This is a genomic window from Azotobacter salinestris, from assembly GCF_009363155.1.
In the GTDB taxonomy this organism is placed as follows: Bacteria; Pseudomonadota; Gammaproteobacteria; order Pseudomonadales; family Pseudomonadaceae; genus Azotobacter; species Azotobacter salinestris.
Window position 1 is genome coordinate 3,044,045 of sequence record NZ_CP045302.1, and the last position, 54,135, is coordinate 3,098,179.

A 54,135-nucleotide genomic window follows, 5' to 3' on the forward strand; every position below is an offset into this window, starting at 1 on the left:
CCGGAGCGCGTCAGCCGTGTGGCTTCAAACAGGTCGGAATTGCGTTGTACGTTCATTGCGTTGAGTCTCCTCGGGGCCGCTCTTGCGGTCACCTGATTCTGCCTGCCAGCGCGGCCTTCACCGCGGCGCTGGCATGGAGCGCGCCGAGCACGACGATCGAATCGATCGTCGCCAGCGCGAGTTCGGGAGGCACATCCGTTGCAATGCTGGCAAGTCCCAGGACCTGGATCTGGAGCCGTTGTCCGGCTGCCTGCACGGCCTCCAGGTCGCGGCGGGTGTAGTGCTGCAGGCCGAGGACGAAGGTCTTGCGGGCGACCGTTTCACGAATCACTTCGGCATGAGTCGCCAACTGATTTCGAATCGCCGTGCGAATGAAATCGGTTCGATTCGAATAGAAGCCTTCCTGAACCAGCAGGTCGATCTGTCCCAGGTCGACGACCCCCAGGTTGATCGTGATCTTTTCGGTGGTTTCTCCGGCTTTCGGTCGAAATTCGTGAATGCTCATCACCATCCCCTCGCCATCTATATGGATGGTAGTTCAGCTTGGGTCACAGTGAAGTCAGGGCTGGATTCGAGGAGTTCTTTCCGACGGACGGGGCGCCGGATGAGGGGGAAGGGCCTCGGCAAGGGCGACATCCTCTGGGAAACCAGGCGCGAACCAGGGGTGCGCGTGGACAGTGGATAAAGATCCGAGCAGTTAATGTCGAGTCGAGTTCGACGGGATGCTGAAAATGCCGGGTGATGCCGGACCGGCGAGGGCCGAAGCCGATGGGGCCTTCGGAGTGGCTCGACTGGCGTGCCGCCTTCGATCCGTTCGCGCACCCGTGGGAAGCTCCGCTGAACCCCGGCCGTCCGGCACGACTCTACCTTGCGGGAGGCAGGCGTCCGGTCCTGCCGACAGACGCAGACTGGAGGCCCCGATGGCTCAACTGGCTGGAACACCCGATTGCTGCTGGATGGCGAATGCCCCCGAGACGAACTACCCGGCCCTGAGCGGCACGGTCCGCTGCGACGTGGTGATCGTCGGCGCCGGCATTGTCGGCCTGACCGCGGCGCTGGAGCTGTGCGAGGCGGGCAAGTCGGTCGTCGTGCTCGAGGCGCGCCGGGTCGGCCGCCAGGTGACCGGCCGCTCGACGGCGAAGGTCACCACCCAGCACGCGCTGATCTACCGGCAGCTGATCGACCACGCCGGTTTCGATCTGGCGCGGGCCTACGCCGAGGCCAACCGCGAGGCGGTCGCGCGCATCCGCACGCGCGTCGAGACCCTGGGCATCGCCTGCGACTACGAGCGCAAGTCGGCCTATGTCTACGCCTGCACCGCCGGCCGCAAGGAGGCCATCGAGGCCGAGGCCGAGGCGGCCCGCAGCCTGGGCTTCGAGGCGCGGGTGCTCGACCGCGCGCCCTTGCCCTTTCCCACCCGGGCGGCGCTGGAGTTCCCCGACCAGGCGCAGTTCAACCCGGCCCGCTATCTGCTCGGCCTGGCGGCCGCCGTGCAGGCGCGCGGCGGGCGGATTCACGAGCACAGCCGGGCCGTGCGCTTCGAGCAGAACGGGCGCTGGCGCATCGGCACCGAGGCGGGGGAGGTCAATGCCGAGGCGGTGGTGATCGCCACCAACATGACGGTGTACACACCGCTCGGCTACGCCAACCGCACCCAGCCGCGCTGCCACGTGGCGATGGCGTTCAGGACCGGCGGCCCGGCGCCGATCGACGGCATGTTCATCGACGCCGACGTGCCGACCCACTCCCTGCGCACCGGCCGCGACGCCACCGGTCCGCTGCTGCTCGTCCTGGGGCCGCGCTTCAACACCGGGCAGGACGGCGACATCGCTCGGCGCTTCGTCGATCTGGAGCAGTGGGCCCGGCGTAACCTGCCGGTCGGCGAGGTCGCCTGGCGCTGGTGCAACGAGGATTACGACACCCCGGATCGCATGCCCTACGTCGGCCAGCCGGCGCCGGACAGGGCGCCCGGCCTGTACGTGGCGACCGGCTTCAACGCCTGGGGCATCAGCAACGGCACGGCGGCGGGCCTGGCGATCGCCAGGCAGATCGCCACCGGCACTCCGCCCTGGGGCCGGCTCTACGATCCGGCGCGCCCGGTGCCGGAGCATTTCCACCAGAGCGGCGACACCCAGTCCGCTGTCGAGGGCCTGGAGGCCATCGCCCCCGGCCAGGGCGGCATCATCAGTCGCGGCGAGGAGAAGATCGCCGTCTGGCGCGACGACAGCGGCACCCTGCACGGCCTTTCCGCCGCCTGCACGCACAAGGGCTGCACCCTCACCTGGAACAATGCCGACCGCACCTGGGACTGCCCCTGCCACGGCTCGATCTTCGAGGCCGGCGGCGAGGTGATCCACGGTCCGGCGAAGGAGCGGCTGGCGCCGAAGCCGCTCTAGCCAGGCTGCCGGAAGATCTCAGGCCCGGCGCTGCGCGTCTTCGCGGAAGGACGCCGCGCCGGGCCGGTCGTCCCCGGCGGGCTCCGCCTGCCGGGGGAGCGCTTCGGCCACGACGCGCTCGATGGCCGCGACCACCTGGCCCGGCGCGGCGTAGTGCACCATGTGCCCGGCATCGGGGATCAGCTGCAGATGGCTGCCCGGCAGCTGTTCGTGGAGCCACTCGGCGTGCCGGTCGTGCCTGACCACCAGATCCCGGGTGCCGGCCATGATCACGATCGGCAAGCGCAGTTCGCAGTAGCGCTCGCGCATCTTCATCACGGCCGGGATCAGGGTCACGGCATCCTGGGACTCGGCGCGGATCTGCAGCGGCCGGAGGGGGAACTGGTGGGGAAATTCGCGCTGGAAGCGCTCCGGAACCGGAAGCGGGGCGAACATCACCTTGAAGTTCAGCGGCAGCAGGGGGCCGTTCAGCAGCGGTGTCAGGGTATGGCGCAGGGCGTCGCCGAGCAGGGGAATCGCCGGCGGAGCCGCGGCCAGCACGTCGAGGCGGGCGGTCGCCGCGTAGTAGCCGCCGAGCAGCACCAGGCCGGCCACGGCGTCCGGATGGTTCAGGGCCATCTTCAGCGCAACGAGCGTCCCCCAGGAATGCCCGACGATCACCGGGCGCTCGACGCCGAGCTGCACAAGCGCCCGGTGCAGCAGCTCGGCCTGCCGGGCTGGGGTCCACAGGCTGCCGAACGGCCGGTCGCTGTAGCCGTAGCCGGGACGGTCGAAGGCCAGGACCCGGTGCACCTTGGCGGCCCGCTCGAACACCCCGCTCAGCACGTAGTCCTCGGCGGTCACCGCATTGCCGTGCAGCAGCACGACCGGCGAGCCCTGGCCGCGGTCGAGGTAGTGCAGGCGCACCCCGTCCACCGTGATGAACTGCCCGCTCGGCGGGTGTTCGCGCTCGGCCTGGCGGGTCCGGTAGAAGTTGTAGAGGGCCAGGGCCAGCAGAGCTGCCACGAGGAACAGCGCCAGGGCCGTGGTGGAGTCGAACGGGGCTTCATTCATTGCAGTCTCTCCCGGGTATCGGCCCGCGACCCCTGATGCACCGAGCCGGGTGGCCGAATGTTCCAGTCCCTTGTGGACACTAGATTTCATTCTGGCCGCTTTTCTTCAGGCAGGAGGACAGGCGAAGTCCGCCAGGGCAGATCGCCGCGAGGTGCCTTGTCTGGCTGGGGCATTGCGGGGGCGGGAGGGGCGGGCTGTCGCGGGGGCGGCGAGATCGCGAACCGGCGCGGGGCGGCCGTTCACGATCCCTCTTTGCGCCAGCGCTCAGGCGGAGACGTGGACGACTCCGCCGCGGCATGCCCTTTCCCGTCTGCGGGAGAAGGCCGGGGAGCGGGCGCCTATACGCACTCGAAATAATCGAAGCCGAAGCGCTTGCGGAACATGTCCTGCGCCAGCTGCCGCACGCCGGGGTTGGTCGCCGGGTTTTCCAGCAGCTCTATGCACAGCCGATCCATGTACGCGATGCAGTCCCTGATACGCCGTTTCCTGCGCGCGCGTTCCATGTCGACTATGTTGCTCATGACGTTTCTTCTCCTCGTTGACGAGTCTGGCCAGCGCTCTGGGGCAGGCCTGCTGCTGGGCTGTGGTTGTGTCTTCTGTCCGCTCCGTCGTGCGAGAGGCGGGCGGCAGAGACGCGGATGAACGGGAGCGGACGGCTGCGCGGCGCTAATGCCGGCGGTCGGGCCCCGGTCGGGCCTTGCGGGCGGGGGATGGGACGGGAGGCGAGGGGAAGGTGTTCATCGCTCGACCACCTCCTTCGGGAAGTGGTGCAGCTTCTTCAACTGGGCGCGGCGGTGGCCGTGTGCCGGCAGCACCGAGTACACCTGGAGCAGCTCGCCGCTGATGCTCCGCAGGACGACATAGCTTTTGCCGTCAAACTCCCGGACGGTGCTCCGGGTCATGCTCGGCAGTTGCATAACTTCTACCCTCGCATACTGGACGCGCTTCGCGCGTCGACTCAAGGCGGTGGCATCCCTGGTTGATTGTCCCTGTCTTCAATATGGAATCGACTCTTCGATGGCTAACGTTAGGGCCCTAACCTATCGCTTGTAAACGCGCATTGGACGAATGGACGAAGCGGCGCCAGCGCAGCGGGCCGATACGAAAAATCCTTTCGGATCAGCCTGCTGTTATCTGTATGTTTGTACAGTTGGCGGCACGGTACGGGCGCTTCGCCGCTGCGCCCGTGCCGGGTGGCAGAGAGGCCGGTACACAGGTGCCGACCCGGCCGCATTTCTCGCTGCCGTACAGGGACCGGCCCGCCGGCTGGATGCCGCAGCGCAGGCTGTCGATGTGGGGGGAGGTGTGCAGCGAAGCGGGGCAGGGCGGCGTAGAGGGGCGTCGCCGAAAGCGCCATCACCACGTGCAGAGGCTTTTCGTCTTGAGCGCCACGGCGAAGATCTCGTCCGGGTAGTTCCGCTCGTCGAGGCATCTCAGCAGGGAGGTTCGGAACAGTTCGTTGCTTCTGGCCGGCCATGCCAGCAAGGACATGCCGATTCTCGTGCTGACGAGTTTCGAGCATTCCCGAACCGTGGACAGGTGCGACTCCAGGTTTATGTTGGGACCTTCGACTATCGCCTGGACAACGATCTTCTGGGTCCCGTAGTGGAAGGTCGGCGAGGTGGGGCCGAACGGCCCGTCGCTTTTCCAGCCGACTTCCCTGCAGGAGGCAAGGTCGAAATAACCCAGGTCGAGTTCGACGGCGCTCGCCGCAAGGACCGGGCCTGCCAGCAATGCGGCCAAGACCGGCAGGAATGGCTGCTTGTTCATTTCTTTACGGCCCTCTCGCATACGCCCGGTTTCAGGTTTTCGGCGGCGCGCCGTTGTGTTTCGTATTCATTGCCCAGCTCGCTTTTGAGCCGGTTGATCTCGAGGGAAAGGGACGTGCTGTCCGCTCTGGTCTGTCCCGTCCTGTTTTTCACGCGTTCTTTCAGGTCTTCGATTTCCTTCTGCAGGGCGATGATCTTCTTTGTGGTGAGTTCCACATTGATCCGGCTCTCCACGAGGGCGATGCCGTTTTCCGCCTGACACTTCAGCACCTCGACTTCCTGTTTCGTGGCGAAATAGTCGCGGACGAAAAAGAGGCCCCCGGTCAGGCTGGCGATCAGCAGGATGATTTCCTTGTACTGTTTGGCGATTTCGAGAAATTGATTCATGGGCGACAGGGCCGGAGAAGTGGCGGGAGGGTGCGGAAAGGACGGCATCGTCCGTTGTGGACGCGCCGCTTCCGCGCTGATGGGGCCGGCGTCGGCAGAGGGCGGCGCTGGCGCCACTGCGGGGGTGAAGGCAGTCGGTCGCCGGCGTGCCGGTCACCGGGGGGCGATCGCGCTGACCCGCTTCCAGCGCTCGACCGTGCGCAGGGTGCCGAGCCCGAGCATCCCGAAGATCAGCTCGAACAGCACATCGTCGAGCGAGGGCAGCGGCGGCGCATTGGTGACGCCGGCCACGGTCAGCAGCCAGGGCAGCAGCGGCCTGATCAGGAACTCGTAGGCGAGGCCCGCCACGCACACGTAGCCCGCCAGCGGTCGCCAGCCGGCCTGGAATCCGGACTGGCTGGCGGCTTCGACCTCGTTGATCTTCGCCTGCGCAAGGTTCGTCTGCAGGGCCGTGTCCAGCTCCTTGAAAGCGTCGTCCTGCTGGAGCCTGAGCAGCTCGAGCTGCGCCCTGGCCTTGGCCTCGGGATCGGGAATCACCCGGTCGAGCAGATGGCTGACGGTCGGCAGCAGGGCGCCGGCGGTGGAGAGCAGGCTCATGGGCTCACCTCGCGTACGGCTTCCAGCGCCCGTGCGTAAAGCGGGCCCCAACTGCTTTTGTGGGGTTTTCCCGGGCGCCAGGTCCTCAGATACAGGTCCCAGGCGGCGCCGACCGCGTCGACGGCCGGCAGCGGCGCCGGGTCGGTCCACAGCAGCAGGCGGGCGAACGCGGCGGCGAGGGTGTCGTCGCCCTCGAGGGCGGCATGCACAGCCGCCCCTGCCGGTTGAACGCCACGGGCATTGCAGACCTGCAGGGCGTGGGCGTGGCTCGCGGCATGGCGCAGGACGCCGCGCACGCCGGCCGGCTCGAACATCCAGTAGCCATGGGCGGGGCCGCCGATCTGGTGACGGTAGCGGAACGCGGACTCCTGCAGGCCGATGGCCAGGAGCATGACTTCGGCCGCCGGGCTGGTCATGCGGGCGGGCAGCAGGGCCAGGGCCGGGGCGATGGCCTGTTGACGGACTTCGGATAGGTGCATGGGAGCCTCCGGAAGCGCTCGCGCCAAGGCAAGGCTTCGAGCGTGTCGAATGAGGGGATACCTTGGGGAGGGCTGTGCGGCCTGGTTATCCGGCGTGCTGGCGAGCCGGCCGGACGACCAGGGGGAGTAGCCGGGATCGCCGGCCGCAAGCGGCCGGCGTGCGCCAATGGAAAGCCCGCGCGGGGCGGGCTCTTCATCTATCTGCGACGCTCAGTAATGCAGCAGCTCCATGCTGTGCCAGATGGCCCGGCTGCCCTCGGTCAGCAGCGTGGTAGCGACCGGATCCTCCTGGTTGTACACCCCGGCCTTGAAGTAGAGGTTCTTGCTGTCCCAGGTGCTGTCGAAGCTGAGATCGATCGAGCCGGCACGGTCCCCATGCTGCACGCTCACCTTCACCGCGCGGGTCGAGGAGGCGAAGATGCTGTACGAGAAGCTGGAATTCAGCGGGACGCTCTGCAGGATCACGTAGTTCACCGGGTCCACCTGATTGTAGGTCTTGCGAAAGCCGACCCGGATCTTGCCGTTGTCGAAGAACAGCTTCAGCGGCGGCCGGTCGTTGTTGACCACGTGGATCTGGCCGATGACGGTCTTGCCGGTACTCGGCAGGGACTTCATGGTCAGCGCCGAGCGCAGGTAGTGGTTCGGTTTGGAGGCCAGGGTGAAATTGCGCAGCGTGCGGGTGCCGGGAACGATTTCCCGGAATTCGGTGCGGGTCCTGTCGGTGCTCTCGGTGCTCGCCCCTTTGGTCGGTGCCCACAGCTCCAGCTCGCCGCTCGGCAGCGTCTTGAAGAACTCGTTCTCGGGGAATTCGCCGGGCCAGTAGGTCTTGGCCGAGCCGTCCGTGATGGCCTCGGGGGTGGTCAGATTCACGCGGGTCAGATCGATGGTAGCCATTGCTCGTTTCTCCTCTGTTGATCAACCGGCAGCGCTCCGATGGGCTCGGAGTCGTCTGCCGCGCAGCTCCAGCCAGTACGGGGCGTACTGGAACTGGCGGTGCCCCTTGTGCCGCGCCCCGTCGGGGCGCGTGCGGCGGGCCGGGTTGCCGGCCCGGGATTCCGGGTATGCGGGTGGTCGAGCGTGGCGGGGGCGGCCGTGGCATGGCCGACGCCGCCACGTTCGGGAGGGGGAAATGAAAAGGCCCGCACGAGGCGGGCCCGGGGCGGAGCGGATTTCCGGCAGCGGCATGCGCTTGAAAGGCGGCGTTAGCCGATACGGCCCCGTCGTGGTGCGGTTGCCGGAGACCCGGCAGTCAGGTGCGTTCCGTTTCGAGCTTGTGGATGATCGCCCGCGACCCGGCGTCCGGCGGAGTCAGGTCGGTGGCGTCTTCCTGGTTGTAGAGCCCGGCCTTGAAGTAGAGCAGGCGTCCCACGTAGGACGGCAGCATGTTGAAGCGGCACTCGCCTCGGCGCGCGCCGTGGGCGAGATTGATCGAAACCACCCCGCCCTGGCTCACCCCGACGGAAAAGCTGATGCGCTCGTCGAGGGGAATGCCTTCCAGCAGGACGAAATCCGGATCGCTCGTCTGGTTGCAGTGCTGGCGCACCTTGGCGCGGATGGAGCCGTTGTCCCAGAGGATCTTCAGCATCGGCCGGCTGATGTCCTTCACATGGATCTGCCCGATGACCACCTTGCCGTTCGGGGTGACCTGGCGCATGGTCATGGCCACGCGCAGGTACTGGGACACGTATTCGCCGAGTTGCCAGTTCTTCAGGGTCGTGGTGCCGGGGACGATCTCGCGGAACTCCGTGCGGGTGCGTTCGGAGTTTGTAGTCGTGGCGCCTTTGGTCGGCGCCCAGAGGGCAAGGTCGCCGCTTTCGAGGATGGAGAAATAGTCGCAGGTCGGGAATTCGGGCCAGTAGGTAATGGCCCCTCCGGCGGCGGTGACTTCCGGGGTGGTGAGATTCCAGTAGCTGAGATCGATCATTTACTGTTCCTCTTGGTGGGTGCTGCGGCAAAGCAACGCCATGGCCCGCTAGGCGACGGGACGCGCCGCGCAGCGGGTCTTCGGCGGGATGGCGAAGTTGGAAGGCTGGCGCCGGATGGGGGCGCCGAGGCCGCGCCGGGCACCGGGCGAATGGCTGCCCGGCGGGCAGTGTCCGAACGGGCCGGCCCGAATGGGCGGGCGGGAGTCGGCCTGTGCGAATCGCGGTGGCTTCCCGTCGAGGGCACGGTCGTGCAGGCGCTGCTCCGGACGTCCGAGGCAGCCGAAGCTGCCATAGTCGGAACCTGTGGCCCGGCGCTTATGGTCTGGAGCGGCCATGCGATGCCTCCGGTGGCGGGGTGCGGGCATGAAAAAGCCCGCACTGGGCGGGCTGCTGGAGTTTCGGTGTGTCGATCGCCGCCGGGCATGCCGACGCAGACCTCAAGGCGCAATGCGCAACGGACCGGGCCGGGAAGCGCCAGGGGATGTCCGTATCGGTGCGGCTGTCGGGCTGGCGTATCCGGGGCTTTCCCCGGGCCGGAAAACGAAAAGCCCGGCCGAATCGCTTCGGGCCGGGCTCGGGGGACTTTCGCAAGGGCGTTACTGTTGGACGATGAAAAAAGAATTGCTCAGGCGCTCACGACCGTCAAGTCGCCTCGTCGATCAGCAGGCCTTCGTCCTGCAGGATCGCCTGCACCTGGACCAGCGCCGCGTCCACCATGGCCTCCAGTTCCTTGCGGATGCCGGCGCGCCAGCGTCGGCGGGTCTGCTCCGGCCTGCCCTCCGGATCCCAGGTGTTCATGTCGTAGAACTCCGCGGGCAGCACGAGCATGTCGGTCGAGCGCCTGCCGCTGCGTCCCTTCTGCTGGGGGATCGCCCAGGTGGTCACGGCCTTGTAGCGGAACAGCTGTGGCGCCGGTGACCTGAGCTGCGGCACGAGCCGGCCGATGGCCTCCACCTTGCGCGCATTGTGCGTGCTGTATCTGGCCACCAGCACATGCCAGAGGCGTGGTGGCAGTTCGCGGTGCAGACGGGCATGCACCAGGCAGTCCAGGGCGAGCCTTTCCTGCGCCGTCGAGCGGGGCCCCGGGCGCGGGCCCGGACTGGCATCCCGGCTCAGCCGCTGCCAGGCCTGCTTGCTCGCCGTATCGATACAGTCCTCCGCCAGACAGCGGATGACAGCGCTCAGTGCGTCTCGGTAGATCACGGGCATTCCCCCTCGGATAGGATGATTTCCAGGGTTTCAGGCGAAAAAAGGCTTGTTTTCTGAAGGCGGCCGAACGCGGGGTGCAGGCAGGGCGCCGTGGGGGCTACGGCGATCCGCGATTGCCAGCGGGTTGTCCCCTGTTCGCGGTAATGCCGGCGTGCGGGGCGAGGGCGACGCCGGCAGGGGCCTGCCGGGGCCCCTGGCTGGGGTGACTGTCCATGGCTCGCTGCTGCCTCATGGCGGGCTCCCTTCGCTTGGTCTAGAAAAAAATTCAAGCATGCTTGTTTTATATGGGCAAGCATGCTTTGCAAGTCCCCTTGTATATTGCCGCCATGAACATCACGGATCGAATGACGCGGTTGATTCTGGCGAGAAGGCCAAGGGTCGGCGCGCGCGGGATAAGACGGGCGATCGCCGATGCCTGCGGCATCAGCTACGAAGCCGTGCGGCAATGGTTTTCGGGGAATACCGGAAGCATCAGGAACGAGAACCTGATCGCCATTGCCGAGACCTTCGATACCACGATCGACTGGCTGCTGGCGGGCGACGGGGAACCTCCCCACCGGGCCCCGGCCGAAGGCGGCGGCACCCTCCTTGCCGAGCACGTGCCGAGCCTTTCCCTAGACGCCATCGCCTCGCCCCGCTCGCGGCTGTTTCTGGAGCGGATCGCTAGCGCCGCGGCCGAGGGCCGGCTGAGCGAGGACGATCTGGCGCTGCTGGATCAGATCGCCACGCGCCTCGAAAGCGCGTCCGGGCGGGCGGTCTCCCCGGACAATTCGGAGAGTCATCAGCGCTTGAGGAACAAGCTCAGGAGAAATGATCCCACTGCTCGGTAGCGACGCTTTCGCCGGCCAGCTCGGCCCGCCCAGGAATCGTGGGGCCAGCCCCATTTTTCGAGCCAAGATCAGAGTCGACGGTGCTTCCCTGCACTGCTACGTCAAACCCCTGCCTGACCGCATCCGGTGCCCGGTGAGCGGCAGGGAGGTCGCGAATCAGGAGATTGTGAGCGAGGCCCTGGGCTATGTGCTTGCCAGATCGGTCGGCCTGAAAGTGCCTGACGTCGCGGGCATCATCCTGCTGGAGCCCCGGCAGATCCCGAAGGAGCTGCATCCGGCCCTGCGCGAAGCCTGCGGCGGCAGGGCGCAGAGCGACTATTTCTGCTGGTTCAGCAAGGACATGAAATATCCCAGCCTGCGTCAGCTGCATCTGGACGACGTGCGGCATCCCTGGCTGCAGAAACTTCGCGGTCGCCGCCTGGCCCGGCAGTTGGCCGATAACCCGGAGTCCTCCAGCATAATAGTGCTGGACCAGTGGCTGCTGAACAGCGACAGGAACATCGGTAATCTGCTCGAATCTCCTTGCAAATCGCTTTTTCTCATCGACCACGGCAGATTGTTTCATTATCCCAACTGGGAACCCGGCCGGATTGGAATGGCGCCCTGGCCCTGGGAAAACAGACTGCAAAAGTTGATAGACGATTTCATTCCCGATTGGAGTGAAGCGCTGCCCAACAAAAGCGCCCGTGCATTGGCCTATAATATTTTTGCTGTCAGCTTCAGGGAGACTGGAGCGGAAGCTGCCCGGATAGTATTGTCGGAGTTCTTCGAGCACACGGAAATCGAGGTTATCCTCCGGCTCCTGGCGGAGCGCCTCGAGCAGGAACAATACACCGAGGCTGCAGACTTCATTCCATGAGCTCCACCGCACGACTTCGCACGCGCTTGATCGAGCAACAACCGAAGCCGCAGTTGGTCACGGGTCGATGGCGCACTATCAGCCTGTGTCTGGATGAAGATGCCGGCGAGTTTTTCAATGTCGGCGTGTTGTTCGTCCATGACGAGCAGGTCGAAGTACGCATGCTCGACAACTTCGACCGCTTGAAATGTCTCTTCGACGGCCGCATCGATGTCGACGAGCTGTTTCGCACGCTCCACGAGATCGAGGTCGCCATTCTCCTCCATGGTCCGGAACTGCCGGACGAGCTGGGCAGCACCATTCGCCTCGGCGTGCCCCTGTACGCCTCGGGATTCAGCGCCAGGGAGGTGCTGGACGAGTTCTTCGCCGATGTCGTGACCCTGGGCAGACCGAGGCGCGGTACCCGGGAAGTTGCATTCCGTTATCAATCCACCCTGAAGCTGCGCAACAGCATCTTCAACTTCATGCAAAAGCGGATGCAGGCTCAGGCTTCGCGAATCATTCGGCCGGCGCGTTATGAGCTGAGGCTCGGCAGCGGTCACCGCTTTGAAATGGATATACCGCTGATGAGCGATACGGCTTCGGGCAGTATCGTTTCTGGTTGGTACAAGAACCCTTTGGTAGTCAAGAACAGTCTGCTCCAGGCTTCGGCGGATCTGAATCTCATGCGCAGCAATACGCAGCGCGATCAGGCGGTAATATCGATTCTGGTGCCCGACAGGGAAAGTGGATTGACGACCAAGGAATACGGAAGACTGCTGGATACCACCCGCGAACAACTGGAGCGTATCCGCGCAACGGGCATCGAGATCATCGAAGCCAGCTCCACTCTGGAACTTGCCGAGCTGACCAGCGCCTGGTGGGGCAATTGCTGTACCTGAGCATGGTTGCCTGCGCAACGAGTCTTTTTATTGCTCTTGCGGGTTTTCTTCTTCCGCAAAAAGTGGCCGGATCCCCCGTCGATAAGAGACCAATCCACCCGGCTCGGATAACTTCGCGGCGCATACATATCGGGTGGAAGTTTCAATCGAAGTTGTTTCCTCGCCGTTTCACCACGCAGAGCGGCGAAGCTTCGTTCATGCCCGCATCGCCCCCTCGGCAATTTCCTCCCGCCAGGTGCGCTCCAGACGTTCGGCGATGAAGTCGAGGAAGCGCCGCACCTGCGGCGCCAGGTGACGGGTGTGGGGATAGACGGCGTGCAGCGGGGCAGGGGCGGAGGGGGCGGCAATACCTGCTGCAGGCGGCCGGCCTTGAGGTCGGCGGCGACGTCCCAGAGCGATTTCAGCACGATGCCGGCGCCTTGCAGCGCCATGGCATGAGCGGTTTCCCCATCGTTGCACAGCAGAGTGCCCTGGATGTTCAGGCGCAGGCCGCTGTGGGGGAACGGCCATTCCGCCTGTTCGTGCCGGCCGATCAGGATGCAGGCGTGCTGCTGCAGGTCTTCCGGATGCTGCGGGCGGCCGTGCCAGTCGAGGTAGTCGGGGGCGGCGCAGAGCAGCCGGTGATTGGGCGCCAGTTCGCGACCGATTGCGGCTGGTTGTAACGGATGGCCAGGTCCACGCCTTCCTGCACCAGATCCACCAGGTTGTCGTCGAGCTCCAGGCGCACCCGCAGGTCCGGGTATCGGTTACCGGGAATGCGCGGAAAGCCCCCTGCTTCTAGTGCGGGGATGAATAGCGCGCAGCGCGCAGCGCTCCCTCCGTGGCTTGCCCTCCAGGCATGTCTTGTATATATAAACAGTATGAGGCAGGCCAAGACCCTGAAGGTTCGTATTCGAGACAAGCACGCGCCGCTGCTCCGGCAGATGGCCCGCAGCGTGAACTGCGTCTGGAACTATCTGAACGCACTCAGCTGCCGAGCCATTCGGGAGCGCGGTCTGTTTCTGTCCGCCTACGACATGGACCGCTACACCCAGGGCTCCGGCAAAGAGCTGGGGCTCCATTCCCAGACGCTGCAAGAGGTGTCGCGGGAGTACGCCACGCGCCGCAAGCAGTTCAGGAAGGCTCGCCTCAACTGGCGCAAGTCAGGGGGTGTCCGTCGCTCGCTGGGCTGGATTCCCTTCAAGTCGGGCGCCGTTCAATGGAAAAGCGGGCAGGTCTGTCACAATGGCCACTGCTTCAAGGTCTGGGACAGCTACGGCCTGGGCCAGTACAAGTTCCGCTCGGGCAGCTTCAGCGAGGATGCACGCGGCCGCTGGTATTTCAATGTCGTCGTCGAGGTCGAGGTGCAGCCGTCGCTCGGGCAGGGGGCGGTCGGCATCGACCTGGGGCTCAAGGACGTGGCCACCTGCAGCGACGGCACGAAACTGGAGAACGGCCGCTTCTACCGTGACCTGGAGCCGAAGCTGGCCATCGCCCAGAGGGCCGGGAAGAAGGCCCGTACCCGGGCGATCCACGCCAGGATCGCCAACTGCCGCAAGGATGCCCTGCACCAATTCAGCCGGCAACTGGTGAACCGGTACGGCGAAATCCATGTGGGCGATGTGTCGTCCGCAAAATTCGCGAAGACCCCAATGGCCAAGTCGGTGCTCGATGCCGGCTGGGGCCAGTTGAAGACGCTGCTGGAATACAAGTGCGCTCACGCAGGCATCGTCTTCAGGGTGGTCGACGAGCGCTACACCACCCAAGCCTGTTCGAATTGCGGCGCTCTGCCCGATTCGCGGCCGAAAGGTATCGCAGGACTTGGAATGAGGGACTGGACCTGCAGTGTGTGCGGTGTCACGCACGACCGCGACGTGAACGCGGCCAGGAACATTCTCGCGGCCGGGCATGGCCGTCCAGTAGTGGGAATCCCCTTCCTTTCCGCCTAGGGCGGCGAGCGTTAGCGAGAGGGAGGGGAGGATGTCAAGGAATGTTGCGATCAGCGGCACCAGATGGCGGCGGCCGAAGCCGAAGGGCGCGCTGATGCGCAGCAGCCCCTCGACCCGCTGGCCGCGCTGCTGCAGCCAGGCCTCGGCCGCGTCGATTTCGGCGAGGATGCGCCGGCAATGCTCGTGGAACCGCCGGCCCTCGTCGGTCGGCGCCAGGCGGCGCGTGGTGCGTTGCAGCAGGCATACGCCGGTGCGCTCTTCCAGGCGGGCGAGGCCAGGGACAGGCCGGCCTCCCGGGCTGCCGCCGAGAGGCTGCCGGTAGCGAGGATGCGCTCGAACAGGCGCAGATCGGAAAGGTCGCTCAGCATGGGATTCTCTATTTCTATCGCCAGGGCTCCTCTCCATTATGGAAATAATGGGTGCGATCGTTCTGCCCATAATGCGCGTCCAATTCAGGAGGTCTGTCGCCATCCGTGCGGAGGCGAATGCAGGCCATGCCCGCACCACGGGCTCATCAAGGAGGAAGATCCATGCATACCCGTCGCCAGTTCCTGCAACGTGCCGCCCTGCTCGCCGCCCTGGCGGCCACGGGCCCGCTGCTGCGCTCGCGCGCTCTGGCTGCCGAGCCGCTGCTCGCCCGGCGCATTCCCTCTAGCGGCGAGGAGCTGCCGGCAATCGGCCTGGGGACCTCGCGGACCCACGATGTCGCGCTCGACGAGGAGTCCCTGGCGCCCCTGCTGGAGGTGCTGCGCACCCTGGTCGAGGGCGGCGGCAGCCTGGTCGACACCGCGCCGAGCTACGGCCGCGCCGAGCGGGTCACCGGCGAGCTGGCTCGGCGCCTCGGCGTGCGCGACCGGCTGTTCCTCGCCAGCAAGGTGTCTTCCAGTGGGCGCGAGGCCGGCCGCCGGCAGATCGAGGCCAGCTTCAAGGCGCTGCAGACCGACCGCATCGATCTGATGCAGGTGCACAACCTGCAGGACACCGCCACCCAGCTGGCCCTGCTGCGCGAGCTGAAGGCGCAGGGGCGGCTGCGCTACATCGGCGTGACCCACTATCGGGACTCGGCCCACGACGACCTGCTGACGGTGCTGCGCCGGGAGAAGGTCGACTTCGTGCAGTTCAACTACTCGGTCGGCGAGCGCAACGCCGAGAAGCGCCTGCTGCCGTTCTGCGCCGATCACGGCATCGCCACCCTGATCAACCGGCCGTTCATGCGCGGCGAGCTGTTCGCCCGGGTCAAGGGCCGGCCGCTGCCGCCGCTGGCGCAGGAGCTGGGCGCGAGCTCCTGGGCGCAGCTGCTGCTCAAGTACATCCTCGCCGAGCCGGCGGTCACCGCGGTGATTCCGGCCACCGACAAGCCGCGCTACATGGCCGACAACCTGCTCGCCGGCCAGGGCCGCCTGCCGGATGCCGGGCAGCGCGCGCAGATCGTCGAGCTGTTCTCCTGAGCCGGGGCCGGCGTATGTCAGCGACCCTGTCGCCACTGCGGCGCCTCGCCGCTCTGATCAACGCCGGTCCCGGCGAGCTGGCCGCGGCGCTGTCCGGCTTTGCGCTGTTCTTCTGCCTGTTCGCCGGCTATTTCATGCTGCGGCCGATCCGCGAATCGATGGGCGTGATGGGCGGGGTGGAGAACCTGCAGTGGCTGTTCAGCGCCACCTTCGTGGTCATGCTGGCCGCCGTGCCGCTGTTCGCCTGGCTGAATTCGAGGGTGCCGCGGGCGCACTTCATCGACTGGGTGTACGGCTTCTTCAGCCTCAACCTGCTGCTGTTCGCCGCGCTGTTCGTTGGCGCGGAGGAGAACGTCTGGCTGGCGCGGACCTTCTATGTCTGGCTGTCGGTGTACAACCTGTTCGTCGTCTCGGTGGCCTGGAGCCTGATGGCCGACGTGTTCGACGGCCATCAGGCCAAGCGGCTGTTCGCCTTCATCGCCGCCGGCGCCAGCGTCGGCGGCCTCACCGGGCCGGCGCTGAGCACCCTGCTGGTGGAGGCGCTCGGCCAGCCCGGTCTGCTGGCGCTGTCCGCCGGCCTGCTGCTGGCGGCACTGGCGCTCAAGCAGTACCTGATGCACTGGCGCGCCGTCGGCGGCGCCGGCCGGCCCGGCGCGCAGCCGTCGGAGAGTCCGCGCCGGCCGGTGCCGGGCAATCCGTTCAGCGGCCTGACCCGGGTGCTCGGCTCGCCCTACCTGCTGGGCGTCGGCGCCTTCGTGATCCTGCTGGCGACGGTCAGCACCTTTCTCTATTTCGAGCAGGCGCGCCTGGTCGCCGAGCTGTTTCCCGAGCGCAGCGAGCAGATCCGCGTGTTCGGCCTGCTCGATTTCGTGGTGCAGGCCGGCGCGCTGCTGTCGCAGCTGTTCGTCACCGGGCGCATCGCCGAGCGCCTGGGCGTGCGGGTGCTGCTGGCCTGCGTGCCGGTGCTGATGTGCCTGGGCTTCGTTGTCCTGGCGCTGCTGCCGACCTTCGCCGTGCTGGCGCCGCTGATGGTCATCCGGCGCATCGGCGAGTACGCCTTCGTGCGGCCGGGGCGGGAGATGCTGTTCGCCCCGCTGGATGCCGAGAGCAAGTACAAGGCGAAGAACTTCATCGACACCGTGGTCTACCGCGGCGGCGACGCCGTCAGCGGCTGGGTCAAGAGCGGGCTCGACCTGCTCGGCCAGGGCGCCTGGCTGGCGGCGCTGGTCGGTGCATTCTGCGCCGCGCTCTGGGGACTGCTCGGCTGGCGGCTGGGCGGGCGGGCCGACCGCGAGGCGTCCGCTACAGCGGGCGAGACGCCCTGAGCCCGGTCCGCCTCAGTCCTCCGGCTGCTTGAGCAGTGTGCCTTCGGCATCGCGGACCCACAGGCGGACCGGGATGCCCTGGGCCACGCTGCGGCCGACCGTGCAGAACTCCTCGAACTGCCCGAGGATGCGCGGCAGGTGCTCCAGCTCCGCGGCGCGGCGGCCGAGCTGCAGTTCGATGCCGATGCCCAGCACGCGCAGGCGGTTCTGCGCGTTGCGGCCGATTTCGGCGCTGGCCTGGCATTGCAGGGGCTCGGCGTCCTGCTTGAACTTGCGCAGGGCGAACAGCAGGCTGGCGGTCAGGCAGTTGGCTACGGCGGAGAGCAGCAGCTGCACCGGGCTCGGACCCTGGCCGCTGCCCAGCGGTGGCGGTTCGTCGACGATCAGCGGCGGCTGGCCGTCGCCGAAGTCGAGGCTGCAGCGGTAGTCTTCCAGCTGCTGCAGGGTCAGGGTGACGCGTTCGGTGTCGCTCATGGGAAGCTCCTTGCTGGGGGGATTGCCGGCCGCCGGATCGCTGCTACCCTGCGGCGTGGCCCCGGCTATCGGCCGGGCGCCGGTTCGCGAGGGAAGAGAATCCAGGACATGTCCGACACTATCAAGGTCTGGGACGCACCGCTGCGTCTGTTTCACTGGTCGCTGGCGCTGGCCGTCGGCGGCGCCATGCTCAGCGGCTGGCTGGGCGGCAATCTGATGGTCTGGCACGGCCGGCTGGGCCTGCTGATCCTCGGCCTGCTGGCGTTCCGCCTGCTCTGGGGCCTGCTCGGCTCGACCTACGCGCGCTGGTCGCGGATTCTCGCCGCGCCCCTGCGCCTGGGCGACTACCTGGGCGGGCGCTGGCGGGAGGTCGGACACAATCCGCTGGGCGCCCTGTCGGTGCTGGCGCTGCTCGGCCTGCTGGCTTTCCAGACCCTGAGCGGGCTGATGGCCAGTGACGACATCGCCTTCCAGGGGCCGCTGTACCGGTTGGTGGAGGCCGACACCAGCGCCTGGCTGACCGGTCTGCACCGGCAGGCCTGGTGGCTGCTGCTGGGGCTGATCGGCCTGCATCTGCTGGCGATCCTCTTCTACGCTCTGGTGCGTCGGCAGCCGCTGGTGCGGGCGATGATCGGCGGGCGCAGCCCGCGGATCCATCCGGAGCAGCGCGAGGCCAGCGGCGGGGCGCCCTGGGCGCTGGCCGTGGCGCTGGCCGGCGCCTTGCTATTGGTCTGGGGCGTGCAGTCGGCGGTCGTCTGGCTGGCACCGCCGCCCGCCCCGGAGGTGCCGGCGACGCTCGACTGGTAGGTGGGGGCCGGCCGGCAGGCGCCGGCCGGTGGTCGGATCAGTCCGTGCGGAACTGGTCGTGGCAGGCCTTGCAGGTCTTGCCGACCGCGCCGAAGGCGGTCTTGATGCGCGCCTGGTCGCCGCTGGCCGTCTCGCTGGCCAGCTTGTTGACGGCGCCGGTGAAGTCGCGGGCCAGCTTGTTGGCTTGGTCGAGGTTTTGGAAGAACTCCGGCTTGAGCCTGGTCTTGTCGCCCATCTTGTCCGTGGCGGTGCCGGGGGCGAACAGGGAACCCATGCCGGAATTGGCGATGGCGGCGATGGCGCTAGCGGCGGCGGCTACCTGATCCTTGTTGTAGGGCACGCTGCCGTCCACGACCTGAGCCTTGATCCTGCCCATGTTCCAGGCCATGAAGTTGTAGCCGGCCTGGCGGTACTTGATCTGGTCCTCCGGCTTGAGCTGGGCCTGGACACCCAGGGCGGCCAGCAGCAGGGCGGCACCGAGGCCGCCGATCATCAGTTTCCTCACGATATCTCCTTGTTGGTTCCGGGATGTTTTCCGGTAGTGGCGGACGGCCGGGAGCCGTCCGCGCGGGGCTATACTCCCCGCCAAACTGCGACGAGCGCAAGCCGGGGGGCTGGCGCAGGCGTGCAGAAAGCGCAGCGCGACGGGCTGCCGCACCGGCGGCCCGTCGCTCCCACCGATTACGAAGGAGTGGATCGCAATGCAATTGAACGATGCCCGGCTGTTCCGCCAACAGGCTTACATCGAGGGTAGCTGGCTGGATGCCGACAGCGGGCAGACCCTCGCGGTGAACAATCCGGCCAGCAACGAGAGCCTCGGCAGCGTGCCGAAGATGGGCACGGCCGAGACCCGCCGCGCCATCGAGGCCGCCGAGCGGGCGCTGCCGGCCTGGCGCGCGCTGACCGCCAAGGAGCGTGCGGGCAAGCTGCGCCGCTGGTTCGAGCTGCTGCTCGAGCATCAGGACGATCTGGCCCGGCTGATGACCCTGGAGCAGGGCAAGCCGCTGGCCGAGGCGCGCGGAGAAATCGCCTACGCCGCCTCCTTCCTCGAATGGTTCGCCGAGGAGGCCAAGCGTGTGTATGGCGACACCATTCCCGGCCACCAGGCGGACAAGCGCATCCTGGTGATCAAGCAGCCGATCGGTGTCTGCGCGGCGATTACCCCGTGGAACTTTCCCGCGGCGATGATCACCCGCAAGGCCGGGCCGGCGCTGGCCGCCGGCTGCACCCTGGTGCTCAAGCCGGCTTCGCAGACGCCCTTCTCGGCGCTGGCGCTGGCCGAGCTGGCCGAGCGCGCGGGCATCCCGGCCGGGGTGCTGAACGTGGTCACCGGCAGCGCTGCCGAGATCGGCGGCGAGCTGACCGCCAATCCTACGGTGCGCAAGCTGTCCTTCACCGGCTCCACCGAGATCGGCCGCCAACTGATGGCCCAGTGCGCCAAGGACATCAAGAAGGTTTCCCTGGAGCTGGGCGGCAACGCACCCTTCATCGTCTTCGACGATGCCGATCTGGATGCAGCGGTGGAGGGCGCGCTGGCCTCGAAATACCGCAATGCCGGACAGACCTGCGTCTGTGCCAACCGCCTGTACGTGCAGGACGGCATCTACGACGCTTTCGCCGCGAAGCTCAAGGCCGCGGTGGCGCGCCTGAAGGTCGGCAACGGCCTGGAGGAGGGCGTGACCATCGGCCCGCTGATCGACGACAAGGCGGTGGACAAGGTGCAGGAGCACATCGCCGATGCGGTCTCCCGCGGCGCCCGGGTGATCGCCGGCGGCCGGCCCCATGCGCTCGGCGGCACCTTCTTCGAGCCGACCATCCTCGCCGAGGTGCCGGCCGATGCGCGGGTCGCCCGCGAGGAAACCTTCGGGCCGCTGGCGCCGCTGTTCCGCTTCAGGGACGACGCCGAGGCGATCGCCCTGGCCAACGCCACCGAGTTCGGCCTGGCCGCCTATTTCTACGCCCGCGACCTCTCCCGGGTATTCCGCGTGGCCGAGTCGCTGGAGTACGGCATCGTCGGCGTCAACACCGGGCTGATTTCCACCGAGGTGGCGCCGTTCGGCGGGGTCAAGGCTTCGGGCCTGGGCCGCGAGGGCTCCAGGTACGGCATCGAGGATTATCTGGAGATCAAGTATCTCTGCCTCGGCGGCATCTGAGCGCACGGCGGCGCAGCCATCGGGGCGGCGCCGCGAGTCATGGGCGATGGGGTTGATGGGAGGTAGTTATCGATCTGCTGCTGATCGGGGCCGGACACAGCCATCTGGGCGTGCTCCGGCGCTGGGCCCGGGGACGCCGGCCGAAAGGGCGTCTCGGATTGGTCAATGCCGTGCCGCAGGCCTGGTATGCGGGTGCCTTGCCGGGCCTGCTCGCCGGGCGCCAGGCGCCGCAGGACTGCTGCATCGAATTGGAGCCGCTGTGCCGGGCGGCGGGCGTCGAGCTGATCATCGGCGAGGTGCGCAGGCTGCAGGCCGAAACCCGCGAGCTGCAACTGGCCGATGGCCAGCTACTGCGGGCCGAGTGGCTGTCGCTGAACGTCGGCGCCGGGCGGCTCGCACCGCCGCAGCAGGACGGGCGCATGGAGATGCTGTCGGTCAAGCCGTTCGCCGCTTTCCTCGAGGGCTGGCAGCGCTGGCGGCAGGAGCCGACGCCGGTGGCGATCATCGGCGGCGGGCCGGCCGGGGTCGAACTGGCCCTGGCGCTGGCCGGACAGGTGCCGGGGCTGTCGCTGTTCTGCGCCGGGCCGCTGCTCGAGGGGAGCGCGGCGGGGCTGCGCCTGCGCGCCCTTGGCGCGCTGCGCCGGCACGGCGTGTGGGTGCGCGAGTACTGCCCGATCAGCAGGGTCGACGGGCAGCTCCTGCTCAGCGCCGGGGAACCGGTCTGGCAGGGCGCGCGCCTGCTGCTGGCCAGCGACGCCGCGGCGCCCGCCTGGCTGGCGCAGAGCGGGCTGGTCTGCGATGCGGATGGCTTTGTGCAGGTCGGTGCGACCCTGCAGAGCCTGTCCCATCCGCAGATCTTCGCCAGCGGCGACTGCGCCGCGCTGCCCGGTGTGCAGCGCAGCGCCTTCCAGGCCCTGCGCCAGGCGCCGGTGCTCAGTCACAACCTGCGCGCGGTGCTGGCCGGCCGCGCCTTGCACCACTATCGGCCGCAGCGGCAGAGCCTGCTCCTGCTCGCCACCGGCGATGGCGGGGCGCTGCTCGGCTGGCATGGCTGGAGCGCTGGCGGGCGCTTCTGCGGCTACTGGCGGGAGTGGCTGGACCGGCGCTTCATGCGCCGCCATGCTCTGGGTGGCTGAGGCGAGGGAAGACGTGTCTGGGATGGCGCCAGGAAGCCTTGTTCCCGCGTGCCGTCCGGCTCAGTCGGCCAGGATCTTCTGCGGCTGCACGGCCACTGTCCGGAACAGCTCCTCCGCCGGCTGCGGCCGGCCGAAGAGATAGCCCTGGCCCAGCTGGCACTGATTGCGCTCGAGGAATTCCGCCTGCTCGGGATGCTCGATGCCCTCGGCGAGCACGCTCAGGCCCAGGCTCTGGGCGAGCACGATCACCGAGCGGGCGATGGCGACGTCCTTGCCGTCGGACGGCAGGCCGGCGACGAAGCCGCGGTCGATCTTCAGCTTGTCCACCGGCATGCTCTTCAGGCGCTGCAGCGAGGAATGGCCGGTGCCGAAGTCGTCGATCGCCAGGCGCACGCCCAGGTCGCGCAGCCGCTGGAGCTGGCGGCGGGCGCTGTCCGGGTCGTCCATCACCGCGCTCTCGGTGATCTCCAGCTCCAGATGACGCGCCTCCAGGCCGGTGCGGGCGAGAATCTCGGCGACCTGCAGGTCCAGCCGGCCGCGGCCGAACAGGCGGGTGGAGATGTTCGTTGCGACGACTTCGAGCCTGCGGCCGGCCTTCAGCCAGCTGCGCATCTGCCGGCAGGCCTGTTCCAGCACCCAGAGGTCGATGGCGCCGATCAGGCCGTTCTCCTCGGCGACCGGGATGAACTCGCCGGGCGGCACCAGGCCGCGCTCGGGGTGCTGCCAGCGCACCAGCGCCTCGGTGCTGACCATCTGCCCGCTCCTCAGGTCGTGAACCGGCTGGTAGTGGACGCGCAGCTCGCCATGCTCGAGGGCATGGCGCAGGGCGGCGATCAGCTCGACGCGCTGGCGGGCGTAGGTGGTCAGCTCCTGGCTGTAGAAGGCGTAGGTGGCGCGTCCGTCGCTCTTGGCCTTGTGCAGGGCGGAGTCGGCATTGCGCATTGCCTGCTCGAGGCTCTGTGCGTCGCCGGGGAACAGGCTGATGCCGATGCTGGCGCCGATCAGCAGCTTGTGGTTCTCCAGGTCGATGGGCTGGTTCAGCGCCTCGAGGAGGGTGGTGGCCAGGGTGGCGGCCTGTTGCGGCGGGCAGTTCTCGCAGAGCAGGCCGAACTCGTCGCCGCCCAGGTGGGCGAAGGTCATGCCCTGGCGTACCACGTGGTAGACCAGGTGCTGACTGATGTTCTTGAGCAGCTGATCGCCGAGCTTGTGGCCGAGACTCTCGTTGATGTGCTTGAAGTGATCGAGGTCGAGCAGCAGGACCGCGCCCTGACCCTTCTCCAGGCGGGCCCGCTCCAGGGCGTGCTGGATGCGCTCCTTGAACAGCAGGCGGTTCGGCAGGCCGGTCAGCGGGTCGTAGTGGGCCAGGTAGTCGAGTTCGGCCTGGGAGCGCTTGATCATCGACAGGTCGGAGAACACCGCCACATAGTGGCTGATGCTACCGTCCTCGTTGCGGATGGCGCGGATGCTCTGCCACTGCGGATACAGCTCGCCGCTCTTGCGGCGGTTCCAGATCTCGCCGCTCCATTCGGCGCGCTGGCGCAGGGAGTGCCACATCTTCCGGTAGAATTCCCCGTCGTGCCGACCGGACTTGAAGAGCGAGGGCATCCGCCCCAGCACCTCGGCCTCGGCGTAGCCGGTGATCCGGGTGAAGGCCCGGTTGACATAGACGATCCGCTGGCTCGCATCGGTGACCAGCACGCCTTCGAGGGTGCTGTCGAACACCGCGGAGGCCTGGCGCAGGCTGGCGGCATGGGCACTGCGGTCGGCGAGCTGGCGGCGGCCGATGAAGTAGAACAGCAGGGCGGTGAAGAGAATGGAGACGATGCCCCTGAGCGTCTGCCAAGCGTTCAGATCCGAGCTATCTTCGAGCAGGGAGATCAACAGCCAGTCGCTGGCGGTGATCCACAGGAGGGAGAGGAGTACGTAGGCCAGGCAGGCGAGCAGCAGGGGGAGGCGCCTTTTCATCGGCAAGGCTCTGATCCATGACTGCCGGATAGGATGATCGTGCTGTGGAAACATTTCTTATCCAAAGAAGCGCGGGTTTTCCAGCCGAGTGCGCTTGACAACGAGGCTCATATGGGCCGCTGTTCGACTACCGAGGCATACACGCATGTGGTACGACGGTTTTCTCGATCTGCCGCCCTGGCAGCTCATCATAGTGACCTTGCTGCTCACGCATTTGACCGTGGTCAGCGTCACTGTGTATTTGCATCGTTATTCGGCGCATCGTGCGCTGGATCTACATCCGGCTGTGAAGCACTTCTTTCGTTTATGGCTGTGGCTGACCACCGGCATGAACACCCGCGAGTGGACCGCCGTCCACCGCAAGCACCATGCCCGCTGCGAGACGCCGGAGGATCCGCACAGCCCCCGGCACAAGGGGCTGGCGAACGTCCTGTGGCGGGGCGCCGAGCTGTACAAGGCGGAAGCGGGCAATGCCGAGACGCTGCGCATCTACGGCAAGAACTGTCCGGACGACTGGATCGAGCGGCAGGTCTACTCGCGCTTTCCCAACGGCGGGGCGACGCTCATGCTGCTGATCGACCTGATGCTGTTCGGCGTGCTCGGCCTGACCGTCTGGGCCGTGCAGATGATGTGGATCCCGTTCTGGGCCGCCGGCGTGGTCAACGGGCTCGGCCATGCCGTGGGCTACCGCAATTTCGAATGCCGCGACGCCGCCACCAATCTGGTGCCCTGGGGCATCCTGATCGGTGGCGAGGAGTTGCACAACAACCACCATACCTATCCCGGTTCGGCCAAGCTCTCGGTCCGCGCCTGGGAGCTCGACATGGGCTGGGCCTGGATTCGCCTGCTGGTCCTGCTGGGGCTGGCCGAGGTCAGGCGCACCGCGCCGGTCGCCCACCGGGTGGCAGGCAAGCGCCATCTGGACATGGATACCGCCAGGGCGCTCCTCAACAACCGCTTCCAGATCATGGCGCATTACCGCAACCGGGTGATCGCCCCGCAGGTGCGCATGGAGGAGGCCCTGGCCGAGGCGTCGGTGCGCCATCTGTTCCACAGGGCCAAGGGACTGCTGGCGCGCGAGACCAGCCTGCTCGAGGCAAGCCAGCAGGTGCGCATCCAGTCGCTCCTCAAGCAGAGCCAGACGCTCCGGGTGGTCTACGAGCAGCGCCTGGCGCTGCAGCAGATCTGGAGCCGGACCAGCACCAACGGTCAGGAGCTGCTCGCCGCGATCGGGACCTGGATCCACGAGGCCGAGGCCAGTGGCATCCAGTCCCTGCGCGAGTTCGCCGAGCACCTGAAGACCTATTCGCTGCGTCCCGCTGCGACGCTTGCCTGAGAGGCCGCGAACTTTGTCGGCGGCCGCTGATCTGATAGCCGTCGCCCGTGGGGCGACGGCGGTTGTCGTTCAGGTCGAGGGAGTGGGATGGCATGAGCCTCAAGGGGGCACCGATTACCCGCAGGCGGCGGGCATCCGGACGGGGAGAGGCATCGGCCCTGCGGCAGGCGCAGGCCGAGTTGCGCCGCCTGAAGGCCCGCGAACAGCTGTTCGGCAACTTGCTGGCCAGCGTCAATGCAGTGCTCTGGGCCTGTGACTGGCAGGCGCGGCGCATGCTCTACCTCAGCCCGGCCTACGAGCGGATCTTCGGTCGTCCGGCCAAGTCGCTGCCCGACGCCCTGAGCGGCTGGCTGGAGTGCGTGCACCCGGGCGACCGCGACTACGTTCTGGGCAGCCTCGACCAGGTGCTCGACAAGGGGGCCATCGAACAGCGCGAGTACCGCATCATCCGCGGCGATGGCCAGCTGCGCTGGCTGAACGACAAATGCTACTGCGGCGATCCGGACGAGGACGGACAGGCGCGGATCATCGTCGGCCTCGCCGAGGACATCACCGAGCGCAAGCAGCTGGAAGGCGAACTGCAGCGCTTGGCCAGCACCGACGGGCTGACCCGCAGCAGCAATCGCCGGCATTTCTTCGAGTGCGCCCAGCGCGAACTGCAGCTCGCACGCCAGTACGGCACGCCGCTGGCCTTTCTGCTGCTGGACATCGACGACTTCAAGCGAATCAACGACACCCGTGGTCATCAGGTCGGCGACCAGGTGCTGCAGCGACTGGCCGACTGCTGTGCCGCGACGCTGCGCGGCGGCGACCTGTTCGGACGCATCGGCGGCGAGGAGTTTGCCGCACTGTTTCCCCACTGCCGTCCGGAGCAGGCCCTGCCGATCGCCGAGCGCCTGCAGCGGAGAATCGGGCAACTGCTGTTCGAGGCCGGCGGCGAGCCCTTCCGCATCACCGTCAGCCAGGGGCTGGTCGGCCTGGAGGCCGACGATGCCGACCTGGGGGCGCTCTATGCGCGCGCCGACGCGGCCATGTACCAGGCCAAGCGGCAGGGCAAGAACCGCATCGTCCGGCTCTAGCCTGTGCCTGCGGGCCCTCTCCTGCATGTTTCTGCAGGGATTTTCCATACATGCTCGGCTGACAAGAGTCAATAAATAATAAGTATCTAGCCGCTTCGTATATCCTGTCTATTCTCCATCTTCAGGCCCGGCTATCGTTGGCGCGGCTCCTGCGTGACGGTCGCAGGGTGCTCAATGGCTCTGCACATGACCTGTCCTGGGGAGCACAGGCCATGCTGCTGCAGTGCCACTCGAAAATAAGAATGGAGAATAACAAGATGACAAAAGCCACCCTGGCGCTGGCTGTGTCGGCCGGTATTCTGGGCCTGTCGGTGAGCCAGCAGGCTGCTGCCGAGTTTTTCAAGGACAGCAAGGCCAGCCTGGAGCTGCGCAACTTCTACATGAACAAGGATTTTCGCGACGAGGTCAGCGCTGCTCGCAATCAGCAGTCCAAACAGGATGAATGGGCACAGGGATTCATCCTGAAGTACGAGTCCGGTTACACCGAAGGGCCGGTCGGCTTCGGCCTCGACGTGCTCGGTCTGGTGGGCGTGAAACTGAATTCGAGTCCGGGCGAGGCCGGAACCGGCTTGCTGCCGGGCGGGTACAACAACCGGGCGCCGGACGACTACAGCGAGCTGGGCGTGACCGGCAAGGTCCGCTACTCCAAGAGCGAGCTCAAGGTCGGCACCCTGCTGCCGAAGAACCCGGTACTGGTCTACAACGATACCCGCCTGCTGCCGCAGACCTTCCAGGGTGGCAACCTGCAGATCAAGGAGATCGAGGGATTGACCCTGGACTTCGGCTATCTGGACCAGGTCAACTACCGGAACTCCACCAACAATGAGGAAATGGGTCTGGTCAGCGCCAACCGGCGCAACATCACCATCAAGCCCGGTGGCGAGAACGAGGCGAACTTCTTCATGTACGGCGGCGCCACCTACCAGGTGACCAAGGCTCTGACCGCCACCTACTACTACGGCGAGCTGGACGACCTCTACAAGCAGCACGCCTTCAACCTGGTGCATGTGCTGCCGCTCGGCAAGAACTCGCTGAAGACCGACCTGCGCTACGCCCGCTCCACGGACGATGGTGAGGCCCATGTCGACAACCATGCCTTCGGCCTGCTGACCACCTACGCCATGGGCGCTCACAAGTTCGGCCTGGGCCTGCAGAAGATGCAGGGCGATACCGGTTTCGCGCAGATCAACGGCACCGACCCCTTCCTGGTCAACTACATCCAGGTCAACGATTTCGCCAACGCCGACGAGCGCTCCTGGCAGCTGCGCTACGACTACGACTTCGCGGCGCTCGGCATCCCGGGCCTGACCTTCATGACCCGTTACGTTTCCGGCGACCATGTCGACCGCGGCCCGGGCTCCGACGGCAAGGAATGGGAACGTGATACGGATATCGCCTACGTGTTCCAGAGCGGCATGCTGAAGAACCTGAGCCTGAAGTGGCGTAACGCTACCATGCGCAGCAACTTCGTCCGCGACGTCGACGAAAATCGTCTGATCGTCAGCTACACCCTGCCGCTGATGTAACTCCCCGGGGCGGCCATGCCGCCTCCTCCCGACGCTCCCATCCGTCAGGGCGGGAGCGGCCGGAGTCGCCGCATTCTCGCATCGTGCTCGTCCCCGGCGCCGCCGGGCGTTGAAAAAGCTGTTGTCTCTAAATAGCTTATGCCCAGCGCAACCGAGCTTCCTGCCCATGACCGAAACCACTTCTGCCATCGACATCCAGCGCCTGCGCGAATCTGCCGGTCAGGCCGAGCAGTTGCTCAAGGTGCTGGCCAATCCGGATCGCCTCATGCTGCTCTGCCAGCTGTCCCACGGCGAACGCAACGTCGGCGAGCTGGAGGCCCTGCTGGGCATCCGCCAGCCGACCCTGTCTCAACAGCTTGGCGTGCTGCGCCGCGAAGGGCTGGTGGAAACCCGCCGCGACGGCAAGCAGATCCATTACCGGATCAGCAGCCCGCAGGCCCTGGCGGTGATCGAAACGCTTTACCGGCTGTTCTGCGCCGATGGACACTGAGCGGCTGCTCAGCGCCGTCGTGCGGCCGGCTGCTGCTGGGTGATGCAGTGGATGTTGCCGCCGCCGAGGAGAATCTCCCGGCCGGGCAGCATCAGCACCTCGCGGCCGGGGAACAGCTGCCGGAGGAGGGCCTCGGCCTCGGCGTCGCGCGGGTCGTCGAAGGCCGGCGCGATGATGCCGTGGTTGACGATCAGGAAATTCACATAGGAGGCGGCCAGGCGGATCGAAGGATCGCGCGGCTGGCTGCCGGCGACCAGATCGACGCCGGCGCATTCCTCCTCGCTGGCGTACAGCGGGCCGGGAATCGGCATCCGGTGCACGCGCAGGGTGCGGCCGCGGGCGTCGCGGACATGTTCGAGCAACTCCAGGGCCGCCCGGCAGCGCGGGTGGTTGGGGTCCTGGGGATCGTCGGTCCAGGCAAGCAGCACTTCGCCGGGGCGCACGAAGCAGCAGAAGTTGTCGACGTGGCCGTCGGTCTCGTCGTTGTACAGTCCCAGCGGCAGCCAGATCACCCGCTCGATGGCCAGGTGCTCGGCGAGCACGGCCTCGATCTCCGCGCGCGACAGGTGCGGATTGCGGTTCGGGTTGAGCAGGCATTCCTCAGTGGTGAGCAGGGTGCCTTCGCCATCGACATGGATGGCGCCGCCCTCCAGCACGAAGCCTTCGGTGCGGTAGCGGGCACAGCGTTCGAGGCCGAGGATCTTGCGCGCCACCTGGTCGTCGCGGTTCCAGGGTGCGTACAGGCCGCCGGCGAAGCCGCCCCAGGCGTTGAAGGTCCAGTCCACGCCGCGCACCTCGTCGGCGTCGTCGACCACGAAGGTCGGTCCGGTGTCGCGCACCCAGGCATCGTCGCTGCCCAGCTCGACCACCCGGATGTCGGCGCCGGCGAGGCGGGCGCAGGCGTTCTCGTACTGGGCGGCGGAGACGCCGACAGTCACCGGCTCGAAGCGGGCGATGGCGCGGGCCACCATGGCGAAGGCGGCCTGCGCCGGCTTGCCGCCGAGCCGCCAGTTGTCCGGGCGCTCCGGCCAGATCATCCAGGTCTGGCTGTGCGCTTCCCACTCGGCGGGCATGCGGAAACCGTCGGCACGCGGCGTGCTGGTCAGGGTTCGCATCGGCTCACCCATCCTCAGGACTCCAGGCTGCCGTCGAGGGTCTTGATCGCGCCGTACAGGTTGGGCCGGCGGTCGCGGAACACCCCCCAGGCGCTGCGGATGTGCTCCAGGCGGTCGAGGTCGAAGCTGTGCACCAGCACGCCTTCCTCGGTTTCGCCGAGTTCCTCGACCTTGGCGCCGAACTGGTCGGCGATGAACGACGAGCCATAGAAGTCGATGTGGTAGTCCTCCTGCACCTCGCGGCCGATGCGGTTGCTGGCGATCAGCGGGGTCAGGTTGGCGCCGGCGTGGCCCTGCTGCACGCGCTGCCAGTGATCGCGCGAGACGATGCTCGGGTCGTGGGGTTCGCTGCCGATGGCGGTGGGGTAGAGCAGCAGCTCGGCGCCGTTCAGGACCATGCTGCGCGCGCTTTCCGGGAACCACTGGTCCCAGCAGATGGCCACGCCGATCCGGCCGTAGCGGGTCTGCCAGACCTTGAAGCCGGTGTCGCCGGGGTTGAAATAGTACTTCTCGTGGTAGCCGGGGCCGTCCGGGATGTGGCTCTTGCGGTAGAGGCCGAGCATCCGCCCGTCCGCGTCGAGGAGGGCGATGCTGTTGAAGCGCGCCCGCCCGGCCCGCTCATAGAAGCTGATCGGCAGCACCACACACAATTCGGCGGCGATTTTCTGGAAGTGGCGGATGGCCGGGTTTTCCTCGACCGGGGTGGCCAACTGCAGGTAGTCCGGGTTCGGCTTCTGGCAGAAATAGGGGGTCTCGAACAGCTCCTGGAGCAGGATGACCTGCGCCCCCCTGGCCGCGGCCTCTCGCACCAGCCGTTCGGCATTGGCGATGTTGGCGGCGCGATCCCAGGAGCAGGCCATCTGGGTGGCGGCGACGGTGACGATGCGGGACATGACGACCTCATGGCAACGGATGGGCGTGAACCCTCAAGCTGGCAGAGGATGATGCCGGGGTCAAATGACGAAGGGGCGCGGTCGCTCGGCCGCCGTCCCTCCGCTCAGACCGTGTGCAGGTACCAGTTGTATTCCAGATCCGAGATCGAGTGCTCGAACTCCTCCAGCTCGCTCTCCTTGCAGGCGACGAAGACGTCGATGTAGTCCGGGCTGATGTAGCGGGAAAGAATCTCGTCCTCGTCCAGCCGGCGCAGGGCATCGCGCAGGTTGTTGGGCAGGCTGGGCTCGACCTGCTCGTAGGAGTTGCCTGCGATCGGCTCGCCCGGCTCGATCTGGCCGGTCAGCCCGTGGTGTACGCCGGCGAGCAGTGCGGCCATCACCAGATAGGGGTTGGCATCGGCGCCGGCGACGCGCTGCTCGATACGCACCGCATCCGCGCTGCCGGTCGGCACGCGCAGGGCCACGGTGCGGTTGTCCAGGCCCCAGCAGGGCGCATTGGGCACGTAGAACTGGGCACCGAAGCGGCGATAGGAATTGACGTTGGGGCAGAGGAAGGCCATCGAGGCCGGCATGGTTTCCAGTACGCCGCCGACCGCGTGGCGCAGGGCGGCACTCTGCCGGGGATCGTCGCCGGCGAAGATGTTCCTGCCGTCCTTGTCGAGGATCGAGATGTGCACATGCAGTCCGTTGCCGGCCTGGCCAGGGTAGGGCTTGGCCATGAAGGTGGTGTCCATCTCGTGGTCGTAGGCGATGTTCTTGATCAGCCGCTTGAGCAGTACGGCATAGTCGCAGGCCCTGATCGCGTCGGCGACATGGTGCATGTTGACCTCGAACTGCGCCGGGGCATTCTCCTTGACGATGGCGTCGGCCGGGATGCCCTGCTCCTTGGCGCCCTCGAGGATGTCCTGCAGGCAGTCGACGTACTCGTCGAGGTCGTCGATCAGGTAGACCTGGCTCGACTGCGGGCGCTTGCCGGAGATCGGCGAGCGCGGCGGCTGCGGCCGGCCGTTCACGTTCTCCTGATCGATCAGGTAGAACTCCAGCTCGAAGGCGGCGCAGACGGTCAGCTCCAGCTCCTCGAAGCGGGCCACCACCTGGCGCAGCACCTCCCGCGGGTCGGCGAAGAAGGGCGCGCCGTCGCGCTCGTGCATGGTCATCAGCAACTGCGCGGTGGGGCGCTTCTGCCAGGGTTCCTTGCTCAGGGTGTCGGGAATCGGATAGCAGATGCGGTCGGCGTCGCCGATGTCCAGGCCCAGGCCGCTGCTCTCGACGGTGGTGCCGTTGATGTCCAGGGCGAACAGCGAGGCGGGCAGGTTGATGCCTTGTTCATATACCTTGTGCAGGCTGGTGCGTTCGATGCGTTTACCGCGCACCACGCCGTTCATGTCGGCGATGAGCAGGTCGACGAACAACACCTCGGGATGTTCCTTGAGGAACGCGTTCGCTTCGTTGAGCTGAACGGCACGCGGGGGTACCGACATGATGTAACACCTTGATTGTTTAAAATTTCAATCATTCGTTGCGTCAATGTTGAGTCAATCCCAAAGCCATGGTGCTGTCAAGGCATGCTGCCGCCACTTCGGAATGGGGCTTGCATGCCGATTTTACGGCCCTTCCGAGCGGCTCCTCGGCGAGGAGGCGAGGCCGGTCGCGGCTGGCAAGGTCGCTGTACGTCGTTTCGCCTCGAGGGCTGTTGTCTAAAAAAATGAACAAGACTAAGCTCGATTCCACTCCCCGACAGCCAGGATGATGCCATGCCCCGTCTGCCCCTGATCGGCGTGACCGCCTGCACCCGCCAGATCGGTCTGCATCCCTTCCATATTGCCGGCGACAAGTACCTGCAGGCGGCGGCGGAGGGCGCTGGCGGCCTGCCGCTGATCATTCCCGCGCTCGGCGGGCTGATCGACCAGGAAGCCCTGCTGGAGCGGCTCGACGGCCTGCTCTTCACCGGCTCGCCCTCGAACGTCGAACCCCATCATTACCAGGGGACGGCCAGCGATCCGGGCACCCACCACGATCCGGACCGCGACCGCACCACGCTGCCCCTGATCCGCGCCGCGGTCGCCGCCGGCGTGCCGCTGCTCGGCATCTGCCGGGGCTTCCAGGAAATGAACGTGGCCTTCGGCGGCAGCCTGCACCAGAAGGTCCACGAGGCCGGTCCCTACGCCGATCACCGCGAGGTGGAGGACGAGGCGCTGGAGATCCAGTACGGGCCGCGCCATGCGCTGCACGTGCAGCCCGGCGGGCTGCTCGACGGGATCGGTCTGCCCCGGCAGATCGAGGTCAACTCGCTGCATGGCCAGGGCATCGAGCGCCTGGCGCCCGGCCTGCGCATGGAGGGGCTGGCCCCGGACGGGCTGATCGAGGCGTTTTCCGTCGAGGGCGCGAAGACCTTCGCCCTCGGCGTACAGTGGCATCCGGAATGGCAGTTCCACACCAATCCCCATTCCCGTGCCCTGTTCCAGGCCTTCGGCGACGCCTGTCGGCGTCGGGCGGAGCGCCTTTAGCGGGGCCCGTGGCCCGAGCGCAAGGAGTGTCATCATGAACGCCAGTGGCAAGCTGGACCGTCTTACCCTCTGGCTGAAGGAGCGCAAGATCACCGAGGTCGAGTGCCTGATCAGCGACCTGACCGGCATCGCCCGCGGCAAGATTTCGCCGACCAGCAAGTTCATCGCCGAGAAGGGCATGCGCCTGCCGGAAAGCGTGCTGCTGCAGACCGTGACCGGCGACTACGTGAACGAGGACATCTATTACCGGCTGCTCGACCCGGCCGAGATCGACATGTTCTGCCACCCCGACGAAAGCGCGGCATTCCTCGTGCCCTGGGCCATCGAGCCCACCGCCCTGGTGATCCACGACACCTGCGACAAGTGGGGCAACCCCATCGAGCTGTCGCCGCGCAACATCCTCAAGAAGGTGCTGGCGATGTACGCCGAGCGTGGCTGGCAGCCGATCGTCGCGCCGGAGATGGAGTTCTACCTGACCCAGCGCAGCGACGACCCCGACTACCCGCTGCAAGCGCCAGTGGGCCGCTCCGGCCGCCAGGAGACCGGCCGCCAGTCGTTCTCCATCGATGCCGCCAACGAGTTCGACCCGCTGTTCGAGGACATGTACGACTGGTGCGAGGCCCAGGGCCTGGATCTGGACACCCTGATCCACGAGGAGGGCACCGCGCAGATGGAGATCAACTTCCGGCACGGCGATGCGCTGCATCTGGCCGACCAGATCTTCGTGTTCAAGCGCACCCTGCGCGAGGCGGCGCTCAAGCACAACGTCACCGCCACCTTCATGGCCAAGCCGATGACCGGCGAGCCGGGCAGCGCCATGCACCTGCACCAGAGCGTGCTCGACCGCGATGGCCAGAACATCTTCTCCAACCCGGACGGCTCCATGAGCGAGCTGTTCCTCAACCATATCGGCGGGCTGCAGAAGTACATCCCCGAGCTGCTGCCGCTGTTCGCGCCCAACGTCAACTCGTTCCGCCGCTTCCTGCCCGGCACCTCGGCGCCGGTCAACGTCGAGTGGGGCGAGGAGAACCGCACCGTCGGCCTGCGCGTGCCGGACTCCGCGCCGCACAACCGGCGGGTGGAGAACCGCCTGCCGGGCGCCGACGCCAATCCCTACCTGGCCATCGCCGCAAGCCTCCTGTGCGGCTACATCGGCATGGTCGAGCAGTTGCAGCCGAGCGCCCCGGTGCAGGGCCGCGGCTACGAGCGGCGCAGCCTGCGCCTGCCGCTGACCCTGGAGGCGGCGCTGGAGCGCATGGAGAACTGCCGTGCCCTGGAGCGCTACCTGAGCCCGCGCTTCATCACCGCCTACATTGCGGTGAAGCGTGCCGAGCACGAGAACTTCAAGCGGGTAATCAGTTCCTGGGAGCGGGCCTTCCTGCTGCTCTCGGTGTGATCGGCCAGGCATTACCCCGGCCCGCCCACCGGCCCGGTGGGCCGTGCCCCGTCGTAGAGGAGGGCTTCCCATGAAAGACTCCACCGGCAATCCGCAAACCCGGCAGTGGCAGGACCTCAGCCGTGCCCACCACCTGCCGCCGTTCAGCGACTACAAGCAGCTCAAGGCCCGCGGTCCGCGGATCATCACTCGCGCCTCCGGGGTCTACCTGTGGGATAGCGAAGGCAACCGGATCCTCGACGGCATGGCCGGGCTCTGGTGCGTCAACATCGGCTACGGCCGCGAGGAACTGGTCGAGGCGGCCAGCCGGCAGATGCGCGAGCTGCCCTACTACAACCTGTTCTTCCAGACCGCCCACCCGCCGGCCGTGGAGCTGGCCCGGGCGATCGCCGAGCTGGCGCCGCCGGGCATGCACCACGTGTTCTTCACCGGCTCCGGCTCGGAGGCCAACGACACCGTGCTGCGCCTGGTGCGCCACTACTGGGCGATCAGGGGACAGCCGCAGAAGAACGTCATCATCGGCCGCTGGAACGGCTACCACGGCTCCACCGTCGCCGGCGTCAGCCTGGGCGGCATGAAGGCCATGCACGGCCAGGGCGACCTGCCGATCCCCGGCATCGAGCACATCGACCAGCCCTACTGGTTCGGCGAGGGCGGCGACCTCGACCCGGAGGAGTTCGGCATCCGCGTCGCCGACCAGCTCGAGCGCAGGATTCTGGCGATCGGCGAGGAGCGGGTCGCCGCCTTCATCGCCGAGCCGATCCAGGGTGCCGGCGGGGTGATCATCCCGCCGGACAGCTACTGGCCGCGCATCCGCGAGATCCTCGACAAGTACGACATCCTGTTCGCCGCCGACGAGGTGATCTGCGGCTTCGGCCGCACCGGCGAGTGGTTCGGCAGCCAGTACTACGGGCTGCAGCCGGACCTGATGATGATCGCCAAGGGCCTGACCTCCGGCTACCTGCCGATGGGCGGGGTGGTGGTGCGCGACCGGATCGTCGAGGTGCTCGAGGAGGGCGGCGAGTTCTACCACGGCTTCACCTATTCCGGGCACCCGGTGGCGGCGGCGGTGGCCCTGGAGAACCTGCGTCTGCTGCGCGAGGAGGGTATCGTCGAGCGGGTCAGGACACGCACCGCGCCCTACCTGCAAAAACGCTGGCGGGAGCTGGCCGAGCATCCGCTGGTCGGCGAGGTCCGCGGCGTCGGCATGCTCGCCGCGCTGGAGCTGGTCAAGGACAAGCGGACCCGCGAGCGCTTCCCCGCCGAACTGGCGGCCGGCCTGCGCTGCCGCGAGCACTGCTTCGCCAACGGGCTGGTGATGCGTGCGGTCGGCGACACCATGATCGTCGCCCCGCCCCTGGTGATTTCAGAGGCGGAGATCGACGAGTTGATCGCCAAGGCGCGGCTCTGCCTGGACCTGACTGCGGGGGAAATACCGGGTTGAGATAGGGCGGGTGAAACCCGCCGATTTCGGCGTGGTTTCGCGCCATGCCCGGCGGGTTGCACCCGCCCTACCTGCTATTGGGTAGCGAACAGTGGTTGGGCGGCGCATCGAGAGGGAAGATTATTATTGGAGTTGTGAATATGGATTACGATCAAGCTCGCATTGAAGATGCCGTTCTGGCTCTCCTGGCCGTTTTCAGTTTTGACGAGGGCCGGGTATGGAAGGGCTTCGACTTTGACGTGATGGATAGCTTGCATTCACAAGGATTCATCAGCGATCCAAAAGGCAAGTCCAAGTCGGTATGGCTCACTCCAGAGGGCATCGAACGGGGCCGAAAGATCGCAGAGCGTCTATTCGGTAGTTCCTCTGCAGATACTGGCTAATTTTTCATGCAGGTCGAACCCGCTTCGCGGCTCGGTTTGATTCGGCCTTGTAGGGCGGGAGAAACCCGCCGGACGTGGCGTGGGGGCGCATTGGAGTCGGCGAGTTGCAGCCGCTCTACGTGCCACATGGATGCCGATACCTTGCGCCGCATCGCCAGATCGGTCAGGAAGGCTTCCACCTGTGCAGCACCATTTCCACCAAGTGTCGATACCGGTGAAACTGTGTGAGCTACTTCACCCAGTCGCAATAGACCTGTTCGGTGTGGGTAGAGTAGTGTTTGACGCGAATTCGGTCACGCATCTGATCGAGTAGCCTGGGCTTGCCCTCCATGTCGTATAACTCTTCAAAACGGTCATCATGACCACGAAGCCCGCAGTCTGGACAGGGAGAGCGAGAATGACAAGGAATGTTATACACCATGCCCGTCCAGGCAGTTATGCACCAGTTGGTGTCTAGTGTGGTGAATCACAACTACTCAGGATAAGTCTTGTCTACCGCGGAGCTGGCAGAGTTTTTTCGGAGGGCATGCGATGAAAACAGGCCGCCCAGCCGTTCGGATCGAACTGACCGAACACGAGCATGCCGAACTCACCCGCCGCCGAGCCAGGCACAAGGGGCCTGCCGATATGCAGCTGCGCGCCGAGATCATTCTGTCCTGCGCTCGAGGCGAGTCCGGCTCTTCCATTGCTCGACGGCTCGGCATTACGGCGCAAACCGTTTCGAGGTGGCGCCTTCGCTTCGCCCGTTTGGGCCTGCAAGGCCTCAATGACGAGCCGCGCTCAGGCCGCCCACGCAGCATCAGTGATGAAAAGGTCCAGGAAGTGGTCGACCGGGTGCGGCAGACCCGGCCCGACGATGCCAGCCATTGGAGCTCGCGCCGGATGAGCAAGGCCACCCATATTTCACCGGCGAGCGTACAGCGTATCTGGCGAGCCTTCGGGCTCAAGCCTCACCTGGAGCACACCTTCAAGCTGTCCACCGATCCTGCCTTTGTCGACAAGGTGCAGGATATCGTAGGGCTCTACCTGAATCCGCCGGATAAGGCGCTGGTACTGTGCGTCGATGAGAAAAGCCAGATCCAGGCGCTCAATCGAACACAGCCGGGGCTGCCGCTGGAGCCTGGGTATCCGGCGACCCGTACCCATGATTATCAGCGCCATGGCACGACGTCCTTGTTTGCCGCCCTGGATGTGGCCACCGGCGAGGTGATCGGACGTCTCAAGCGCCGTCACCGCAGCGCAGAATTCCTGGAGTTTCTCAGGGCCATCGAGGAAACGGTCGAGAGCGACAAGGCCATACACCTGATCATGGATAACTATGCCGTGCACAAGACCGACAAGGTGCGTGCCTGGCTTGTCGCACACCCGCGTTATCACGTGCATTTCACCCCGACGTCTGCGTCATGGCTGAATCTGGTGGAGCGCTTTTTCTCGATGCTCACCCAGAAGTGGATAAAGCGCCAGGCCCATACCAGCGTGAAGGATCTCGAGCAGTCCATCGAGTATTACCTGGCGACCTACAACCAGAATCCAAGGCCCTTCCGCTGGCGTAAGGGAGCAGGTGAAATCCTGGCCTCTGTCGGCAGGGCTGCTCGAGCCTTGCAAAGAAATAATGAAGCGAACTTGTGATTCACCACACTAGTGTGGTGAATCACAACTACTCAGGATAAGTCTTGTCTACCGCGGAGCTGGCAGAGTTTTTTCGGAGGGCATGCGATGAAAACAGGCCGCCCAGCCGTTCGGATCGAACTGACCGAACACGAGCATGCCGAACTCACCCGCCGCCGAGCCAGGCACAAGGGGCCTGCCGATATGCAGCTGCGCGCCGAGATCATTCTGTCCTGCGCTCGAGGCGAGTCCGGCTCTTCCATTGCTCGACGGCTCGGCATTACGGCGCAAACCGTTTCGAGGTGGCGCCTTCGCTTCGCCCGTTTGGGCCTGCAAGGCCTCAATGACGAGCCGCGCTCAGGCCGCCCACGCAGCATCAGCGATGAAAAGGTCCAGGAAGTGGTCGACCGGGTGCGGCAGACCCGGCCCGACGATGCCAGTCATTGGAGCTCGCGCCGGATGAGCAAGGCCACCCATATTTCACCGGCGAGCGTACAGCGTATCTGGCGAGCCTTCGGGCTCAAGCCTCACCTGGAGCACACCTTCAAGCTGTCCACCGATCCCGCCTTTGTCGACAAGGTGCAGGATATCGTAGGGCTCTACCTGAATCCGCCGGATAAGGCGCTGGTACTGTGCGTCGATGAGAAAAGCCAGATCCAGGCGCTCAATCGAACACAGCCGGGGCTGCCGCTGGAGCCTGGGTATCCGGCGACCCGTACCCATGATTATCAGCGCCATGGCACGACGTCCTTGTTTGCCGCCCTGGATGTGGCCACCGGCGAGGTGATCGGACGCCTCAAGCGCCGTCACCGCAGCGCAGAATTCCTGGAGTTTCTCAGGGCCATCGAGGAAACGGTCGAGAGCGACAAGGCCATCCACCTGATCATGGATAACTATGCCGTGCACAAGACCGACAAGGTGCGCGCCTGGCTTGTCGCGCACCCGCGTTATCACGTGCATTTCACCCCGACGTCCGCGTCATGGCTGAATCTGGTGGAGCGCTTTTTCTCGATGCTCACCCAGAAGTGGATAAAGCGCCAGGCCCATACCCGCGTGAAGGATCTCGAGCAGTCCATCGAGTATTACCTGGCGACCTACAACCAGAATCCAAGGCCCTTCCGCTGGCGTAAGGGAGCAGGTGAAATCTTGGCCTCTGTCGGCAGGGCTGCTCGAGCCTTGCAAAGAAATAATGAAGCGAACTTGTGATTCACCACACTATTAATCCGGCAATACGAAAGCACAAATAAGGCTCATACCAGTATCGGCATATATCCTTGATTTTCAAGGAGAAACCAAAATACAGAAAGTGCCCTATTGTATTGCCGGATTAATAGGATGCCATGTCAAATTGCATCATATTAGCCATAGAGCTCATCATCCTGTGCGGGCCGGCAGTTTCCCTTCTCACACTGGGGACTCTTTACTTGCCTGTTCTCTTAATGGGGCCCGCGTCAGGAACTGGTGATTGGCGCACGGGGGCGGCAATGATCCTCTGTGGTGTATGGGGCTCAATTTCATTAGCCAATTTGGCATGGCATACGCTTGGCAAGAAAAATTGGCCTGAACATCCAATTCAATGGTTTGGCATCACAACAGGCTTAACCGTCTGCGCTATAGGTCTATCTACTATTAAGGGCTCTGCAATCATGTTTTTCATTTTTCTCGGCCCCATTATTGCCACAGCTCATCTTCTATATTTATCAAAAAGGCAAAAATTGGAATCTTAACGCAAAAGCTGCGCTTTTGCTCGCCGGTTAGTGCAAATGAACATTTTACTCCGCATCGCAACACTGGTACTCGGGCTTGGACTGGTCATTGCGCCCCCGCTCCTCATGTTCGGAATGGCTGCTTCCATGGGCGAGCTGGAGGAAGTTGACTCGCTCGCCAGACTCCTCGCAGAACCATTGCTGATTGGCCTGCTTTTGGGGGCTGGCCCTGCCTTCGTGGGGTTGCCCGCGCTGGTTTCTGGACCCCGCAGGCCATTCGTTCGCTTGGTCGCAGGTGTACTAATGGCGGCCTCGATTCTAGCCATGGCCTTAACCTTGATCGTTACTCTTCAAGGTAGTATCGCGCCGGTAATTGGTTCCGCTCTTGCCATTGAAGTAGCCGCTTTTTCTGTTTTTGTTTGGCCTGCATGGTCTTTCTCCGCTAACTCACCACTCAATCCGGATGCGCCGGCAAGCAGCACGCCGATCAATTAAAACGTTAGAGGTCACTGTAATGGTGCAAGTATCCAAAATAGTGAAATGGTTTTTCATCTTTATCGGCACGGCTCTCGGTACTTTCTTGGCGTTATGCGTATTGGCTTTCTGGTACATGAGTTCCGGGGTGTTTGGAGCAGATAGCTTTGACAGGCAGGCATGGCACAAAAAACAACGAATGAACAGGATGCCACTTGTTATCGCGGTGGGATGGCAAAGGATATTGTAGATAAACTTCTATCAAGCAAAACAACCAGGGAAGATGTGGTTTCGCTCTTGGGAAGCCCTGAGGATGGTCTGAAGTAGTCATGTATTTCTGGCTGACTTCAGCCCCCCGCCGACTTTGAAAGCGGAGAATCGATCAAAAACGATCAGATCACCCGCTCGTTTCTGCGTTTTTTAGCTGCCGCGAGCACGTCGCAGCAACCGTTTCCCGCATTACAGGCGCACCTCTCCTGCATTCGCCAGTAAATATCGGCGCGCCATCCACAGATTCGACAAGGCGAACAGCGTCACCAACTGTGACGTGTTTTTGGCCAATCCCCGGAAGCGCACCTTGGTGTAGCCAAACTGGCGCTTGATCACGCGGAACGGATGTTCGACCTTGGCTCGTACCTGGGCCTTGGCCTTCTCGATCTTGCGGATCGCTTTGTATAAGGCGCTACGCTTGCCATGCTTCTTGTAGGTACTGCGCCGGGCCGCGACCTGCCAGATGACCTGCCGACCTTCATGCTCGGGGCGCTTCTCTACGCCGGTATAGCCCGCATCGGCACTCACTACGTTTTCCTCGCCATGCAGCAGTTGGTCGACTTGGGTGACATCTGCCACGTTGGCTGCCGTGACCACCACGCTGTGCACCAGACCCGACTCAGCGTCGGCACCAATGTGAGCTTTTGCGCCGAAGTAGTACTGGTTGCCCTTCTTCGTCGAGTGCATTTCCGGGTCGCGCTTGCCGTCCTTGTTCTTCGTCGAGCTCGGCGCATGGATCAGGGTGGCGTCGACAATGGTGCCCTGGCGCAGCGACAGTCCGCGCTCGCCCAGATAGCCGTTGATCACCTCCAGTATTCCCCCGGCCAGTTCGTGCTTCTCCAGCAGGCGACGGAAGTTGAGGAGGGTCGTTTCGTCCGGGATGCGCTCCAGGCTCAGGCCGGCGAACTGGCGCAGGAGAGTGGTTTCGTACAGCGCTTCCTCCATCGCCGGATCGCTGTAGCCGAACCAGTTCTGCATCAGGTGCACGCGCAGCATGGCTGCCAGCGGGTAGGCGGGCCGACCGCCTTCGCCCTTGGGATAGTAGGGCTCGATCAGGGCGATCAGCCCCTGCCACGGCACCACCTGGTCCATCTCGAGCAGGAAGCGCTCGCGGCGGGTCTGCTTGCGCTTGCCGGCATATTCGGCATCGGCGAAGGACAGTTGCTTCATCGGGAAACTCGGACAAGGGAGCGGGTGTATTTCACCAGAATCGGGAAGTCTTTTTCAGGATTTCCCTGACGGAAACTCTACGGAAAATTCATATAGATATGTGCTTGGCATGTGCAGCGGCTTTGGCTTCGACTACGACAGCTTGCATGTCTATTTTGACGGCCAGGGTTACGTCTCCCACGCGAAAATCATGCAACACTGAGCCGGCATCCTCGGCGGTAAAGTCTGAGTGCAACACCCGACCGTTTCGCCAAGGTGTTGCCATGTCCCATCACGAATTCTGCGTTGCCGAACACACCACGATCCAGCCTCTGCCCGCCGCCCGGCGGGCTATCCGCTCTGCCAATCGCCGCCGAACCCTCGAATCCGACGCTGCTACGCGGCGATACATATAAGTTCCACATATCCCCCTTTGTGGTGCTTGTAAAGCAGCCCCGAGCCTTGCCAGACTGCGCGCCGTTGCACCACCTCGAGCCGGCCGGGCAGGGCGGCAGCGTGCGTCCCGGCACACGCCCCGTCCGGATACCTCAACGACAAAAGGAGCGGTACGCATGAAACACTTTGGCAAGACCCTTCTCGCGCTCTCCCTGGGCATGCTCGCCGCATGCGACAAGCCCGACGAGAACGCGAGCAAGCAGGCGGAAGCCACCGGCACGGCAGCCCCCGCGGCCTCGGCGCCGGCCGCGCAGACCCTGCACGTCTACAACTGGTCGGACTACATCGGCGAGAACACCCTGGCAGGCTTCTCCGCGGAAAGCGGCGTCAAGGTCGTCTATGACGTGTTCGACAGCAACGAGGTCCTGGAGGCCAAGCTGCTCGCCGGCAGCTCCGGCTACGACGTGGTGGTGCCGTCCAACCCCTTCCTGGCCAAGCAGATCAAGGCCGGCGTGTTCCAGAAGCTGGACCGGAGCAAGCTGCCGAACTGGCAGAACCTCGACAAGGATCTGCTCAAGGCGCTGGAGCCGAGCGATCCGGGCAACCAGTACGCGGTGCCCTACATGTGGGGCACCGTTGGCATCGGCTACAACATCGACAAGGTCAAGGCCGCCCTCGGCGACCAGGCGCCGGTGGACTCCTGGGACCTGGTGTTCAAGCCGGAGAACATCGAGAAGCTGAAGGCCTGCGGCGTGTCCTTCCTCGACTCGCCGACCGAGATGCTGCCCGCCGCCCTGCATTACCTGGGTTACGCGCCCGACAGCGGCAATCCCGAGGAGCTGAAGAAGGCCGAGGAGCTGTTCCTGAAGATCCGCCCGCATGTGGCCTACTTCCATTCCTCCAAGTACATCTCCGACCTGGCCAACGGCGACACCTGCGTGGCCATCGGCTACTCCGGCGACATCTACCAGGCCAAGGCGCGTGCCGAGGAAGCCGGCAACAACGTGAAGATCGGCTACAGCATTCCCAGGGAAGGCGCCGGCAGCTTCTTCGACATGCTGGCCATTCCCGCCGACGCGAAGAACGTCGAGCAGGCCCACGCCTTCATCAATTACCTGATGAAGCCGCCGGTGATCGCCGAGATCACCAACGAGGTGCAGTTCCCCAACGGCAACGCCGCGGCCACCCCGCTGGTCGACGAGGCGATCCGCACCGATCCGGGCGTCTACCCGAGCCAGGACGTGCTGAAGAAGCTCTACACCTTCCCGGACCTGGCTTCCGACGTCCAGCGCACCATGACCCGCAGCTGGACCCGGATCAAGTCGGGGACCTGAGGGTCCTGACGGGACCGGCGGTCGCCGCCCGGTCCCGGCGCTCACAACGGACGTGTCGCGCCGCAGGCCGGCCGCGTCTCCTGCAGCGGGCCGCCCGGCCCGGGCAGGCAGGCGCAGCCGGCCTGCATAGCATGGGGCGTGTCCTGCCGGCCGGCGGGCGCCCCGCAACCCGATATGCCGCCTCCCGCGGGCTGCCCGGACGATTGGCCGAAGGCCGACGGGGCGACCGGAGGCCCCCTGTTCATATAGTGGAGTTGTGATCATGGCGACTGTCGCCGGTGCTAACACGAATGCTCTCGCCGTCGATCAGCCGGCGAAGGAGGTGCTGGTCAGGATCGACCAGGTGACCAAGAAGTTCGACGCCATGGTGGCAGTGGACGGCATCTCCCTGTCCATCCACAAGGGCGAGATCTTCGCCCTGCTCGGCGGCTCCGGCTGCGGCAAGTCGACCCTCCTGCGCATGCTCGCCGGTTTCGAGCGGCCGACCGAGGGGCGCATCTACCTGGAGGGCCAGGACATCACCGAGCTGCCGCCCTACGAGCGGCCGATCAACATGATGTTCCAGTCCTACGCGCTGTTCCCGCACATGAGCGTGGAGCAGAACATCGCCTTCGGCCTCAAGCAGGACCGCCTGCCCAAGGCCGAGATCGACGAGCGCGTGGCGGAAATGCTCCGGCTGGTGCAGATGACCCAGTACGCCCGGCGCAAGCCGCACCAGCTGTCCGGCGGCCAGCGCCAGCGCGTGGCGCTGGCCCGTTCGCTGGCGAAGCGGCCGAAGCTTCTGCTGCTCGACGAGCCGATGGGCGCGCTGGACAAGAAGCTGCGCTCGCAGATGCAGCTGGAGCTGGTGCAGATCATCGAGCGGGTCGGCGTGACCTGCGTGATGGTCACCCACGACCAAGAGGAGGCGATGACCATGGCCGCGCGCATCGCCATCATGAACCAGGGGCGGATCGCCCAGGTCGGCAGCCCGATGGACATCTACGAGAGCCCGGCCAACCGGCTGGTCTGCGAGTTCATCGGCAACGTCAACCTGTTCGACGGCGAACTGGTGGACGACAGTCCCGACCACGCGGTCGTCGCCTCGCCGCAGCTGGAGCGGCCCATCTACATCGGCCACGGCATCTCCACCCGCGCCGAGGAGAAGCGCGTGACCTACGCCCTGCGCCCGGAGAAGGTGCTGCTCGGCACGGACAGGCCCGAGCTGCAGCACGAGGGGCACAACTGGTCGCACGGCCGGGTGAAGGACATCGCCTACCTGGGCGGCCATTCCATGTACTACGTCGAGCTGCCCTCGGGGCAGGTGGTGCAGGCCTTCATGGCCAATGCCGAGCGCCACGGCCAGCGGCCGACCTGGGGCGATCAGGTGTACGTCAGCTGGCTCGACGACAGCGGGGTGGTACTGCACGCTTGACTTTTCCCTCTCCCTGGAGGGAAGGGATTCCTGACTTCGTAGTCAGGTGTTTCTGCTTCGGCGAGGGCTGCCCAGGGGGGCTTGGTTATCGCCGTAAAGTTCCCTGGGTGGGGAGCTTTACGGCTTTGAACCAACCCTATGCTCCCCCAGGTCTCACGCCCTCTCCACAGACGTGACTTCCCGCCAGCCCGGCGGTAGGTCGTGAAGACGAACCGACGGTAACACAGATACAGGAGGAAGCGAGAGCCAAGGGCGCTCGTAGAGCACCGCGCTATCCCTCCCCGCACTAGAGGTTCGGGGGCTCTCGCGCAAAAACTGATGAAAAGACTTCGCCAACTGCTCCCCGGCGGCCGCCAACTGGTCGTCGGCATTCCTTTCGTCTGGCTGCTGCTGTTCTTCCTGCTGCCCTTCGCCATCGTGCTGAAGATCAGCTTCTCCGAGGCCGCGGTGGCGATTCCGCCCTATACGGAGATCTTCACCTACGTCGACCAGCAGCTGAAGATCCTCGCCAACCTGAACAACTACGTGTTCCTCGGTCAGGACGAGCTGTACCTGTCCGCCTACCTGGGCTCGCTGAAGATCGCCGCCATCGGCACCCTGCTCTGCCTGCTGATCGGCTACCCGATGGCCTACGCCATCGCCCGCGCCAGCAAGGAGATGCAGACCGTCTACCTGCTGCTGATCATGATGCCGACCTGGACCGCGATCCTGATCCGCGTCTACGCCTGGATGGGCATCCTCGGCAACAATGGCCTGCTCAACGGCCTGCTGCAGGGGCTGGGGCTGATCGACGAGCCGCTGCGCATCCTCAACACCGACCTGGCGGTGTACATCGGCGTGGTCTATTCCTACCTGCCGTTCATGGTCCTGCCGCTCTACGCCAACCTGGTCAAGCACGACCCGAGCCTTCTGGAGGCCGCCGCCGACCTGGGCGCGCACCCGCTGGCGAGCTTCTGGAAGATCACCGTGCCGCTGTCCAAGAACGGCATCGTCGCCGGCTGCATGCTGGTGTTCATCCCGGTGGTCGGCGAGTTCGTCATCCCCGAACTGCTCGGCGGCCCCGAGACGCTGATGATCGGCAAGGTGCTCTGGCAGGAATTCTTCAACAACCGCGACTGGCCGGTGGCCGCGGCCCTGGCGGTGGTGATGCTGGCGATCCTGCTGGTGCCGATCATCCTGCTCAACCGCAACCAGGCCAGGGAAATGGAGGGCCGGCTATGAGGCGCCCGAGCTTTTCCAGCCTGATGCTGTGGGCTGGCCTGCTGTTCATCTACCTGCCGATGGTCATTCTGGTCATCTATTCGTTCAACGACTCGCGACTGGTGACCGTCTGGGGCGGCTGGTCGGTGCGCTGGTACGCCGGGTTGCTCGACAACCGGCAGCTTCTGGGCGCGCTCGGGCGTTCCCTGCAGATCGCCCTGTGCACCGCGGTCGCCGCGGTGGCCCTCGGCACCCTGGCCGCCTTCGTGCTGACCCGCATCCCGCGTTTTCGCGGCCGCAGCCTGTTCGGCGGGCTGGTCACCGCGCCGCTGGTGATGCCCGAGGTGATCACCGGCCTGTCGCTGCTGCTGCTGTTCGTGGCCATGGCCCAGGTGGTCGGCTGGCCGGCCGAGCGCGGCCTGACTACCATCTGGATCGCCCACACCACCTTCTGCACCTCCTACGTGGCGGTGATCGTCTCGGCGCGCCTGCGCGAGCTGGACCTGTCGATCGAGGAGGCAGCGATGGACCTGGGCGCGCGGCCCTGGAAGGTATTCCTGCTGATCACCCTGCCGATGATCGCGCCCTCGCTGGGCGCCGGCGGCATGCTGTCCTTCGCCCTGTCGCTGGACGACCTGGTGCTGGCCAGCTTCGTCTCCGGCCCCGGCGCGACCACCCTGCCGATGGAGATCTTCTCCGCCGTGCGCCTGGGCGTGAAGCCGGACATCAACGCCGTGGCCAGCCTGATCCTGCTGGCGGTGTCGCTGTTCACCTTCCTCGCCTGGTTCTTCATGCGCCGCGGCGAGGCCCGCCGGCGGCGGGCCCTGCAGCAGGTCCACGAGGACGAGCAGCGCCAGCCGTCCTGGCAGCCGGCCGGCCAGGCCTAGACGCCGTAGTCGTGTAGGGTGGATGGCCGGAGCCATCCACCATGGTGGAAAAGACCTGCGGTCATTTTCCACTCTACACGGTCTCAACTTCAACTGTCTCTGTCGCGGGCAGGGGGGCAATCGTCGTGCGAGTTGCCCACCCTGCTCGACTAGCGAGGACGGGCTCAGCGCAGCGCCGAGGCGTAGCCTTCTTCCTGCAGCACCTGGCGCACCGCCGGGCGCTTCAGCATCCGCCGGTAATGGGCCTGGCAATTGTCGGGCAGGGCCATGCCGGTGCGGTCGGCCCAGAACTCCACGTAGAACAGCGCGCAGTCGGCGATGCCGAAGCTGCCGACGAGATAGTCGCGCCCGTCGAGCAGCCGGTCGGCGACCGCGAAGCCGCGCTCGAGGATCTCCCGCCCCTGCGCCTTCACCGCCTCGTGCTGGGCCGGGTCGGCGGCGAACTTCTCGGTGGTGAAGATCCGCGCGAAGCCCTGGCCGTGCAGGGTGCCGACGGCGAAGTTCATCGCCTCCAGCACCCGCGCCTCGCCGTCGGCGTCCTCCGGCAGCAGCCGGCGCTTCGGATGGCTGCGCGCCAGCCACCAGGCGATCGACTGGAAGTCGGTGAGCGCCGTGCCGTCGTCGCGCACCAGGGTCGGGATGGTCGCCTTGGGGTTGATGGCCAGGTATTCGGGCCTGTGCTGGTCGCCGGCCAGCAGGTTGACCAGATGCACTTCGAACACCAGCCCCAGCTCCTCCAGGAGGATGTGGATGCCGGTGCTGCAGGAGCCGGGGGTCATGTAGAATTTCATCATGATGCCTCGGCCTCCTCCCAGTCGAGCTCCGGCTCGAGCAGACCGGTTTCGCGGAGCATCGCCTTGAAGCCCTTCATCACCGGGCGAGAGATCATGGTCTCGGCCAGCACGCGCTTTTCGTAGAGCAGGAACTGCATGTCCTCGTCCAGGCGCTTGCGGGCGTCGGCGATCAACTGGCGGATGTCCGCGCCGAGCTTCTCGCCGGGCAGGTGCTTCACCTGCTCGTAGAGCAGCGCCATGACCAGTTTCTCGGTGGGCTTCATCTTGCACTTGCCGTCGAGGATCTTGAGCATCACCGCGGTGGCGCAGTCGACGTGGATCGGCGACAGGGGATGTGCCTCGGCCCAGCGGGCCACATGTTCGGCCTTCATGCCACCACCTCGCCGGCGGCGCTGCGCCTCGCGTAGTCGAGCAGGGAGGGCTCGATGGTTTCCCAGGCGTAGGAAGAGACGGCGCGCACGCCGATGGCCTTGAGTTTCTCGGTCGGCCCGTCGCCGATCTTGGCGACGAACACCGCCTGGCAGTCCTTGATGGCCTCGAGGATGCCGGCCATCGCGCTCTGGCTGGAGCTGTTGCCCAGGCAGTAGTGCTCCACCTCGCGCGATTCCAGCAGACGGCAGCTTTCCGGGGTGACCTCATAGATCGCGAAGCGCTTGGCGTGGCCGAAGTGCTCGCTGATCGCCTGGCCTTCCTTGCTGGCGACCGCCAGCCTTACCGGGAATTCGATCATTGTTGCTCCTCAGTCGGCGGTATGGCGCAAGAGTTTCAGGCAGGCCCGCGAGGCGGCCAGCTCCACCGCGCGCAGGTCGTCGAAGTTGCGCACGTGCGGGTCGGCGCCAGCTGCCAGAAGGACCGCCAGCAGTTCCGGGCGGTCACTCGAGGCGGTGTACATCAGCGCCGTGGAGCCGGCGTCGTTGCGGTTGTCCAGCTCGATGCCGGCATCGATCAGATCCTGCACCAGGTCGGTGTCGCGGGACACGCAGCCGAGCCAGAGGGCGGTGTTGCCGTCGTCGTTGCGCGCGCGGACATCGGCGCCGAGAGCCAGCAGTTCGCGGACGATCTCCCGGCGGCCCTGCAGGGCGGCGCGCATCAAGGGGGTCAGGCCGTGCTGGCCGCGGGCCTCGAGATCGTTCGCCGGGTACTGCCACTCGGCGAGGAAGGCGGCCAGTTCGGCGCTGGGCGCGCCGCCCGGCGCCGCGGCTTCGGTCAGGGCAGTGGCCAGCGGCCGGTAGCCGCCGTCGACGCTGTAGACGCGGGCGAAGCGGAAGTCGCTGAACATCTGCGCGAAGGTCTTGCTGGAGTTGCCGTGGTAGCAGTAGATCAGCACCGGCTTGTCCTTGGGCAGGCGGCCGAGCCACAGCGACACGCGGTCCTCGGAGAGGTGCATGGCGCCGTCCAGGTGCTCCTGCCTGTAGCTGTGCATGTCGCGCACGTCGAACAGGCTGAGCTCCGGCTCGGCGCGGATCAGGGCCGCGGCCTCGACCGCAGAGAGGCATTGATAGGGAATCCGTTCGGCTGGGGCCATGAAGGGTCTCCGCAGGAATCAGTGGGGGAGGGTGTCGGCATCCTCGGCGTAGGCCGGCGCGGATTCGATGCGCGGGTCCTCTACCGGCAGGCCGACGGTAAAGTGGTAGAGCGTTTGCCAGGCGCTGCCGGACAGACCGAGCAGGCCGTGCACCGGATCGTCGAAGAAGCAGCCGATGCCGGTGCCGCGCAGGCCCTGGGCCTCGGCCTCCAGGTAGAGCGCCTGGCCGATCAGCCCGGCCTCGCGGTACAGGCTGCGGTAGGCGGGCGGGCCGCCGGCGGCCAGCGCGGCGTCGAACTCGGCGAGCATGCCGAGGGCGAAGCAGGCGTTGGCGGCGATGTCCTGGTGGCAGTGCAGGCTGCGGGTGGCGCGCTGCAGCTCGAGCGGCTCCAGGCTGGCCAGCTGCAGCAGGGGCTCGAGGCCGGGCACCGGGGCGAGGGCGAAGCGCTCGGCCAGCAGCGGCTGCAGGGCGTCGCGCTGCGCCGTGCTGCGCGGCAGCAGGTAGAGCCCCGGCGTCAGTCCCTCGACGCGGGCGACGAACAGCACCAGCGCCATCCGCGGGTCCTCGCCGAACAGATCCCAGGGCAACCCGGCATCCGGCTGCAGGCGGGCGAGGATCGCGGCGAACTGCGCCTGGCTCATCACATGGTGGCGGTCGAAGCGCTGGGCGCTGCGCCGTTCGCCGAGCAGCGCCTGCACCGGCTTGGCAGCCTCGCCGGGCGTGCGCGGTGCGGCGGCCTTCAGGGCCGCGGCGGGTTGCGCCGGGCCGTCGGCGCGCCGGCTGGCGGCGGCCACCTGGGCGATCGCCGGCCAGTTGTACATGGGATGGCGATCGATGGTCGAAGCCACGCCGTGCCAGGTCGAGTGCTCGGCCAGGGCCTGCAGCTCGGCGCTGGCCAGCGCTGCCGGCGCGGCGGCGGAGAAGCTCGCGGCGAGGAGGATCTCCGCCTCTTCCAGTTCGGTCTCGGCGCGCTTGCGCGCGGGAAACTCGGCGAGCCGGTCGATGCCGGCCAGGTGCGCGAGGGTGTCGCTGCCGACGTGGGGCTGCTCGGCGAGCCGCCAGCCGAGCGCCGCGGCGGCGTAGCGCAGGGCGCCGGCGGCATGGCCGGTGTCCAGCTGGCAGTAGCGGAAGGCGCGCTCGCCGTACTTCCAGGCCTCGCGCCACATCACCGAGCTGAGCAGGATGGCCAGGCGCGGCCCCTGGCCGCTGCTCGGATGCGTGGCGCGCAGCTCCAGGGCGTGGTTCTCGGGGCGGTAGTGGTACAGGCCGTCCGGCAGGGCGTCGATGCCGGCGATCAGCAGGTAGGCCTCGGTCGGGTGCAGGTTGCCGCTGGACGGATTGGCGCGCACCGCCCAGCGGTCCGGGCCGTAGCGCTTCCAGGCGGTGAGGCCGAGCGACAGCTGCAGCAGGGCGCCGAGGCTGGCCAGGTCCGGCGGCAGCGGCACTTGGGGCGGATCGTCGAGCCGGGCGAAGGGCCGCGTGAGCGCGGCGTGCAGGGCGCTGCCGGGCGACATGGTCGAGAGGCGTGGCAGGGCGATCTGCGGCGCGCCGTCGAAGTGGCGGAACGGCGCCGGCTGGGCGTCCCAGTCGAGGGTCCCGGGGCCAGGGGCATAGGCCTCGAAGCGGTGTTTGGTGCGCTGGTGGTAGTCCAGCACGGTCGCCAGGGCGGCGGAGGCGGGCGGAGTCTGGGTCGGCATGGCTCTGATTGATTCTTGTAGGCCGGGGAAATATTCCTGCAAGAGCAGTACCAGAGTGCGAATTGCCCGTCTGGCAAGGGTTGCTGCGCTCCGCCGGTACGGTGGGGGTGCGACATTGTCGGCTTTGTGACAGAGCGCAGGGAAGAAAGTGGTGCACCGCCTCCTCGCTGCGTAAGGCTCGGCTGACAAAACCCGGGCCTGTGTAAAAGTCCGGGTAAAGCCCGGCTGACAACGGTTTGTCCGGGGGCGCACGCGCTTAGGATGCAGTCACGCCCGGTGCCGCGGAGGCTTGCCGGATGCTGTCATCCACTGCTTCGAGGTCATCCCATGCAATCGACCCGTCTACTCGCCGGCCTGGGCCTGGCACTCTGCCTGGGCAGCTCCCTGGTGCTGGCCGCTCCCTCCCACGGGCATGAGCAGGACGAACGGCGCCAGCCGCAGGCCCAGGGCCCTGCCGCTCACAACACTCACGCGCAGCAGCGCCCGCCGGCGGATTTCGCTCCGGTGCGCAAGGCGGTCCAGGCCCGGCGCCATGAAATAGGCCGCGGTCTGGCCGTGCCGGCGCACGTGAAGATCGTCAGGGGCAAACCGCTGCCGGCCGGCTGGGGCAGCCGCCTGAGCGCCAAACAACTGCATCACCTGCCGCAGTACCGCGGCTACGAGTGGCGTCGTGCCGGCAGCAGCCTGGTGCTGATCGACAGCCGCAGCGGCATCGCCCACGAAGTCCTGCACGGCGTGCTGGACTGATCGCGCCGTCTCGCCGCGGGCGCGGAAGGGAGGCCGGACTCAGGGCACGCTGACCCGGCCGACGCGCAGCGCCAGCGGCCAGCGGATCGTGCGGGGCATGCCGGGATCGCCCCAGGCGGCGGCCAGCTCGGCGGCGAACCGCTCCACCGGGGCGCGGCCCCGGGCCTTTTCCAGCGCGCGCACGGCGGACCAGGTGTCGATGTAGCCGAGCAGCTCGGCCAGCGGCCACTGCACCTCGATCGCCAGCGCCGGTGCCCGGCATTCCGCGAAGGGGAGGGGCAGGCTCTGGTAGCCCTCCTCGACGTGGCGCCGCTCGGCCGGCCACCAGGGGCCGAGCACCCGGTAATAGAACTGCTCGACCACCGGCGCCGGCGCGCCTTCCACTTGCAGCACGCCGTAGCTGATCAGCGCCAGCACCGCACCCGGCCGGGCGATCCGCCGCACTTCGGCGTAGAAGCGCTCGAGATCGAGCCAGTGGGCGGCCTGGGCGACCGTGACCAGATCGACGCTGGCCGGCGGCAGGCCGCTGTCCTCGGCCAGGGCGACGCGGTATTCCACCCCCGGATGCGGCTCGGCATTGGCGATCTGCGCCGCACTGGCATCGGTCGCCACCACGCGGGCGAAGCGCCCGGCCAGCGGTACCGAGAGCTGGCCGGTGCCGCAGCCGCAGTCCAGGGCGCAGGCGGTGGCCGGCGCGAGGCCGGCCAGATGGTCGATCAGCGCGGCGGGATAGCGGGGCCGGTGCGCGGCATAGCCGGCGGCGGCCGCGGAGAAGTGATCCTTGAAGGCGCGGGGTTCTGTCATGGGCAGGTGTCCGGCATGGCGATGACAGGAGTCTGACAGATCCTCGGAGCGCCTGCGCCCTGGCCCTCATGGCCCGGCCTGCCGGCGCCGGCAGGCCAGGCGGCCGCGCGTCATTGCATGGAGGTGCGCGGCGCCACCGGACGGTCGTCCACGTCGGAGATGGTCACCTCCACCCGCCGGTTCATGGCACGGCCGGCCGGGGTGGCGTTGCTGGCCACCGGGTAGTTCTTGCCATAGCCCTGCATGGCGATGCGGCGCGGGTCGACGCCCAGCTTGATCAGGGCGATGCGCACCGCCTCGGCGCGCCGCTCCGAGAGGGTCTGGTTGTAGGCGTCGGAGCCGGTGCTGTCGGTATATCCCTCGACGATCACCTGGCGCTGCGGATTGGCCTTGAGGAAGTCGGCCAGCTTCTGCACGTTGCGCATGCCGCCGGGCTTGAGCTCGGCGCGGTTGTAGTCGAACAGCACGTCGCCGAAGGTCACCAGGGTGCCGCGCTCGGTCTGCTTGGCCTGCAACTCCTCCTGCAACTGGCGGATCTGCGCGTCGCGGGCCTGCAGGCGCGCTTCGGCGCGCTTGGACGAGGCCTGCTGGAGCTCCTGTTCGGCGTTGCGCAGCAGGATGGTCTGCTCGGCGAACTCGACGCGCCGCTGGGTCAGGTAGGACAGCTGGTCGACCTTTCCTTCGCTGGCGCCGCTCTGGTAGGCGTCCTCGGCCTGCTTCAGCTGCTTGGCGGCATCCTGGGTTTCCAGGGCGGCGAGCTGGCTGGCGCGCGGATTGCTCTGCAGGGCGGTGAAGGCGGCACGGGCCTGTTCCAGGTTGGGGCTCGGCTTGCTGGCGCAGGCGGCGAGGCCGACGGTCAGTGCCAGCACGGTGGACAGGGTGGCGAGCTTGTGCATGGGGACATCCTCGGAGGGTGGACGATGGTCGATGACGAAGTGGCGGCTCACTGGACGGAGCGCATGCCTTCCTCGCGCAGCTCCTGGACGCCTTTCTTCATTTCCTCCACGGTTCGCTGTGCCTTGGCGGCACGGGCCTTGCGCCCGGCGACGCGGGCGTCCCACTCGGCCTGCTCGGCGAGCAGGCGGGCCCGGTCGTAGTCCTTCTTCTGCATGGCCAGCTCGGCCTCGCGCCATTTCTCCTGTGCCGCACGCATCTCCACCGGGGCGTACTGCGTGCCGCCGGCGCTCACGGCTTCCTTGACGGACGATTCGGTGAGGGCGAACTGTTCGGTGGGCGGGTTGCCCGCGCAGCCTGCCAGCAGCAGGCCGCCCAGGGTCAGGGCCGCCAGCCCGGGAAGTGGCCGGCGCGAGATGATGCCGGAATCGGAATTGCTCTTCATGGTCGGTCTCCGATCGGAATTGCCACGAGTACGCAAGACAGAAAGGCCCCGGAAAGTGGCCGGGGTCTATGGTGTGAGGACATGCAGCGGCGAAAGGTTCCAATGGCCTGTCGGGAGGGCGAGGCGAGCAGGCAGGTACGCCGCCCATGCGCGCGGGATGGCTGGCAGTGAACCAATGGACAGGGAGGCGACCCTAAACAATTCCATACCGGCAGCATGCCTGGAGGCAGTCATGGGCGAAGAGAACAAGACGGCTCACCAGCCGTCAGGGCCATCCGGTGCGCGACAACCAGAGCCTGTGCAGCGCCGGCGAGCGGGGGCCGGCGCCCCTGGAGAACTACCAGCTCATCCAGTGTCCGGAGGGCATCGCGCTGCGCATGGTCTGGCACTTCTGGCACTGCGATCCGGACTATGGCCGGTGGGTGGCGGAGGGCGTGGGAGTCGATCTGGAGAGGGCGAAGGGCCTGCCGCCGCTCGACGGCCATCCGGCACGGGGCGAGGACCGGCCCGGACCGACCTACTCCGACGGTCAGGCGGAGGAGGGCAGCCGCTGAGGCAGGGAAGGCGCCGGCGGGACCCCGAGGTCCCGCCGGTTCAGAGCGGTTCGCTCCACAGGCTGAGGGCCAGGGTGGCGCTCTGCTCGGGCGCCAGCTCCACGGCGTCGTCCAGCACGTTGGCCGTCTCGATGCAGAGCATGCGCTGCCAGGCGTCGTCGGCGAACTGCGAGAGGCGGGCGGCCTTGTCGATCCAGGGGTTCCAGACGATGGCCGAGTGCGAGCCGCTGGCTTCGAGGCAGATCCGTCGCTTCCAGCGGGGGTCGACCAGGTCGAGGCGCGGCGGGGTGTCCAGATAGATGCGGTCGGTCTCGCCGCTGAAGTGCAGGATGCCGTGCTGCAGGCGCTCGTCCCAGTCCTCCAGGGTTTCGATGTAGCGCAGGCCGTCGAGGCCTTCGATGCTCACCTCGCGGATGTCGCTGATCGCCAGGTAGGTGTGCAGCGCC

Annotated in this window: 56 protein-coding genes and 1 pseudogene (2 of these 57 only partly in view); 27 read left to right on the forward strand and 30 right to left on the reverse strand. The window is 66.3% G+C overall.

The features are described from left to right. Window positions 1-56, reverse strand: partial view of an extracellular catalytic domain type 1 short-chain-length polyhydroxyalkanoate depolymerase gene (locus GCU53_RS14025; protein ID WP_152388161.1) — the 5' end (the start) only. It extends 1,243 nt beyond the left edge of the window; 56 of the gene's 1,299 nt are visible here — the first part of the coding sequence; it begins with the start codon at window positions 54-56; its stop codon lies off the left edge, out of view. Between the two features lie 32 nt (window positions 57-88). After that, window positions 89-505: a CopG family transcriptional regulator gene (locus GCU53_RS14030; RefSeq protein WP_152388162.1), complete on the reverse strand. Its 417-nt coding sequence runs from the start codon at window positions 503-505 to the stop codon at window positions 89-91. A gap of 415 nt (window positions 506-920) precedes the next feature. Here GCU53_RS14030 and GCU53_RS14035 point away from each other — a divergent pair, with 415 nt between their 5' ends. Beyond that, window positions 921-2,396, forward strand: a complete 1,476-nt coding sequence (locus GCU53_RS14035; protein ID WP_152388163.1) for an FAD-dependent oxidoreductase — start codon at window positions 921-923, stop codon at window positions 2,394-2,396. 18 nt (window positions 2,397-2,414) lie between these two features. On the opposite strand, the gene GCU53_RS14040 is transcribed toward GCU53_RS14035, so the two are convergent. From GCU53_RS14040 to GCU53_RS14090, 11 genes are all read right to left on the reverse strand, one after another. Beyond that, window positions 2,415-3,449: an alpha/beta fold hydrolase gene (locus GCU53_RS14040; protein ID WP_152388164.1), complete on the reverse strand. Its 1,035-nt coding sequence runs from the start codon at window positions 3,447-3,449 to the stop codon at window positions 2,415-2,417. A 338-nt stretch (window positions 3,450-3,787) separates the two neighbouring features. Beyond that, window positions 3,788-3,970: a hypothetical protein gene (locus tag GCU53_RS14045; RefSeq protein WP_152388165.1), complete on the reverse strand. Its 183-nt coding sequence runs from the start codon at window positions 3,968-3,970 to the stop codon at window positions 3,788-3,790. A gap of 216 nt (window positions 3,971-4,186) precedes the next feature. After that, the gene (locus GCU53_RS14050) at window positions 4,187-4,366 is read right to left on the reverse strand and encodes a hypothetical protein (RefSeq protein ID WP_152388166.1); all 180 of its coding nucleotides are present in this window, start codon (window positions 4,364-4,366) and stop codon (window positions 4,187-4,189) included. A gap of 439 nt (window positions 4,367-4,805) precedes the next feature. Next, window positions 4,806-5,219: a hypothetical protein gene (locus GCU53_RS14055; protein ID WP_152388167.1), complete on the reverse strand. Its 414-nt coding sequence runs from the start codon at window positions 5,217-5,219 to the stop codon at window positions 4,806-4,808. Further along, window positions 5,216-5,605 (reverse strand): hypothetical protein, encoded by a 390-nt coding sequence (locus tag GCU53_RS14060; RefSeq protein ID WP_152388168.1) that lies wholly within the window; start codon window positions 5,603-5,605, stop codon window positions 5,216-5,218. The genes GCU53_RS14055 and GCU53_RS14060 overlap by 4 nt, the downstream gene beginning before the upstream one ends. Window positions 5,606-5,758: 153 nt before the next feature. Continuing rightward, entirely contained in the window at window positions 5,759-6,202 is a 444-nt protein-coding gene (locus GCU53_RS14065) for a holin family protein (protein WP_152388169.1), read from the reverse strand. Then, window positions 6,199-6,681, reverse strand: coding sequence for a hypothetical protein (locus tag GCU53_RS14070; protein WP_152388170.1), 483 nt, complete (start codon window positions 6,679-6,681; stop codon window positions 6,199-6,201). Before GCU53_RS14070 ends, GCU53_RS14065 begins: the two co-directional genes overlap by 4 nt. A 210-nt stretch (window positions 6,682-6,891) precedes the next feature. Further along, the gene (locus tag GCU53_RS14075) at window positions 6,892-7,575 is read right to left on the reverse strand and encodes a polysaccharide lyase family 7 protein (protein WP_152388171.1); all 684 of its coding nucleotides are present in this window, start codon (window positions 7,573-7,575) and stop codon (window positions 6,892-6,894) included. Window positions 7,576-7,930: 355 nt separating this feature from the next. Then, window positions 7,931-8,605 (reverse strand): polysaccharide lyase family 7 protein, encoded by a 675-nt coding sequence (locus GCU53_RS14080; protein ID WP_152388172.1) that lies wholly within the window; start codon window positions 8,603-8,605, stop codon window positions 7,931-7,933. A 48-nt stretch (window positions 8,606-8,653) separates the two neighbouring features. Continuing rightward, window positions 8,654-8,941 carry a hypothetical protein gene (locus tag GCU53_RS14085; protein ID WP_152388173.1) on the reverse strand — a complete coding sequence of 96 codons (288 nt, stop codon included), beginning with the start codon at window positions 8,939-8,941 and terminating at the stop codon, window positions 8,654-8,656. Window positions 8,942-9,248: 307 nt separating this feature from the next. After that, complete coding sequence (locus GCU53_RS14090; RefSeq protein WP_167520071.1) at window positions 9,249-9,815, reverse strand: hypothetical protein; 567 nt, start codon at window positions 9,813-9,815, stop codon at window positions 9,249-9,251. Window positions 9,816-10,141: 326 nt separating this feature from the next. Between GCU53_RS14090 and GCU53_RS25745 the strand changes: the two genes are divergently transcribed. The 3 genes from GCU53_RS25745 to GCU53_RS14105 are packed head-to-tail and all read left to right on the forward strand — an operon-like array spanning window position 10,142 to window position 12,385. Beyond that, window positions 10,142-10,645: a helix-turn-helix domain-containing protein gene (locus tag GCU53_RS25745; protein WP_208845263.1), complete on the forward strand. Its 504-nt coding sequence runs from the start codon at window positions 10,142-10,144 to the stop codon at window positions 10,643-10,645. Continuing rightward, window positions 10,626-11,504, forward strand: a complete 879-nt coding sequence (locus tag GCU53_RS14100) for a hypothetical protein (protein ID WP_152388175.1) — start codon at window positions 10,626-10,628, stop codon at window positions 11,502-11,504. The genes GCU53_RS25745 and GCU53_RS14100 overlap by 20 nt, the downstream gene beginning before the upstream one ends. Further along, complete coding sequence (locus GCU53_RS14105; protein ID WP_152388176.1) at window positions 11,501-12,385, forward strand: DUF3037 domain-containing protein; 885 nt, start codon at window positions 11,501-11,503, stop codon at window positions 12,383-12,385. Before GCU53_RS14100 ends, GCU53_RS14105 begins: the two co-directional genes overlap by 4 nt. A gap of 383 nt (window positions 12,386-12,768) precedes the next feature. Here GCU53_RS14105 and GCU53_RS26785 read toward each other — a convergent pair. Further along, window positions 12,769-13,128: pseudogene (locus tag GCU53_RS26785) on the reverse strand (LysR substrate-binding domain-containing protein); the annotation flags it as partial. Window positions 13,129-13,245: 117 nt separating this feature from the next. Here GCU53_RS26785 and GCU53_RS14115 point away from each other — a divergent pair. The 3 genes from GCU53_RS14115 (at window position 13,246) to GCU53_RS14125 (ending at window position 17,086) form a co-directional block, all read left to right on the forward strand. After that, a complete protein-coding gene (locus GCU53_RS14115) occupies window positions 13,246-14,313 on the forward strand; it encodes an RNA-guided endonuclease InsQ/TnpB family protein (protein WP_152388177.1) in 1,068 nt (355 codons plus the stop codon). Window positions 14,314-14,843: 530 nt separating this feature from the next. Then, window positions 14,844-15,761: an aldo/keto reductase gene (locus GCU53_RS14120; protein ID WP_152388178.1), complete on the forward strand. Its 918-nt coding sequence runs from the start codon at window positions 14,844-14,846 to the stop codon at window positions 15,759-15,761. 14 nt (window positions 15,762-15,775) lie between these two features. After that, a complete protein-coding gene (locus GCU53_RS14125) occupies window positions 15,776-17,086 on the forward strand; it encodes an NTP/NDP exchange transporter (protein WP_152388179.1) in 1,311 nt (436 codons plus the stop codon). 12 nt (window positions 17,087-17,098) lie between these two features. Here the strand turns inward: GCU53_RS14125 and GCU53_RS14130 are convergent, their stop codons facing one another. Further along, window positions 17,099-17,560 (reverse strand): OsmC family protein, encoded by a 462-nt coding sequence (locus GCU53_RS14130; protein WP_152388180.1) that lies wholly within the window; start codon window positions 17,558-17,560, stop codon window positions 17,099-17,101. A 108-nt stretch (window positions 17,561-17,668) separates the two neighbouring features. Between GCU53_RS14130 and GCU53_RS14135 the strand changes: the two genes are divergently transcribed. After that, complete coding sequence (locus tag GCU53_RS14135) at window positions 17,669-18,367, forward strand: cytochrome b/b6 domain-containing protein (protein WP_152388181.1); 699 nt, start codon at window positions 17,669-17,671, stop codon at window positions 18,365-18,367. A 37-nt stretch (window positions 18,368-18,404) separates the two neighbouring features. Here GCU53_RS14135 and GCU53_RS14140 read toward each other — a convergent pair whose 3' ends face one another. Next, window positions 18,405-18,860 (reverse strand): c-type cytochrome, encoded by a 456-nt coding sequence (locus tag GCU53_RS14140; RefSeq protein ID WP_152389904.1) that lies wholly within the window; start codon window positions 18,858-18,860, stop codon window positions 18,405-18,407. A gap of 208 nt (window positions 18,861-19,068) precedes the next feature. On the opposite strand from GCU53_RS14140, the gene gabD reads away from it, so the two are divergent. Together gabD and GCU53_RS14150 are read left to right on the forward strand one after the other, a co-directional pair. After that, window positions 19,069-20,520, forward strand: a complete 1,452-nt coding sequence (gabD, locus tag GCU53_RS14145) for an NADP-dependent succinate-semialdehyde dehydrogenase (RefSeq protein WP_152388182.1) — start codon at window positions 19,069-19,071, stop codon at window positions 20,518-20,520. Window positions 20,521-20,588: 68 nt separating this feature from the next. Further along, window positions 20,589-21,656 carry an FAD-dependent oxidoreductase gene (locus GCU53_RS14150; protein ID WP_152388183.1) on the forward strand — a complete coding sequence of 356 codons (1,068 nt, stop codon included), beginning with the start codon at window positions 20,589-20,591 and terminating at the stop codon, window positions 21,654-21,656. Between the two features lie 60 nt (window positions 21,657-21,716). Here GCU53_RS14150 and dibA read toward each other — a convergent pair whose 3' ends face one another. Next, entirely contained in the window at window positions 21,717-23,621 is a 1,905-nt protein-coding gene (gene dibA / locus GCU53_RS14155) for a phosphodiesterase DibA (protein WP_244306775.1), read from the reverse strand. Between the two features lie 145 nt (window positions 23,622-23,766). Between dibA and GCU53_RS14160 the strand changes: the two genes are divergently transcribed. From GCU53_RS14160 to GCU53_RS14175, 4 genes are all read left to right on the forward strand, one after another. Beyond that, the gene (locus GCU53_RS14160) at window positions 23,767-24,957 is read left to right on the forward strand and encodes a DesA family fatty acid desaturase (protein ID WP_152388184.1); all 1,191 of its coding nucleotides are present in this window, start codon (window positions 23,767-23,769) and stop codon (window positions 24,955-24,957) included. 92 nt (window positions 24,958-25,049) lie between these two features. Continuing rightward, entirely contained in the window at window positions 25,050-26,036 is a 987-nt protein-coding gene (locus GCU53_RS14165; RefSeq protein ID WP_152388185.1) for a sensor domain-containing diguanylate cyclase, read from the forward strand. A 257-nt stretch (window positions 26,037-26,293) separates the two neighbouring features. Further along, window positions 26,294-27,562, forward strand: coding sequence for an OprD family porin (locus GCU53_RS14170; protein WP_152388186.1), 1,269 nt, complete (start codon window positions 26,294-26,296; stop codon window positions 27,560-27,562). Window positions 27,563-27,728: 166 nt separating this feature from the next. Then, the gene (locus GCU53_RS14175) at window positions 27,729-28,052 is read left to right on the forward strand and encodes an ArsR/SmtB family transcription factor (protein ID WP_152388187.1); all 324 of its coding nucleotides are present in this window, start codon (window positions 27,729-27,731) and stop codon (window positions 28,050-28,052) included. An 8-nt stretch (window positions 28,053-28,060) separates the two neighbouring features. Here GCU53_RS14175 and aguA read toward each other — a convergent pair whose 3' ends face one another. From aguA to GCU53_RS14190, 3 genes are all read right to left on the reverse strand, one after another. Next, the gene (gene aguA, locus GCU53_RS14180; RefSeq protein WP_152388188.1) at window positions 28,061-29,167 is read right to left on the reverse strand and encodes an agmatine deiminase; all 1,107 of its coding nucleotides are present in this window, start codon (window positions 29,165-29,167) and stop codon (window positions 28,061-28,063) included. 14 nt (window positions 29,168-29,181) lie between these two features. Next, window positions 29,182-30,060 carry an N-carbamoylputrescine amidase gene (gene aguB, locus GCU53_RS14185; RefSeq protein WP_152388189.1) on the reverse strand — a complete coding sequence of 293 codons (879 nt, stop codon included), beginning with the start codon at window positions 30,058-30,060 and terminating at the stop codon, window positions 29,182-29,184. Window positions 30,061-30,164: 104 nt separating this feature from the next. Continuing rightward, on the reverse strand, window positions 30,165-31,541 hold the full coding sequence (locus GCU53_RS14190; RefSeq protein ID WP_152388190.1) for a glutamine synthetase family protein: 1,377 nt from the start codon (window positions 31,539-31,541) through the stop codon (window positions 30,165-30,167). Between the two features lie 273 nt (window positions 31,542-31,814). On the opposite strand from GCU53_RS14190, the gene GCU53_RS14195 reads away from it, so the two are divergent. The 7 genes from GCU53_RS14195 (at window position 31,815) to GCU53_RS14225 (ending at window position 39,599) form a co-directional block, all read left to right on the forward strand. Further along, window positions 31,815-32,567, forward strand: coding sequence for a gamma-glutamyl-gamma-aminobutyrate hydrolase family protein (locus tag GCU53_RS14195; RefSeq protein WP_152388191.1), 753 nt, complete (start codon window positions 31,815-31,817; stop codon window positions 32,565-32,567). 34 nt (window positions 32,568-32,601) lie between these two features. Further along, window positions 32,602-33,963, forward strand: coding sequence for a glutamine synthetase family protein (locus GCU53_RS14200; RefSeq protein ID WP_152388192.1), 1,362 nt, complete (start codon window positions 32,602-32,604; stop codon window positions 33,961-33,963). A gap of 70 nt (window positions 33,964-34,033) precedes the next feature. Further along, the gene (locus tag GCU53_RS14205; protein WP_152388193.1) at window positions 34,034-35,407 is read left to right on the forward strand and encodes an aspartate aminotransferase family protein; all 1,374 of its coding nucleotides are present in this window, start codon (window positions 34,034-34,036) and stop codon (window positions 35,405-35,407) included. Window positions 35,408-35,547: 140 nt separating this feature from the next. Then, a complete protein-coding gene (locus GCU53_RS14210) occupies window positions 35,548-35,790 on the forward strand; it encodes a DUF6429 family protein (RefSeq protein ID WP_152388194.1) in 243 nt (80 codons plus the stop codon). A gap of 531 nt (window positions 35,791-36,321) precedes the next feature. Next, window positions 36,322-37,419, forward strand: a complete 1,098-nt coding sequence (locus GCU53_RS14215) for an IS630 family transposase (protein WP_152386219.1) — start codon at window positions 36,322-36,324, stop codon at window positions 37,417-37,419. A gap of 87 nt (window positions 37,420-37,506) precedes the next feature. Further along, window positions 37,507-38,604 (forward strand): IS630 family transposase, encoded by a 1,098-nt coding sequence (locus GCU53_RS14220; RefSeq protein WP_152387280.1) that lies wholly within the window; start codon window positions 37,507-37,509, stop codon window positions 38,602-38,604. Between the two features lie 557 nt (window positions 38,605-39,161). Next, window positions 39,162-39,599 (forward strand): hypothetical protein, encoded by a 438-nt coding sequence (locus GCU53_RS14225; protein WP_152388195.1) that lies wholly within the window; start codon window positions 39,162-39,164, stop codon window positions 39,597-39,599. Window positions 39,600-40,037: 438 nt separating this feature from the next. On the opposite strand, the gene GCU53_RS14230 is transcribed toward GCU53_RS14225, so the two are convergent. Continuing rightward, a complete protein-coding gene (locus GCU53_RS14230) occupies window positions 40,038-41,018 on the reverse strand; it encodes an IS5 family transposase (RefSeq protein WP_152385958.1) in 981 nt (326 codons plus the stop codon). Between the two features lie 551 nt (window positions 41,019-41,569). Between GCU53_RS14230 and GCU53_RS14235 the strand changes: the two genes are divergently transcribed. The 4 genes from GCU53_RS14235 (at window position 41,570) to GCU53_RS14250 (ending at window position 46,228) form a co-directional block, all read left to right on the forward strand. Further along, on the forward strand, window positions 41,570-42,727 hold the full coding sequence (locus GCU53_RS14235; RefSeq protein WP_167520073.1) for a polyamine ABC transporter substrate-binding protein: 1,158 nt from the start codon (window positions 41,570-41,572) through the stop codon (window positions 42,725-42,727). A 262-nt stretch (window positions 42,728-42,989) separates the two neighbouring features. After that, window positions 42,990-44,141, forward strand: a complete 1,152-nt coding sequence (locus tag GCU53_RS14240) for an ABC transporter ATP-binding protein (RefSeq protein WP_152388196.1) — start codon at window positions 42,990-42,992, stop codon at window positions 44,139-44,141. Window positions 44,142-44,459: 318 nt separating this feature from the next. Further along, on the forward strand, window positions 44,460-45,362 hold the full coding sequence (locus GCU53_RS14245; protein WP_152388197.1) for an ABC transporter permease subunit: 903 nt from the start codon (window positions 44,460-44,462) through the stop codon (window positions 45,360-45,362). Beyond that, window positions 45,359-46,228 (forward strand): ABC transporter permease subunit, encoded by an 870-nt coding sequence (locus tag GCU53_RS14250; protein ID WP_152388198.1) that lies wholly within the window; start codon window positions 45,359-45,361, stop codon window positions 46,226-46,228. The genes GCU53_RS14245 and GCU53_RS14250 overlap by 4 nt, the downstream gene beginning before the upstream one ends. Window positions 46,229-46,392: 164 nt before the next feature. Here the strand turns inward: GCU53_RS14250 and GCU53_RS14255 are convergent, their stop codons facing one another. From GCU53_RS14255 to GCU53_RS14275, 5 genes are read right to left on the reverse strand one after another with little or no spacing between them, the layout of a single operon-like run. Continuing rightward, window positions 46,393-47,022 carry a glutathione S-transferase family protein gene (locus GCU53_RS14255; RefSeq protein WP_152388199.1) on the reverse strand — a complete coding sequence of 210 codons (630 nt, stop codon included), beginning with the start codon at window positions 47,020-47,022 and terminating at the stop codon, window positions 46,393-46,395. Further along, entirely contained in the window at window positions 47,019-47,393 is a 375-nt protein-coding gene (locus GCU53_RS14260) for a hypothetical protein (protein WP_152388200.1), read from the reverse strand. The genes GCU53_RS14255 and GCU53_RS14260 overlap by 4 nt, the downstream gene beginning before the upstream one ends. Then, on the reverse strand, window positions 47,390-47,752 hold the full coding sequence (locus GCU53_RS14265) for a NifB/NifX family molybdenum-iron cluster-binding protein (protein WP_152388201.1): 363 nt from the start codon (window positions 47,750-47,752) through the stop codon (window positions 47,390-47,392). The genes GCU53_RS14260 and GCU53_RS14265 overlap by 4 nt, the downstream gene beginning before the upstream one ends. A 9-nt stretch (window positions 47,753-47,761) precedes the next feature. Beyond that, on the reverse strand, window positions 47,762-48,547 hold the full coding sequence (locus tag GCU53_RS14270) for an ankyrin repeat domain-containing protein (protein WP_152388202.1): 786 nt from the start codon (window positions 48,545-48,547) through the stop codon (window positions 47,762-47,764). Between the two features lie 18 nt (window positions 48,548-48,565). Further along, window positions 48,566-50,245 carry a SagB family peptide dehydrogenase gene (locus GCU53_RS14275; protein ID WP_152388203.1) on the reverse strand — a complete coding sequence of 560 codons (1,680 nt, stop codon included), beginning with the start codon at window positions 50,243-50,245 and terminating at the stop codon, window positions 48,566-48,568. A gap of 327 nt (window positions 50,246-50,572) precedes the next feature. On the opposite strand from GCU53_RS14275, the gene GCU53_RS14280 reads away from it, so the two are divergent. Then, a complete protein-coding gene (locus tag GCU53_RS14280) occupies window positions 50,573-50,992 on the forward strand; it encodes an RcnB family protein (RefSeq protein WP_244306777.1) in 420 nt (139 codons plus the stop codon). A gap of 39 nt (window positions 50,993-51,031) precedes the next feature. Here the strand turns inward: GCU53_RS14280 and GCU53_RS14285 are convergent, their stop codons facing one another. From GCU53_RS14285 to GCU53_RS14295, 3 genes are all read right to left on the reverse strand, one after another. Then, window positions 51,032-51,796, reverse strand: a complete 765-nt coding sequence (locus tag GCU53_RS14285; RefSeq protein ID WP_152388205.1) for a class I SAM-dependent methyltransferase — start codon at window positions 51,794-51,796, stop codon at window positions 51,032-51,034. A gap of 110 nt (window positions 51,797-51,906) precedes the next feature. After that, the gene (gene lptF, locus GCU53_RS14290; RefSeq protein ID WP_152388206.1) at window positions 51,907-52,692 is read right to left on the reverse strand and encodes a lipotoxin F family OmpA-related lipoprotein LptF; all 786 of its coding nucleotides are present in this window, start codon (window positions 52,690-52,692) and stop codon (window positions 51,907-51,909) included. Between the two features lie 47 nt (window positions 52,693-52,739). Further along, window positions 52,740-53,135, reverse strand: coding sequence for a DUF4398 domain-containing protein (locus GCU53_RS14295; protein WP_152388207.1), 396 nt, complete (start codon window positions 53,133-53,135; stop codon window positions 52,740-52,742). A 278-nt stretch (window positions 53,136-53,413) separates the two neighbouring features. Here GCU53_RS14295 and GCU53_RS14300 point away from each other — a divergent pair, with 278 nt between their 5' ends. Beyond that, window positions 53,414-53,689: a hypothetical protein gene (locus tag GCU53_RS14300; protein WP_208845265.1), complete on the forward strand. Its 276-nt coding sequence runs from the start codon at window positions 53,414-53,416 to the stop codon at window positions 53,687-53,689. A 40-nt stretch (window positions 53,690-53,729) separates the two neighbouring features. Here the strand turns inward: GCU53_RS14300 and GCU53_RS14305 are convergent, their stop codons facing one another. Further along, window positions 53,730-54,135, reverse strand: the 3' portion of a protein-coding gene (locus GCU53_RS14305) for a D-hexose-6-phosphate mutarotase (protein ID WP_152388208.1). 509 nt of this gene lie beyond the right edge of the window; the window shows 406 of its 915 coding nt (coding positions 510-915); its start codon lies off the right edge, out of view; it ends in the stop codon at window positions 53,730-53,732.

Bases quoted from the DNA above. Each gene is read 5' to 3' on its own strand.
- GCU53_RS14030 (WP_152388162.1), bottom strand. From the start codon at position 505: ATGAGCATTCACGAATTTCGACCGAAAGCCGGAGAAACCACCGAAAAG.
- GCU53_RS14035 (WP_152388163.1), top strand. From the start codon at position 921: ATGGCTCAACTGGCTGGAACACCCGATTGCTGCTGGATGGCGAATGCC.
- GCU53_RS14040 (WP_152388164.1), bottom strand. From the start codon at position 3,449: ATGAATGAAGCCCCGTTCGACTCCACCACGGCCCTGGCGCTGTTCCTC.
- GCU53_RS14045 (WP_152388165.1), bottom strand. From the start codon at position 3,970: ATGAGCAACATAGTCGACATGGAACGCGCGCGCAGGAAACGGCGTATC.
- GCU53_RS14050 (WP_152388166.1), bottom strand. From the start codon at position 4,366: ATGCAACTGCCGAGCATGACCCGGAGCACCGTCCGGGAGTTTGACGGC.
- GCU53_RS14055 (WP_152388167.1), bottom strand. From the start codon at position 5,219: ATGAACAAGCAGCCATTCCTGCCGGTCTTGGCCGCATTGCTGGCAGGC.
- GCU53_RS14060 (WP_152388168.1), bottom strand. From the start codon at position 5,605: ATGAATCAATTTCTCGAAATCGCCAAACAGTACAAGGAAATCATCCTG.
- GCU53_RS14065 (WP_152388169.1), bottom strand. From the start codon at position 6,202: ATGAGCCTGCTCTCCACCGCCGGCGCCCTGCTGCCGACCGTCAGCCAT.
- GCU53_RS14070 (WP_152388170.1), bottom strand. From the start codon at position 6,681: ATGCACCTATCCGAAGTCCGTCAACAGGCCATCGCCCCGGCCCTGGCC.
- GCU53_RS14075 (WP_152388171.1), bottom strand. From the start codon at position 7,575: ATGGCTACCATCGATCTGACCCGCGTGAATCTGACCACCCCCGAGGCC.
- GCU53_RS14080 (WP_152388172.1), bottom strand. From the start codon at position 8,605: ATGATCGATCTCAGCTACTGGAATCTCACCACCCCGGAAGTCACCGCC.
- GCU53_RS14085 (WP_152388173.1), bottom strand. From the start codon at position 8,941: ATGGCCGCTCCAGACCATAAGCGCCGGGCCACAGGTTCCGACTATGGC.
- GCU53_RS14090 (WP_167520071.1), bottom strand. From the start codon at position 9,815: ATGCCCGTGATCTACCGAGACGCACTGAGCGCTGTCATCCGCTGTCTG.
- GCU53_RS25745 (WP_208845263.1), top strand. From the start codon at position 10,142: ATGAACATCACGGATCGAATGACGCGGTTGATTCTGGCGAGAAGGCCA.
- GCU53_RS14100 (WP_152388175.1), top strand. From the start codon at position 10,626: ATGATCCCACTGCTCGGTAGCGACGCTTTCGCCGGCCAGCTCGGCCCG.
- GCU53_RS14105 (WP_152388176.1), top strand. From the start codon at position 11,501: ATGAGCTCCACCGCACGACTTCGCACGCGCTTGATCGAGCAACAACCG.
- GCU53_RS14115 (WP_152388177.1), top strand. From the start codon at position 13,246: ATGAGGCAGGCCAAGACCCTGAAGGTTCGTATTCGAGACAAGCACGCG.
- GCU53_RS14120 (WP_152388178.1), top strand. From the start codon at position 14,844: ATGCATACCCGTCGCCAGTTCCTGCAACGTGCCGCCCTGCTCGCCGCC.
- GCU53_RS14125 (WP_152388179.1), top strand. From the start codon at position 15,776: ATGTCAGCGACCCTGTCGCCACTGCGGCGCCTCGCCGCTCTGATCAAC.
- GCU53_RS14130 (WP_152388180.1), bottom strand. From the start codon at position 17,560: ATGAGCGACACCGAACGCGTCACCCTGACCCTGCAGCAGCTGGAAGAC.
- GCU53_RS14135 (WP_152388181.1), top strand. From the start codon at position 17,669: ATGTCCGACACTATCAAGGTCTGGGACGCACCGCTGCGTCTGTTTCAC.
- GCU53_RS14140 (WP_152389904.1), bottom strand. From the start codon at position 18,860: ATGATCGGCGGCCTCGGTGCCGCCCTGCTGCTGGCCGCCCTGGGTGTC.
- gabD (WP_152388182.1), top strand. From the start codon at position 19,069: ATGCAATTGAACGATGCCCGGCTGTTCCGCCAACAGGCTTACATCGAG.
- dibA (WP_244306775.1), bottom strand. From the start codon at position 23,621: ATGAAAAGGCGCCTCCCCCTGCTGCTCGCCTGCCTGGCCTACGTACTC.
- GCU53_RS14160 (WP_152388184.1), top strand. From the start codon at position 23,767: ATGTGGTACGACGGTTTTCTCGATCTGCCGCCCTGGCAGCTCATCATA.
- GCU53_RS14165 (WP_152388185.1), top strand. From the start codon at position 25,050: ATGAGCCTCAAGGGGGCACCGATTACCCGCAGGCGGCGGGCATCCGGA.
- GCU53_RS14170 (WP_152388186.1), top strand. From the start codon at position 26,294: ATGACAAAAGCCACCCTGGCGCTGGCTGTGTCGGCCGGTATTCTGGGC.
- GCU53_RS14175 (WP_152388187.1), top strand. From the start codon at position 27,729: ATGACCGAAACCACTTCTGCCATCGACATCCAGCGCCTGCGCGAATCT.
- aguA (WP_152388188.1), bottom strand. From the start codon at position 29,167: ATGCGAACCCTGACCAGCACGCCGCGTGCCGACGGTTTCCGCATGCCC.
- aguB (WP_152388189.1), bottom strand. From the start codon at position 30,060: ATGTCCCGCATCGTCACCGTCGCCGCCACCCAGATGGCCTGCTCCTGG.
- GCU53_RS14190 (WP_152388190.1), bottom strand. From the start codon at position 31,541: ATGTCGGTACCCCCGCGTGCCGTTCAGCTCAACGAAGCGAACGCGTTC.
- GCU53_RS14195 (WP_152388191.1), top strand. From the start codon at position 31,815: ATGCCCCGTCTGCCCCTGATCGGCGTGACCGCCTGCACCCGCCAGATC.
- GCU53_RS14200 (WP_152388192.1), top strand. From the start codon at position 32,602: ATGAACGCCAGTGGCAAGCTGGACCGTCTTACCCTCTGGCTGAAGGAG.
- GCU53_RS14205 (WP_152388193.1), top strand. From the start codon at position 34,034: ATGAAAGACTCCACCGGCAATCCGCAAACCCGGCAGTGGCAGGACCTC.
- GCU53_RS14210 (WP_152388194.1), top strand. From the start codon at position 35,548: ATGGATTACGATCAAGCTCGCATTGAAGATGCCGTTCTGGCTCTCCTG.
- GCU53_RS14215 (WP_152386219.1), top strand. From the start codon at position 36,322: ATGAAAACAGGCCGCCCAGCCGTTCGGATCGAACTGACCGAACACGAG.
- GCU53_RS14220 (WP_152387280.1), top strand. From the start codon at position 37,507: ATGAAAACAGGCCGCCCAGCCGTTCGGATCGAACTGACCGAACACGAG.
- GCU53_RS14225 (WP_152388195.1), top strand. From the start codon at position 39,162: ATGAACATTTTACTCCGCATCGCAACACTGGTACTCGGGCTTGGACTG.
- GCU53_RS14230 (WP_152385958.1), bottom strand. From the start codon at position 41,018: ATGAAGCAACTGTCCTTCGCCGATGCCGAATATGCCGGCAAGCGCAAG.
- GCU53_RS14235 (WP_167520073.1), top strand. From the start codon at position 41,570: ATGAAACACTTTGGCAAGACCCTTCTCGCGCTCTCCCTGGGCATGCTC.
- GCU53_RS14240 (WP_152388196.1), top strand. From the start codon at position 42,990: ATGGCGACTGTCGCCGGTGCTAACACGAATGCTCTCGCCGTCGATCAG.
- GCU53_RS14245 (WP_152388197.1), top strand. From the start codon at position 44,460: ATGAAAAGACTTCGCCAACTGCTCCCCGGCGGCCGCCAACTGGTCGTC.
- GCU53_RS14250 (WP_152388198.1), top strand. From the start codon at position 45,359: ATGAGGCGCCCGAGCTTTTCCAGCCTGATGCTGTGGGCTGGCCTGCTG.
- GCU53_RS14255 (WP_152388199.1), bottom strand. From the start codon at position 47,022: ATGATGAAATTCTACATGACCCCCGGCTCCTGCAGCACCGGCATCCAC.
- GCU53_RS14260 (WP_152388200.1), bottom strand. From the start codon at position 47,393: ATGAAGGCCGAACATGTGGCCCGCTGGGCCGAGGCACATCCCCTGTCG.
- GCU53_RS14265 (WP_152388201.1), bottom strand. From the start codon at position 47,752: ATGATCGAATTCCCGGTAAGGCTGGCGGTCGCCAGCAAGGAAGGCCAG.
- GCU53_RS14270 (WP_152388202.1), bottom strand. From the start codon at position 48,547: ATGGCCCCAGCCGAACGGATTCCCTATCAATGCCTCTCTGCGGTCGAG.
- GCU53_RS14275 (WP_152388203.1), bottom strand. From the start codon at position 50,245: ATGCCGACCCAGACTCCGCCCGCCTCCGCCGCCCTGGCGACCGTGCTG.
- GCU53_RS14280 (WP_244306777.1), top strand. From the start codon at position 50,573: ATGCAATCGACCCGTCTACTCGCCGGCCTGGGCCTGGCACTCTGCCTG.
- GCU53_RS14285 (WP_152388205.1), bottom strand. From the start codon at position 51,796: ATGACAGAACCCCGCGCCTTCAAGGATCACTTCTCCGCGGCCGCCGCC.
- lptF (WP_152388206.1), bottom strand. From the start codon at position 52,692: ATGCACAAGCTCGCCACCCTGTCCACCGTGCTGGCACTGACCGTCGGC.
- GCU53_RS14295 (WP_152388207.1), bottom strand. From the start codon at position 53,135: ATGAAGAGCAATTCCGATTCCGGCATCATCTCGCGCCGGCCACTTCCC.